General features: G+C 63.0%; 59 protein-coding genes (2 of these 59 running past the window's edge). 34 read left to right on the top strand and 25 right to left on the bottom strand.

Annotation, left to right across the window (positions count from 1 at the left end; genetic code table 11):
- The 4 genes in view from purQ to purC are tightly spaced (at most 60 nt apart) and all read right to left on the bottom strand, a layout consistent with a single transcriptional unit that may run on beyond the window.
- Positions 1-92: the 5' portion of a phosphoribosylformylglycinamidine synthase subunit PurQ gene (gene purQ, locus Q0L57_RS25335; RefSeq protein ID WP_296745805.1), read on the bottom strand. It extends 577 nt beyond the left edge of the window; 92 of the gene's 669 nt are visible here — the first part of the coding sequence; its start codon is at positions 90-92; its stop codon lies off the left edge, out of view.
- Positions 89-640 carry an RNA 2'-phosphotransferase gene (locus Q0L57_RS25330; protein ID WP_296745804.1) on the bottom strand — a complete coding sequence of 184 codons (552 nt, stop codon included), beginning with the start codon at positions 638-640 and terminating at the stop codon, positions 89-91. The genes purQ and Q0L57_RS25330 overlap by 4 nt, the downstream gene beginning before the upstream one ends.
- Before the next feature lie 43 nt (positions 641-683).
- Positions 684-923: a phosphoribosylformylglycinamidine synthase subunit PurS gene (gene purS / locus Q0L57_RS25325; protein WP_296745803.1), complete on the bottom strand. Its 240-nt coding sequence runs from the start codon at positions 921-923 to the stop codon at positions 684-686.
- A gap of 60 nt (positions 924-983) precedes the next feature.
- Positions 984-1,778 (bottom strand): phosphoribosylaminoimidazolesuccinocarboxamide synthase, encoded by a 795-nt coding sequence (gene purC / locus Q0L57_RS25320; protein ID WP_124997632.1) that lies wholly within the window; start codon positions 1,776-1,778, stop codon positions 984-986.
- Between the two features lie 285 nt (positions 1,779-2,063).
- Between purC and Q0L57_RS25315 the strand changes: the two genes are divergently transcribed.
- Entirely contained in the window at positions 2,064-2,384 is a 321-nt protein-coding gene (locus Q0L57_RS25315) for a DUF1476 domain-containing protein (protein WP_296745802.1), read from the top strand.
- Between the two features lie 156 nt (positions 2,385-2,540).
- A complete protein-coding gene (locus Q0L57_RS25310) occupies positions 2,541-3,314 on the top strand; it encodes an HpcH/HpaI aldolase/citrate lyase family protein (RefSeq protein ID WP_296745801.1) in 774 nt (257 codons plus the stop codon).
- Positions 3,315-3,321: 7 nt separating this feature from the next.
- Here Q0L57_RS25310 and Q0L57_RS25305 read toward each other — a convergent pair whose 3' ends face one another.
- Positions 3,322-3,879 carry an alpha/beta hydrolase gene (locus Q0L57_RS25305; protein WP_296745800.1) on the bottom strand — a complete coding sequence of 186 codons (558 nt, stop codon included), beginning with the start codon at positions 3,877-3,879 and terminating at the stop codon, positions 3,322-3,324.
- Positions 3,880-4,083: 204 nt separating this feature from the next.
- Between Q0L57_RS25305 and Q0L57_RS25300 the strand changes: the two genes are divergently transcribed.
- On the top strand, positions 4,084-4,896 hold the full coding sequence (locus tag Q0L57_RS25300; RefSeq protein ID WP_296745799.1) for a VOC family protein: 813 nt from the start codon (positions 4,084-4,086) through the stop codon (positions 4,894-4,896).
- 67 nt (positions 4,897-4,963) lie between these two features.
- Here the strand turns inward: Q0L57_RS25300 and purB are convergent, their stop codons facing one another.
- A complete protein-coding gene (gene purB / locus Q0L57_RS25295) occupies positions 4,964-6,271 on the bottom strand; it encodes an adenylosuccinate lyase (protein WP_296745798.1) in 1,308 nt (435 codons plus the stop codon).
- A gap of 212 nt (positions 6,272-6,483) precedes the next feature.
- On the opposite strand from purB, the gene Q0L57_RS25290 reads away from it, so the two are divergent.
- Complete coding sequence (locus Q0L57_RS25290; RefSeq protein WP_296745797.1) at positions 6,484-6,741, top strand: DUF2171 domain-containing protein; 258 nt, start codon at positions 6,484-6,486, stop codon at positions 6,739-6,741.
- Between the two features lie 8 nt (positions 6,742-6,749).
- On the opposite strand, the gene Q0L57_RS25285 is transcribed toward Q0L57_RS25290, so the two are convergent.
- Positions 6,750-7,766 carry a P1 family peptidase gene (locus Q0L57_RS25285; protein WP_296745796.1) on the bottom strand — a complete coding sequence of 339 codons (1,017 nt, stop codon included), beginning with the start codon at positions 7,764-7,766 and terminating at the stop codon, positions 6,750-6,752.
- The gene (locus tag Q0L57_RS25280; protein ID WP_296745795.1) at positions 7,766-8,830 is read right to left on the bottom strand and encodes a branched-chain amino acid ABC transporter substrate-binding protein; all 1,065 of its coding nucleotides are present in this window, start codon (positions 8,828-8,830) and stop codon (positions 7,766-7,768) included. Before Q0L57_RS25280 ends, Q0L57_RS25285 begins: the two co-directional genes overlap by 1 nt.
- 179 nt (positions 8,831-9,009) lie before the next feature.
- Here Q0L57_RS25280 and Q0L57_RS25275 point away from each other — a divergent pair, with 179 nt between their 5' ends.
- Genes Q0L57_RS25275 through Q0L57_RS25245 form a run of 7 tightly spaced genes read left to right on the top strand, consistent with a single transcriptional unit; the run spans position 9,010 to position 15,354 of the window.
- Positions 9,010-9,504 (top strand): flavin reductase, encoded by a 495-nt coding sequence (locus Q0L57_RS25275; protein WP_296745794.1) that lies wholly within the window; start codon positions 9,010-9,012, stop codon positions 9,502-9,504.
- A gap of 26 nt (positions 9,505-9,530) precedes the next feature.
- Complete coding sequence (locus Q0L57_RS25270; RefSeq protein WP_296745793.1) at positions 9,531-10,460, top strand: MoxR family ATPase; 930 nt, start codon at positions 9,531-9,533, stop codon at positions 10,458-10,460.
- 5 nt (positions 10,461-10,465) lie between these two features.
- Complete coding sequence (locus Q0L57_RS25265; RefSeq protein ID WP_296745792.1) at positions 10,466-11,713, top strand: VWA domain-containing protein; 1,248 nt, start codon at positions 10,466-10,468, stop codon at positions 11,711-11,713.
- A gap of 60 nt (positions 11,714-11,773) precedes the next feature.
- Positions 11,774-12,112, top strand: coding sequence for an XdhC family protein (locus tag Q0L57_RS25260; RefSeq protein WP_296745791.1), 339 nt, complete (start codon positions 11,774-11,776; stop codon positions 12,110-12,112).
- A 6-nt stretch (positions 12,113-12,118) separates the two neighbouring features.
- A complete protein-coding gene (locus tag Q0L57_RS25255; protein ID WP_296745790.1) occupies positions 12,119-12,823 on the top strand; it encodes an XdhC family protein in 705 nt (234 codons plus the stop codon).
- Positions 12,820-14,430 (top strand): molybdopterin-binding/glycosyltransferase family 2 protein, encoded by a 1,611-nt coding sequence (locus tag Q0L57_RS25250; RefSeq protein WP_296745789.1) that lies wholly within the window; start codon positions 12,820-12,822, stop codon positions 14,428-14,430. The genes Q0L57_RS25255 and Q0L57_RS25250 overlap by 4 nt, the downstream gene beginning before the upstream one ends.
- A gap of 33 nt (positions 14,431-14,463) precedes the next feature.
- Positions 14,464-15,354, top strand: a complete 891-nt coding sequence (locus tag Q0L57_RS25245) for an alpha/beta hydrolase (protein WP_296745816.1) — start codon at positions 14,464-14,466, stop codon at positions 15,352-15,354.
- Positions 15,355-15,379: 25 nt separating this feature from the next.
- Here Q0L57_RS25245 and Q0L57_RS25240 read toward each other — a convergent pair whose 3' ends face one another.
- Positions 15,380-16,429: a DUF1176 domain-containing protein gene (locus Q0L57_RS25240; RefSeq protein WP_296745788.1), complete on the bottom strand. Its 1,050-nt coding sequence runs from the start codon at positions 16,427-16,429 to the stop codon at positions 15,380-15,382.
- A 126-nt stretch (positions 16,430-16,555) separates the two neighbouring features.
- Here Q0L57_RS25240 and Q0L57_RS25235 point away from each other — a divergent pair, with 126 nt between their 5' ends.
- The gene (locus tag Q0L57_RS25235) at positions 16,556-17,062 is read left to right on the top strand and encodes a DUF1993 family protein (protein ID WP_296745787.1); all 507 of its coding nucleotides are present in this window, start codon (positions 16,556-16,558) and stop codon (positions 17,060-17,062) included.
- 59 nt (positions 17,063-17,121) lie between these two features.
- On the opposite strand, the gene Q0L57_RS25230 is transcribed toward Q0L57_RS25235, so the two are convergent.
- Both Q0L57_RS25230 and Q0L57_RS25225 read right to left on the bottom strand, forming a co-directional pair.
- Positions 17,122-17,286, bottom strand: a complete 165-nt coding sequence (locus Q0L57_RS25230; RefSeq protein ID WP_082954041.1) for a DUF1127 domain-containing protein — start codon at positions 17,284-17,286, stop codon at positions 17,122-17,124.
- A 30-nt stretch (positions 17,287-17,316) separates the two neighbouring features.
- Positions 17,317-17,589, bottom strand: coding sequence for a hypothetical protein (locus Q0L57_RS25225; RefSeq protein WP_296745786.1), 273 nt, complete (start codon positions 17,587-17,589; stop codon positions 17,317-17,319).
- A 25-nt stretch (positions 17,590-17,614) separates the two neighbouring features.
- Between Q0L57_RS25225 and Q0L57_RS25220 the strand changes: the two genes are divergently transcribed.
- From Q0L57_RS25220 to Q0L57_RS25210, 3 genes are all read left to right on the top strand, one after another.
- On the top strand, positions 17,615-18,145 hold the full coding sequence (locus Q0L57_RS25220; protein WP_296745785.1) for a hypothetical protein: 531 nt from the start codon (positions 17,615-17,617) through the stop codon (positions 18,143-18,145).
- Positions 18,146-18,260: 115 nt separating this feature from the next.
- Positions 18,261-19,325, top strand: coding sequence for an aldo/keto reductase (locus tag Q0L57_RS25215; protein WP_296745784.1), 1,065 nt, complete (start codon positions 18,261-18,263; stop codon positions 19,323-19,325).
- A gap of 45 nt (positions 19,326-19,370) precedes the next feature.
- Entirely contained in the window at positions 19,371-20,639 is a 1,269-nt protein-coding gene (locus Q0L57_RS25210; RefSeq protein WP_296745783.1) for a cysteine desulfurase-like protein, read from the top strand.
- A 4-nt stretch (positions 20,640-20,643) separates the two neighbouring features.
- On the opposite strand, the gene Q0L57_RS25205 is transcribed toward Q0L57_RS25210, so the two are convergent.
- From Q0L57_RS25205 to Q0L57_RS25165, 9 genes are all read right to left on the bottom strand, one after another.
- Entirely contained in the window at positions 20,644-21,672 is a 1,029-nt protein-coding gene (locus tag Q0L57_RS25205) for a histone deacetylase family protein (protein ID WP_296745782.1), read from the bottom strand.
- A gap of 2 nt (positions 21,673-21,674) precedes the next feature.
- Positions 21,675-22,172, bottom strand: a complete 498-nt coding sequence (locus Q0L57_RS25200) for a GNAT family N-acetyltransferase (RefSeq protein WP_296745781.1) — start codon at positions 22,170-22,172, stop codon at positions 21,675-21,677.
- Positions 22,172-23,101 (bottom strand): 3-keto-5-aminohexanoate cleavage protein, encoded by a 930-nt coding sequence (locus Q0L57_RS25195; protein WP_296745780.1) that lies wholly within the window; start codon positions 23,099-23,101, stop codon positions 22,172-22,174. The genes Q0L57_RS25200 and Q0L57_RS25195 overlap by 1 nt, the downstream gene beginning before the upstream one ends.
- A 10-nt stretch (positions 23,102-23,111) precedes the next feature.
- Positions 23,112-24,491 carry an aspartate aminotransferase family protein gene (locus Q0L57_RS25190; protein WP_296745779.1) on the bottom strand — a complete coding sequence of 460 codons (1,380 nt, stop codon included), beginning with the start codon at positions 24,489-24,491 and terminating at the stop codon, positions 23,112-23,114.
- A gap of 1 nt (position 24,492) precedes the next feature.
- Complete coding sequence (locus Q0L57_RS25185; RefSeq protein WP_296745778.1) at positions 24,493-26,133, bottom strand: N,N-dimethylformamidase beta subunit family domain-containing protein; 1,641 nt, start codon at positions 26,131-26,133, stop codon at positions 24,493-24,495.
- A gap of 8 nt (positions 26,134-26,141) precedes the next feature.
- On the bottom strand, positions 26,142-26,906 hold the full coding sequence (locus Q0L57_RS25180; RefSeq protein WP_296745777.1) for an amino acid ABC transporter ATP-binding protein: 765 nt from the start codon (positions 26,904-26,906) through the stop codon (positions 26,142-26,144).
- Complete coding sequence (locus Q0L57_RS25175) at positions 26,903-27,562, bottom strand: amino acid ABC transporter permease (RefSeq protein WP_296745776.1); 660 nt, start codon at positions 27,560-27,562, stop codon at positions 26,903-26,905. The genes Q0L57_RS25180 and Q0L57_RS25175 overlap by 4 nt, the downstream gene beginning before the upstream one ends.
- A gap of 12 nt (positions 27,563-27,574) precedes the next feature.
- Complete coding sequence (locus tag Q0L57_RS25170; protein WP_296745775.1) at positions 27,575-28,222, bottom strand: amino acid ABC transporter permease; 648 nt, start codon at positions 28,220-28,222, stop codon at positions 27,575-27,577.
- 64 nt (positions 28,223-28,286) lie between these two features.
- Entirely contained in the window at positions 28,287-29,069 is a 783-nt protein-coding gene (locus tag Q0L57_RS25165) for an ABC transporter substrate-binding protein (protein WP_296745774.1), read from the bottom strand.
- 131 nt (positions 29,070-29,200) lie between these two features.
- Between Q0L57_RS25165 and Q0L57_RS25160 the strand changes: the two genes are divergently transcribed.
- Positions 29,201-30,157, top strand: coding sequence for a LysR family transcriptional regulator (locus tag Q0L57_RS25160; protein ID WP_296745773.1), 957 nt, complete (start codon positions 29,201-29,203; stop codon positions 30,155-30,157).
- 24 nt (positions 30,158-30,181) lie between these two features.
- Here Q0L57_RS25160 and Q0L57_RS25155 read toward each other — a convergent pair whose 3' ends face one another.
- Complete coding sequence (locus Q0L57_RS25155) at positions 30,182-30,589, bottom strand: thioesterase family protein (RefSeq protein ID WP_296745772.1); 408 nt, start codon at positions 30,587-30,589, stop codon at positions 30,182-30,184.
- Positions 30,590-30,747: 158 nt separating this feature from the next.
- Here Q0L57_RS25155 and Q0L57_RS25150 point away from each other — a divergent pair, with 158 nt between their 5' ends.
- From Q0L57_RS25150 to Q0L57_RS25130, 5 genes are all read left to right on the top strand, one after another.
- Positions 30,748-30,996: a ParB N-terminal domain-containing protein gene (locus Q0L57_RS25150; protein WP_140542817.1), complete on the top strand. Its 249-nt coding sequence runs from the start codon at positions 30,748-30,750 to the stop codon at positions 30,994-30,996.
- A 119-nt stretch (positions 30,997-31,115) separates the two neighbouring features.
- Complete coding sequence (locus Q0L57_RS25145; protein ID WP_296745771.1) at positions 31,116-31,511, top strand: GFA family protein; 396 nt, start codon at positions 31,116-31,118, stop codon at positions 31,509-31,511.
- Positions 31,512-31,653: 142 nt separating this feature from the next.
- A complete protein-coding gene (locus Q0L57_RS25140; RefSeq protein ID WP_296745770.1) occupies positions 31,654-31,866 on the top strand; it encodes a hypothetical protein in 213 nt (70 codons plus the stop codon).
- Positions 31,867-32,207: 341 nt separating this feature from the next.
- Complete coding sequence (locus Q0L57_RS25135; protein WP_296745769.1) at positions 32,208-33,080, top strand: undecaprenyl-diphosphate phosphatase; 873 nt, start codon at positions 32,208-32,210, stop codon at positions 33,078-33,080.
- Between the two features lie 127 nt (positions 33,081-33,207).
- The gene (locus tag Q0L57_RS25130) at positions 33,208-33,999 is read left to right on the top strand and encodes a phosphodiester glycosidase family protein (RefSeq protein WP_296745768.1); all 792 of its coding nucleotides are present in this window, start codon (positions 33,208-33,210) and stop codon (positions 33,997-33,999) included.
- On the opposite strand, the gene Q0L57_RS25125 is transcribed toward Q0L57_RS25130, so the two are convergent.
- A complete protein-coding gene (locus Q0L57_RS25125; RefSeq protein WP_296745767.1) occupies positions 33,983-34,648 on the bottom strand; it encodes a DedA family protein in 666 nt (221 codons plus the stop codon). The two genes, Q0L57_RS25130 and Q0L57_RS25125, sit on opposite strands and share 17 nt — an antisense overlap.
- Before the next feature lie 7 nt (positions 34,649-34,655).
- Positions 34,656-35,603: a DUF1402 family protein gene (locus Q0L57_RS25120; protein ID WP_296745766.1), complete on the bottom strand. Its 948-nt coding sequence runs from the start codon at positions 35,601-35,603 to the stop codon at positions 34,656-34,658.
- 291 nt (positions 35,604-35,894) lie between these two features.
- On the opposite strand from Q0L57_RS25120, the gene Q0L57_RS25110 reads away from it, so the two are divergent.
- Entirely contained in the window at positions 35,895-37,025 is a 1,131-nt protein-coding gene (locus Q0L57_RS25110) for a GH25 family lysozyme (RefSeq protein ID WP_366940947.1), read from the top strand.
- A 343-nt stretch (positions 37,026-37,368) separates the two neighbouring features.
- The gene (locus tag Q0L57_RS25105; RefSeq protein WP_296745763.1) at positions 37,369-37,806 is read left to right on the top strand and encodes a lysozyme inhibitor LprI family protein; all 438 of its coding nucleotides are present in this window, start codon (positions 37,369-37,371) and stop codon (positions 37,804-37,806) included.
- Positions 37,807-37,822: 16 nt separating this feature from the next.
- Here the strand turns inward: Q0L57_RS25105 and Q0L57_RS25100 are convergent, their stop codons facing one another.
- Positions 37,823-38,194: a VOC family protein gene (locus Q0L57_RS25100; protein ID WP_296745762.1), complete on the bottom strand. Its 372-nt coding sequence runs from the start codon at positions 38,192-38,194 to the stop codon at positions 37,823-37,825.
- Between the two features lie 576 nt (positions 38,195-38,770).
- Here Q0L57_RS25100 and Q0L57_RS25095 point away from each other — a divergent pair.
- The 10 genes from Q0L57_RS25095 to Q0L57_RS25050 all read left to right on the top strand — a co-directional run bounded on the left by Q0L57_RS25095 (position 38,771) and on the right by Q0L57_RS25050 (position 48,818).
- A complete protein-coding gene (locus Q0L57_RS25095; protein WP_296745761.1) occupies positions 38,771-40,018 on the top strand; it encodes an ROK family transcriptional regulator in 1,248 nt (415 codons plus the stop codon).
- Positions 40,019-40,257: 239 nt separating this feature from the next.
- A complete protein-coding gene (locus Q0L57_RS25090) occupies positions 40,258-41,337 on the top strand; it encodes a Gfo/Idh/MocA family oxidoreductase (RefSeq protein WP_296745760.1) in 1,080 nt (359 codons plus the stop codon).
- Positions 41,337-42,164, top strand: a complete 828-nt coding sequence (locus Q0L57_RS25085) for a sugar phosphate isomerase/epimerase (RefSeq protein ID WP_296745759.1) — start codon at positions 41,337-41,339, stop codon at positions 42,162-42,164. The genes Q0L57_RS25090 and Q0L57_RS25085 overlap by 1 nt, the downstream gene beginning before the upstream one ends.
- On the top strand, positions 42,161-42,979 hold the full coding sequence (locus Q0L57_RS25080; RefSeq protein ID WP_296745758.1) for an alpha/beta fold hydrolase: 819 nt from the start codon (positions 42,161-42,163) through the stop codon (positions 42,977-42,979). Before Q0L57_RS25085 ends, Q0L57_RS25080 begins: the two co-directional genes overlap by 4 nt.
- Positions 42,976-43,950: an ROK family protein gene (locus tag Q0L57_RS25075; RefSeq protein ID WP_296745757.1), complete on the top strand. Its 975-nt coding sequence runs from the start codon at positions 42,976-42,978 to the stop codon at positions 43,948-43,950. Before Q0L57_RS25080 ends, Q0L57_RS25075 begins: the two co-directional genes overlap by 4 nt.
- A complete protein-coding gene (locus Q0L57_RS25070) occupies positions 43,947-44,687 on the top strand; it encodes an ATP-binding cassette domain-containing protein (protein WP_296745756.1) in 741 nt (246 codons plus the stop codon). The genes Q0L57_RS25075 and Q0L57_RS25070 overlap by 4 nt, the downstream gene beginning before the upstream one ends.
- 18 nt (positions 44,688-44,705) lie before the next feature.
- Positions 44,706-45,710 (top strand): ABC transporter permease, encoded by a 1,005-nt coding sequence (locus tag Q0L57_RS25065; RefSeq protein WP_296745755.1) that lies wholly within the window; start codon positions 44,706-44,708, stop codon positions 45,708-45,710.
- Between the two features lie 89 nt (positions 45,711-45,799).
- Entirely contained in the window at positions 45,800-46,804 is a 1,005-nt protein-coding gene (locus Q0L57_RS25060) for a sugar-binding protein (protein ID WP_296745754.1), read from the top strand.
- Between the two features lie 56 nt (positions 46,805-46,860).
- Positions 46,861-47,928, top strand: a complete 1,068-nt coding sequence (locus Q0L57_RS25055) for a Gfo/Idh/MocA family oxidoreductase (protein ID WP_296745753.1) — start codon at positions 46,861-46,863, stop codon at positions 47,926-47,928.
- 140 nt (positions 47,929-48,068) lie between these two features.
- The gene (locus Q0L57_RS25050; protein WP_296745752.1) at positions 48,069-48,818 is read left to right on the top strand and encodes an SDR family NAD(P)-dependent oxidoreductase; all 750 of its coding nucleotides are present in this window, start codon (positions 48,069-48,071) and stop codon (positions 48,816-48,818) included.
- Positions 48,819-49,171: 353 nt separating this feature from the next.
- Here Q0L57_RS25050 and Q0L57_RS25045 read toward each other — a convergent pair whose 3' ends face one another.
- Positions 49,172-52,570: a TM0106 family RecB-like putative nuclease gene (locus tag Q0L57_RS25045; protein WP_296745751.1), complete on the bottom strand. Its 3,399-nt coding sequence runs from the start codon at positions 52,568-52,570 to the stop codon at positions 49,172-49,174.
- A gap of 540 nt (positions 52,571-53,110) precedes the next feature.
- On the opposite strand from Q0L57_RS25045, the gene Q0L57_RS25040 reads away from it, so the two are divergent.
- Positions 53,111-54,630, top strand: the 5' portion of a protein-coding gene (locus Q0L57_RS25040; RefSeq protein ID WP_296745750.1) for a TerB N-terminal domain-containing protein. Its footprint extends 595 nt past the window's final position; 1,520 of the gene's 2,115 nt are visible here — the first part of the coding sequence; the start codon lies at positions 53,111-53,113; the stop codon falls past the right edge of the window.

Raw genomic sequence — 54,630 nt, 5'->3', positions numbered from 1 at the left:
GTCGCCGGCGCCTGACCGGAAATCTTGGTCAACGCCGCGATCATGTCGCGGTCGCGGTTGAGGCCAGGCAGGAGGACGACGGCTGATTTCATGGCAGTTCCCGTTCGCTGATTTCAAGCAGATACCGGGGTGGAACGTGGTCGGTCAACCACACGCCGTTGTCGGAGAGAAAGAATGTCGCTCCGTTCACAGCCATGGCCGCCGAGTCGACCCGCAGGATAACATCTTTTCCTTTGCGTCGCCGCGCTACGATGCGAGCCGTCTCGACATCCTTCGATAGATGCACATGCTGGCGCGACTGGCTGGTGAGGCCCTCACGCAGGATGGCTCGAAGAAACTCTTCCTTCGTGCCGTGATAAAGTACTGGTGGCGGCGTGGCTGGCGCCAGTCCGAGATCGACGTCGACGCTGTGGCCCTGCACGGCGCGGATGCGATCGCCTTCAATGGCAAATCGCTTCTTCGGGTTCTCGTCGACGACGCGTACGACGTCGGCGGACGATGCGCCGAACTTCCGCTCGATCGCTGTGCAGAGCGTGCTGAGATCGGCCCAACCATTCTCGTCGAGGGTAAGGCCTGCTTCTTCTGGCGCGTACCGCAGCACAAGGCTCATGAATTTCGAGATTTGAATGTCGTTCGGCATTGCGGTTTTCTGGGTATGAGCCGGACCGAAGCCGTGGAATGCGTTATCCGATCGAGACGCTGTAATTCTCAATCACCGTGTTGGCCAGAAGCTTGTCGCACATGGCCTTGAGGTCGGCCTCGGCCTTTGCCTTGTCGGCTCCCGTGAGCTCGATGTCGAAGACCTTGCCCTGGCGCACCTGGCCGACACCGTCAAAACCAAGCCCCGAGAGCGCATGCTCGATCGCTTTGCCTTGCGGGTCGAGAACGCCGTTCTTGAGGGTGACGGTGATGCGGGCTTTCATCGATACTCCTGAAAAGTCGTGAGCGGGAGCGCCCGCCGTTGCCGGCGGGCCGCTCAATCGTCAGTGCTTCATGCCCTTGGGCGGCTCGGAAGAGGCGACGAGGACCGGTCCGGTCGGGCGCGGCGGCTCGTTCTCATTCATGATGCCGAGGCGGCGGGCGACTTCCTGATAGGCCTCGACCAGGCCGCCCATGTCACGGCGGAAACGGTCCTTGTCGAGCTTGTCCTGGGTCGCGACGTCCCACAACCGGCAGGAGTCGGGCGAGATTTCGTCGGCGACGACGATGCGCATCATGTCGCCTTCGAACAGGCGGCCGCATTCGATCTTGAAGTCGACGAGTTGGATGCCGACACCGAGGAACAGGCCGGAGAGGAAGTCGTTGACGCGGATGGCCAGGGCCATGATGTCGTCGATTTCCTGCGGGCTTGCCCAGCCGAAGGCGGTGATGTGCTCTTCCGACACCATCGGGTCGTCGAGCGCGTCGGCCTTGTAATAGAATTCGATGATCGAGCGCGGCAGCACAGTGCCTTCCTCGATGCCGAGGCGCTTAGCCAGCGAGCCGGCGGCGACATTGCGCACCACGACTTCGAGCGGGATGATCTCGACTTCCTTGATCAGCTGCTCGCGCATGTTGAGCCGGCGGATGAAATGGGTGGGGATGCCCATGCGGTTCAGATGGTTGAAAATGTGCTCGGAAATGCGGTTGTTCAGCACACCCTTGCCATCGACCACTTCGTGCTTCTTCTTGTTGAAGGCGGTGGCGTCGTCCTTGAAGAACTGGATGAGCGTACCCGGCTCAGGCCCCTCATAGAGGATCTTGGCCTTGCCTTCATAAATGCGGCGGCGATTTTTCATCTGATTTTTCTCTGGATTTGCGGGCAGGCGGCAAGCGACCAGTTCCTGTCCGTCTGCCTAAATTAGTTGTGGCGACGGTGGCGTTCAATGCCGGTGTCTATAGCAATCGCAATGTTTGCTCAATCGCCAAATCCTGCCAATCAACCGGTTTCGGGACTGAAATGCCGCAGCGCAGCAAGCGACATAGCATGACTTAGCATATTGACCGGCTCGCGGCCTTTTGGTTTGTGCTTGGCAAGCACACATATGCAATGCCAAGCGAATCGAATTGACCGGAGGGACATCATGAACAGCATGAAAGACCGCGAAGAGGGCTTCGAGCGCAAATTCGCTTACGACGAGGAGCTCCGCTTCAAGGCCGAGGCGCGTCGCAACAAGGCACTTGGCCTGTGGGCCGCCGAAAAGCTTGGCAAATCTGGCGCCGACGCGGAGGCCTATGCCAAGGAGGTGGTGGTTTCCGACATCGAGGAAGCCGGCGATCACGACGTTTTCCGCAAGATTCGCAAGGATTTCGACGCCGCCGGCATCAGTCAGTCGGACCATCAGATCCGCCGCACCATGGACGAGTTGATGGCGCAGGCGATCGAGCACATGAAGAACACCTGACGCTGTGTGGGCATGATGTCTCCCGAAAACCGGTTCACACTTTTCGGCATCATCCTCTAGCTGGACCAATCGACCGCCCGGCCCACCCGGGCGGTTTTTCTTTGCCTCGCCGCCGTTTCCGGCCGAAACTGCGCATTGTTAACAAGGAAAGTTCCGATGTCGCTGAAGTCTCGCCTGGCTGCCGATGAAACGCTGTTTACCGCCTGGTCCGGAGTGCCGGATGCGCTGACGGTCGAGATCATCGCCAAGCAGGGTTTCGATGCGGTCACCCTCGACATGCAGCACGGCGGCCACCACGAGGACAGCGTGTTGCGCGGTATCGTGCCGGTGCTTGCCGCCAACAAGCCGGCGCTGGTGCGGATCCCCGTCGGCCGGTTCGATATGGCGAGCCGGGCGCTCGATTTCGGGGCCGAGGCGGTGATCGCGCCGATGGTGAATTCGGTGGCCGATGCCAGGCAGTTCGCCGCCGCGATGAAGTACCCGCCGCTGGGCGAGCGGTCATGGGGGCCGACCTATGCCTTTCCGCGCCACGGCAAGGGCGACCATGCCGAGTGGCTGCGCGACAGCAACCAGCGCACCTTGGCCTTTGCGATGGTCGAGACGCGGGCGGCGTTCGATGCGCTGGACGGTATCCTCGACACGCCCGGCATCGACGGCATCTTCGTCGGCCCATCTGATTTCTCGATCGCCTGGTCGAACGGCACCACCGTCAATTCGACGCTGGAAAGCATGATGGAGACGGTGGCCTCGATCGCCGAGCGGACGCGCAAGGCCGGCAAGCATGCGGCGATCTACGTCATCGAGCCGTCGGTCGCCGGACGCGTCGTGTCGATGGGCTACCGATTGCTCGCCATGGGCTCGGACCACGCGCTGATCTCGCTCGGCGCCAAGACCCTTTTGAAGAGCATGCGGGATTCTATCGGCTCTTGAGGCAGCCTTAGGGCTGCTTCAACTCCGTCAAGAACTTGGCGAACGTCATCGAGCCTTCCGGCCAGGGGCCGAAGCCGGCATCCTGGTTGAGATGGCCGGCCTCGCCTGCGTCGATGAACAACGATCCCCAGGCGGCGGCAATATCCTCGGCGACCTCGAAGGCGCAGAAAGGATCGTTGCGGCTGGCGATCACGATCGACGGAAACGGCAGGGGATCGCGCGAATAAGGCCCGAAGGTCATCAGGTGCCTCGGCCTGATCTCGGGGTTGGCGACGTCCGGCGGCGCCACGAAAAATGCGCCGGCGACCGGCTTCTTGAACTGCGGGATCGCCTGCACCGCCGCCGCGACGCCGAGCGAGTGGGCAACGATCACGACCGGGCGTTCGGCCTCGTTGACCGCGTTCGCGACGCTCGCCGTCCAGTCGTCGCGCACAGGCTTCGTCCACTCGGACTGCTCGACACGACGCGCCGTCGATAGTTTCGACTGCCAACGGGTCTGCCAGTGCTCTGGACCGGAATTCGTGTAACCCGGCACGATCAATATGTCTGCGTCTTTGACTTTCATGATGCCGATGTAGCGAGCGGCTTTGCCGTGCGCAACCATGCCAGACAGGCGAATGGTATCGCAATTGTGAACAACTTGTTCGATTCTTTCCGTCTTGTGTGAACGATCACAATCGACGATCTGATCAGAGACAAAGAAAATAAGCGACGCCGGGGATTCCACGTGATTGGAGTTTCGCCGGAGACCGTTCGAACGGAGAATGTGATGAGTGAATTGCCTTTTGCCGCGACCACGCCGGTTAGCGTGTCCCGCGTTGGATTGAAGGCGCGCGACGCGGAGAAGCTTGCCGCCTATTACCGCGCCGTTGTCGGCCTGCAGGAACTGAGCCGCGCCGACGGCGCGATCACGCTTGGCGCCGCCAATCGTCCGCTTCTGGTGCTGGAGCAGGATGCTTCGGCCAAGCCCGACGATCCGCGCAGCGCCGGCCTGTTCCATACCGCGTTCCTGCTGCCGTCACGCGCCGATCTCGGCCGCTGGATCAGCAATGCCGCAGTCAACAGGATCGGCATCGACGGCGCATCCGACCATCTGGTCAGCGAAGCGCTTTATCTGACCGACCCCGAAGGCAACGGGATCGAGATTTATGCCGACCGCCGCCCGCAGGATTGGACATGGAACGGCGACAAGATCGCCATGGCGACCGAGCGGCTGAATCTGCCCGGAGTTGTCGCCAGCGTGCCGGCGGGCGATGCCGGCTGGCAGGGCGCGCCGGAAAACACCATCGTCGGCCATGTGCATCTGCGCGTCGGCCGTCCGGAGGACGCCGAGGCCTGGTGGCACGACGAGTTCGGCTTCGACACCGTCGCCAAGTATGGCGGCCAGGCGGTGTTCCTGTCTTCTGGCCATTATCACCACCATATCGGCGCCAATGCCTGGCAAAGCGCCGGCGCCGGTCGTCGTGACCCGGGCCGCTCGGGCCTCGCCTGGGTCGAGATGCGCTCGGACAATGTAAAGGCAGAGACGACCCGCGAGGATCCGTGGGGCACGGTCATTCGCACTGTACCTGGCAAGGCCTGATTGGCTGCCTGCCGGCCCGCATGACATAGGCTCGCCGTTTGGCGGGCCTTTTCATGTGGAATGTGCCTTAGCTCTCCCCGAAGACCCGCTCGAAGATCGTATCGACATGCTTGGTGTGATAACCGAGGTCGAATTTCTCCCGGATTTCGGCCTCGGGGAGCGCGGCGGTCACTTCCTTGTCCGCCAGGAGTTCCTGAAGGAAATCGGCGCCGTGTTCCCACACCTTCATGGCATTGCGCTGCACCAGCCGGTAGGCATCCTCGCGTGACACGCCTGCTTGGGTCAGCGCCAGAAGCACGCGCTGCGAATGCACCAGGCCTTGGAACTTGTTGAGGTTCTTCAGCATGTTCTCGGGATAGACCAGCAGCTTGTCGACGACGCCAGTGAGGCGGGCCAACGCGAAGTCGAGGGTCACCGTCGCATCCGGTCCGATCATGCGCTCGACCGAGGAATGCGAGATGTCACGCTCGTGCCAGAGCGCCACGTCCTCCATGGCCGGCATCGCGTAGGAGCGCACCATGCGGGCAAGGCCGGTGAGGTTTTCGGTCAGAACCGGGTTGCGCTTGTGCGGCATCGCCGACGAGCCCTTTTGTCCCGGCGAGAAATACTCTTCCGCCTCCAGCACTTCGGTGCGCTGCAGGTGACGGATTTCGATGGCAAGGCGCTCCACCGACGAGGCGATGACACCGAGCGTGGCGAAGAACATGGCGTGGCGGTCGCGCGGGATGACCTGCGTCGACACCGGCTCGGGCTTCAGCCCCAGCATTTTGGCCACATGTTCTTCGACATAGGGCTCGATGTTGGCGAAGGTGCCGACCGCGCCCGAAATTGCGCAGGTCGCAATATCCTCCCGCGCGTGCACCAGCCGCTCGCGGCAGCGGGAGAATTCGGCATAGGCCTGCGCCAGCTTGACGCCGAAGGTCGTCGGCTCGGCATGGATGCCATGGCTGCGGCCAATGGTGATGGTGTCCTTGTGCTCGAAAGCGCGGCGCTTGAGCGCTGCGAGCAGCGCGTCGATGTCGGCCAGCAGGATATCGCTGGCGCGCGCCAGCTGAACGGCAAGGCAGGTGTCGAGCACGTCGGACGACGTCATGCCCTGATGGATGAAGCGCGCATCCGGCCCGACGAACTCGGCGAGATGGGTCAGGAAGGCGATGACGTCGTGCTTGGTGACGCGCTCGATCTCGTCGATCTTCTCGACATCGAATTTGGCAGCGCCGCCCTTTTCCCAGATAGTCTTGGCGGCTTCCTTGGGAATGACGCCGAGCTCCGCCAGCGCGTCGCAGGCATACGCCTCGATCTCGAACCAGATGCGGAAGCGGGTTTCGGGAGACCAGATTGCGACCATTTCCGGCCGTGAATAGCGAGGGATCATTCTTCAGTCCTGCCTGGGAAGCGTTGGCCGCGTCCTAACAGAGGCCGGCCCAATGCTCAACGCCGCTGGTGTGCAAACCGCGTCGGTTGCGATGTGGCCTATCACGCCATGGTGAACGAGACGCGGCGGGCGATGCATCCAATCCGGCATTCGTTTGTTATTGTGGGCCGCCCCACGTCCCCACGGGCGCGGCCATCCAGCGGAGGACCAGCATGACCACCGATCCCAGCAAGATACGTGAGCATATGGAAGTTATCGGCGCCGATGGCATCCATGTCGGCACAGTGGACAAGGTCGTGGGAGACCGGATCAAGCTCACCAAGGCCGATAGCGGCATGGGCAAGCACAAGGGGCATCACCATTACGTTCCATTGGCCCTCTTTGCCGAGGTCGAGGAGGGCAAGGTCTGGCTGTCGGCCAATTCCGATGTGGCGGTCACCTTCGAGGAAGAGAAGTCCGATCCGACCTGATTGGCGACCTAGCGCGACGACCATACAGGAAACAAATCGCGGTCTGCGGGCGTCGCCGCGTATACGCCCCGGCTGATGGCGCGCGCCATCGTTGCGCCGGCGGCAGCGTAAAGATCGATGGCCGCGTCAAAGCTGAGCTCGATGCCGCTCCTGCCGGTCGCCAGGGCGAAGACCAGGTCGCCGTCGGCTGGTGTGTGCGTCGGCCAGATGGCACGCGCGAAACCGTCATGCGCCGAAATCGCCAACCGCTTGGCCGCGGCCTTGGTCAATACAGCGTCCGTGGCGATGACCGCGATGGTGGTGCTGGCGCCTTCGGGATGTGAGGCGGTGCGCCTGTCACGGTATTTCAGCAGTATTTTTCGCGCGTCCTCAGGCATTGGGTCGGGATAGCCCAGACCGCCGAACTCGTCGCCGATCTCGAAAGGGGCCGCCCAGAAATGCCGGCTGCGCCCGATCGTCACCGAGCCGGTCGGGTTGACGGCGGCGAGCGCGCCGATGGTGACGCCGCTGTCAAGCACGGTCGAGGCGGAGCCGAGCCCGCCTTTCAATCCCGACGTCAGCGCGCCGGTGCCCGCACCGACGGTGCCGATTGGAAAGTCGCCGCTTGCCGTCTGCACCGCCTCGAAGCCGAACTCGCGGTAGGGTGGATAGCGGTCCCATCCCTTGTCGCCGCCATTGGGCAGATCGAACAGGATCGCCGCCGGCACGATCGGCACGCGGAAGCCGCCCACTTCGAGGCCGATGTTTTTCTCCCGCAGCGCCGCCTGTACGCCGGAGGCGGCATCGAGGCCGAAGGCCGAACCGCCGGACAGGACGACGGCATGGACGGCTGCGACCGAGTTTTGCGGCTCGAGCAGGTCGGTCTCGCGCGTGCCGGGCGCGCCGCCCAGCACCTGGACGCCCGCCACCGCCGGCTCATCGCAGAGCACGACCGTGACGCCGGATTTCAGCTTGGCGTCTGCGGCATTGCCGACACTCAAGCCGGCGACATCCGTGATCAGATTGCGCGGTCCCGTGCGAAACATCACTTCACCTCCAGCGGCACGAATCTAGTGCCGTCGAAGCGGAAGACCCGAAATGGATTCTGGCTGAGGTCGCCCTTGGCGTCGAAGCGGATGGTGCCGATAGCGGTGGCGAAGTCGTGCCCGGTCAATGCCTCGGCGAGCGGTTTGCCTGAGCTTGCCGCGTCCGCCACTGCCGCCTTGGCGACCTCGACCGCGGCATAGGCCGGCAGGGTGTAGCCATCCGGCACGATGGTCTTGGCGCCAAAGGCCTGCACGACCTTTGGGTCGGCGGCCTCCGCCCATTCCGGCAGCGCAGTCATCAGCGTGCCGACCGCGTAGGGCACGGCGTCCGGCGGCGTGCGCAGGTTTTCCCCGCCGGCGAAGGTCATGCCGGCGTTCAATTGGGCGGCGTCGCGCCCCATGATGGCGATGTCGTCGCCGTCGCCGCCGGCAAACACCTTGGTGGCACCGGCCTTTTTCAGCCGCCCGACCAGGCCGATCTGGTTGTCGAGCTGCGGCCGGAAAGTGTCTACGAAGACCGGCTTGAGCGCTGCCTGTTCGGCCGCCGCGCGGAAGGTTTCGGCGAGCTCGCGGCCGTAGATCGTGCCGTCGTCGACGATGGCGAAGAGGTCGTTGCGCCACAGTTGGGTGAGCCTGCTTGCGATTGCGTTGCGCTCGTCGTCGCCGCGGGGTCCGAGCCGGTAGACCGGCCAGCCGGTCTTGGCACGCCGGTCGGTCAGGCTCTCGGTGCGCACGCCGACGGTGATGACGGGAATGCCGGCGTCCTTAAGGATCGGGAGCGCCGCCTCGATAGCATCGGTGCAGAGGAAGCCCACCACGACATTGACCTTGTCGGCCGCGAATTCTCTTGCCGCCGCGGCCCCGCCATCGGCGGTGCAGGCATCGTCAACGGCTTTGATCGTGAGGTTGTTCATCTGCGCCGCTAGGCTGGCGCCGGCCTCGATCTGCTTGCCAAGGATAGCAGATGGACCGGAAAGCGGCGCGGCGACGCCAACCAGCGTCTCTGCGTCGGCACCCGCAGCCAGCGAAAGCAGCACGGCCAAAGTCGTCGTGAGAAGGCGCATTCGAGCGAAGAGGTCCTCCGTGCCGGGAGTATAGTTCCAGCACTATCCCCGCAAAGACCTAAAGGGTGGCTAAGGTCTGTGCAACACGCGAATTTCAGGATTGCGGTCAAGCACTTCGCTTGTGGCATGCAATATGCCGCCATATATAACGGACTGGTTTTTTCACAGGTGGATCATCGGTGCTGAAGGTCAATGACATCGGGCCGCAGGCCTATCGCGATGCTATGGCGCATTTCGCTGGCCATGTGCATGTGGTGACGACCGACGGTCCCGCAGGCAAGCGGGGCGCGACCGTGATCGCCGCTTGTTCGGTCTCGGACACGCCGCCGACGGTCCTGGTGTGCCTCAACCGCGAAAATCCAAAGAACGAAGCCTTCGTCAGGAACGGCAAATTCGCGCTGAACACTCTCGCCTCGGACCAGGAGGCGATCTCCGTGGGGTTCTCGGGCATCACCGGCCTGCCGTCCGAGGAACGCTTTGCGTTGGGCGAATGGGACGTGATCTCGACCGGCGCGCCGACGCTGAAAGGTGCGCTCGCTGTATTCGACTGCGAGATCATCGATACCAAGGATCTCGCCACGCACCGTGTGCTTTTTGGCAAGGTGACAGGTCTGCGTATCGGCGATAATTTGCGGCCGCTGATCTACCACAACCGCGGCTACCACGTTCTTTGAACAGGCGCGGGATCCACGGAGACAAGATGACCGCGCTTGCGCCGCGCCTCGCGCCGAAGTCGATCGACGAGACGCTCGATCTGCTGACCGGCGCGGATTACGTCGCGGACCGTTCGCTGGCGACGGTGCTGTTCCTCTCGCTGCGCATGAAGCGGCCGCTGTTCCTTGAAGGAGAGGCGGGCGTCGGCAAGACCGAGATCGCCAAGGTGCTGGCCTCAGCTCTTGGCCGCCGGCTGATCCGCCTCCAGTGCTATGAAGGGCTCGACGTCTCGTCCGCCGTCTACGAGTGGAACTATGCCGCCCAGATGATCGAGATCCGCATGGAGGAGGCGGCCGGCAAGGTCGTGCGCTCCGACATGGAGCGCAACGTCTTCTCCGAAAAATACCTGATCCGACGCCCCGTGCTCGATGCCCTGACAGGCAAGGCGGGCGCGGCCCCGGTCTTCCTCATCGACGAACTCGACCGCACGGACGAAGCCTTCGAGGCATTCCTGCTCGAGATCCTGTCGGACTTCCAGGTCACGGTTCCGGAGCTTGGAACGATCAAGGCCGAAGAGCCGCCGATCGTCATCATCACCACCAACCGCACGCGTGAAATTCACGATGCGCTGAAGCGACGCTGCCTCTACCACTGGGTCGACTATCCGAACGCCGAGCGCGAGCTGGAGATCGTGCGTCGCAAGGTGCCGCAGGCGAACAGCCGGCTCTCGGCCGAGATCGTTTCCTTCATCCAGAAGCTGCGCCAGGTCGACCTGTTCAAGGCGCCGGGCGTCGCGGAAACCATTGATTGGGCCGGCGCGCTGACTGAGCTCGACAAGGTAGCGCTCGATCCGGAAACCGTCTCCGACACGATCGGCGTGTTGCTGAAATACCAGGACGATATTGCCCGTATCGAACAGGGCGAAGGCCGGCGCATCCTCAACGAGGTCAAGGCCGAGCTCTCGGCCGCGGAGTAGCAGGCATGCCACCGCGGCACCCGGAACCCAAAGAGGCAACCGAAGGGCACATCGCCGACAACATCGTCTATTTCGCGCGCGCCCTTCGCAAGGCGGGCATGCGCGTCGGCCCGGCTTCGGTCAAGGACGCCATCGAGGCAGTGCTCGCCGCCGGCATCGGCTCACGCGACGATTTCTACTGGACGCTGCACGCCGTGCTGGTCTCGCGGCACGAAGACCATCCCGTGTTCGACGAGGCGTTCCGTCTATTCTGGAAGTCGCATGAACTGATTGAGAAGATGCTGGCGATGTTCTCGCCCGTCGCGCCGGACAATGCCGAGAAGCGGAAGCCACGCGCGGCCGAGAGCAGGGTGAGCCAGGCGATGTTCGAAGGCCATCAGAAGAACCAGCCGGTGCGAGAAGTGCCGGAGATCGAGGTCGACGCGCGTTTCACCTTTTCCGGCAACGAAATCCTGCGCGGCAAGGACTTTGCCCAGATGGACGCCGCCGAGCTGGCGCAGGCCCGCAAGGCGATCGCCACGCTGCGCATGCCATTCGACATGGTAACCACCCGCCGCTTCAAGCCGGACGCGCAGGGGCGCCGAATCGATCCACGCGCCATGATGCGTGGGGCCGCGCGCACCGGCGGGGCGCTGATCCTGCCGAAATTCCGCTCGCGGCGCGAAGTGCATCCGCCGCTGGTGGTGCTTGCCGATATTTCGGGCTCGATGAGCCAGTATACGCGCATCTTCCTGCATTTCCTGCATGCGCTGACAGAGAAGCGGCGGCGCGTCCACGCCTTCGTCTTCGGCACAAGGCTGACGAACCTGACCCGCCAGATGCGCCATCGCGACCCTGACGAGGCGCTGGCCGAGTGCTCGGCCGCGGTGAAGGACTGGTCGGGCGGCACGCGCATCGGCGACGCGCTCGCCGAATTCAACCGGCTTTGGTCGCGGCGCGTGCTGGGGCAGGGAGCGGTGGTGCTGCTGATCACCGACGGGTTGGAGCGCGATGATGCTAGCGGGCTCTCGGAGGAAATGGAGCGGCTGCGCAAATCCTGCCGGCGGTTGATCTGGCTCAATCCGCTTTTGCGCTTCGACGGTTTCGAGGCCCGCGCCCGCGGCGTGAAGGCGATATTGCCGCATGTCGACGAATTCCGCGCGGTGCATAATCTCGATGCGCTGGCCGATCTTTGCGCGTCGCTCGACCGGCGTCCGGCGGCTTCGACGGATCCGCGCCGCTGGCTGAAGGCTGGCGAGAGGCGAGCAGCGTAGCCATATCCTGGTAGGGGAACTCGCGTTTTGACCGAAAAGCAGACTTTGCGAGAAGCGACGATGGATGACAGCATTTATCTCGACGAGGCCCGCGATCCTCTAATAATCGCGGAAGGGTGGATGAAGGGCGGCAAGGATGTCGCCATCGCGACCGTGGTCGAGACCTGGGGCTCGGCGCCGCGCCCGGTCGGCAGCCATCTGGTCATCGACGCCGAAGGGAATTTCCATGGCTCGGTGTCCGGCGGCTGCGTAGAGGGCGCGGTCGTGACCGAGGCGATCGACGTCATCGGATCGGGCAAGGCGAAGATGCTGGAGTTCGGCGTTGCCGACGAGACGGCGTGGCAGGTCGGCCTGTCCTGCGGCGGCCGCATCAAGGTCTATGTCGAGCGGTTGGGCTGACCTTCGATGGACCCTTATGTACTGAAAACTCTCAATGCCGAACGTCGCGCCCGGCGCGCGGCTGTCATGGTCACCGACCTCGGCGATGGGCGCGATCGCATCGTGCGCGAGGGCGACCATGTTGCGGGCGATCTTGGCGGGGCAATCGCCCGGGCGTTCCGCACCGGCAATTCCGGCTCGGTGGAGGCGGAAGGGCGTATTTTTTTCCTCAACGCCCATCTGCCGCGCCCGCGACTGATCCTGATCGGCGCGGTGCATATCAGCCAGGCGCTGGCGCCGATGGCGAAGATCGCCGGCTATCCTGTCGAGATCATCGATCCGCGCACTGCATTCGCCACGTCTGATCGCTTCCCGGATGTTGCGTTGCATGCCGAATGGCCGGAGGATGTGCTGCAGCGCGAACCGCTGGACAGCTATACAGCGCTCGCCGCCGTTACCCATGACCCAAAGATAGACGATTTCGCGCTGAAGGCTGCGCTCGACGCCAGGTGTTTCTATATCGGCGCGCTCGGCAGCCGGAAGACGCATGCCAAGCGGATCGAGCGCCTGCTTGCGCTTGGCGCTAGCGCTGAACAAATCGCCCGCATCCATGCGCCGATTGGCCTCGATATCGGCGCAGCCAGCCCCGCCGAGATCGCCGTCGCCATCCTCGCCCAGACGATCCATGCGTTCCGCTCGCGCGGCCTTGAAGCCAAGGGCGCGGTAGCGTGAGGTTCGGTCCGATTCCGATCGATCAGGCCGAGGGCGCGGTATTGGCGCATTCGACCACGGCAGGGGAGAGGCGGTTCCGCAAGGCGCAGCGCCTGAGCGCCGAGGATGTCGCGGTGCTGAAAGCGGGCGGTGTCGAGGAAATTGTAGCGGCCGTGCTGGCCCCGGACGATCTCGGTGAGGACGCCGCGGCCGAGACAATCGCCGCCGGCATGAGCCCTCGCAACATCGATGCAAGGCAGGCCGCGACCGGGCGGGTCAACCTCCATTCGGAAACGGCAGGCGTCTTCACCGTCGACGCCTCCATGATCGATGCCATCAATGCCATCGACCCGGCCATTACCATCGCTACGCTGGCGCAGCATGCGCCGGTCGAGAAGGGGCAGATGGTAGCAACGGTGAAGATTATTCCCTTTGCCGTCGCGGCCGGTCTGGTGGACGCGGTCGTCAAGATTTGCGCCGGCGGCGAGATATTTGCCGTCAACGCTTACCGGCCGGTCAGTGTCGGCGTGATCCAGACTGTGCTTCCCGGCGTCAAGCCGAGTGTTCTCGACAAGACGCTGCGCGTTACTGAGGCGCGGCTGGCCCGGTCCGGCGGCCGGCTGACCGCGGAGCGGCGCACGCCGCATGAAATCGCGCCTGTCGCGGAGGCCGCCGCCGCATTGGCGCGCGACAACGACATGGTGGTGATCTTCGGCGCCTCGGCGATGAGCGATTTCGCCGATATCGTGCCGGCGGCGATCGAAAAGGCAGGTGGGACCGTCATCCGCGCCGGCATGCCGGTCGATCCCGGTAACCTGCTGGTGCTCGGGACGCTCGACGGTAAGCGCATCATCGGCGCGCCGGGCTGCGCGCGCAGCCCCAAGGAAAATGGCTTCGACTGGGTGCTGGACCGTCTGATCGCCGGGCTTGACGTGACGGCGCGCGACATTGCCGGGATGGGTGTCGGTGGGCTCTTGATGGAAATCCCGACCAGGCCGCAGCCGCGCGAGCCGATGCCGGCGCGGGCCGAGCCGAGGGTCGACATCGTGCTTCTGGCCGCCGGCCGCTCAAGCCGCATGGGCGGGCCGAACAAGCTTTTGGCCCTTTTCGACGGCCAGCCGCTGGTGCGCCGCACGGCAGAACGCGCATTGGGCTCGAAGGCCGCCAATACTGTCGTCGTCACCGGGCATCAGCGCGAACGGGTGCGCTCCGCGCTATCCGGTCTCGATGTAAGGCTCGCCGATAATCCTGATTTCGCCGATGGCTTGGCGTCTTCGTTGAAGGCGGGCATTGCAGGGGTCTCGCCCGACGCGGCCGGCGCCATGATTGTGCTCGGCGACATGCCGGGCGTCTCCTCGAAAGATCTCGACAGCCTGATCGATGCCTTTCGCAAGTCCGGAGGCCGCGCGGTGGTGCGCGCCTCCCATCTCGGCAAGCGCGGCAATCCGGTGCTGCTGCCGCGCTCGCTGTTTGCGGCGATCGCGCATCTGGAAGGCGACACCGGCGCGCGCCATCTTGTCGAGTCCGAGGGACTGGACGTGATCGATGTCGAGATCGGGCAGGGCGCCTCGATCGATGTCGATACCCGAGAAGCTCTGGAAGACGCCGGCGGCATCCTGCAGGATTGACAAACCGGAGCCGAATTTCGCATGGCTCTGGCCATGTCTTTCCGTTTCCGCTTCTTCGTTGCCCTGCTCACCGCGACAGCTGTTTTCGCTACGGCCGCCGAGGCGCAAACACCATCGCTAAAACCGTTCAAGGACGACCTGTTCGCCTACCCGCTGGCGCTTTCGACCGGCGACAACGGCGCCTATACGGTGCTCGACTATCACGAGATGCGCGACATCAACCAGCGCGACGAGGTGCCGGAAAAGCGCGTTCGCGCGCAGTACACCGACCCCGGTGTGCGCAGGGTTCAGCAGGACCTGATGCTGAAGACGGATGCCGGCGACATCAGGCATGTCGCGGTCGGCAAGACGGAAGGGGCTTCCATCATCGTGCTCTACCTGCACGGGCAGGGCGGCAGCCGCAAGCAGGGCGTCGACGACTTCACGTTCGGCGGCAATTTCAACCGCATCAAGAACCTGATGGCCGACAATGGCGGCCTCTACATCACGCCGGATTTTCCCGATTTCGGCGACAAGGGCGCCGCGCAGGTGGCGGCGCTGATCGATCACTACGCCGAGAAATCGCCGAGCGCCAAAATCTTCGTCGCCTGCGGTTCTATGGGCGGCATGCTGTGCTGGAAGCTTGCCGCAAGCAAGGACACCGGCAATCGCATCAACGGCCTCTTGCTGCTCGGCTCGCTCTGGGACGAAAGTTTTCTGACCAGCCCCGCCTTCAAACGTCGCGTGCCGGTGTTCTTCGGCCAGGGCAGCCATGACGTGGTGTTTGCCGTCGCGAAGCAGGAAGCGTTCTTCCGATCGATCCTCGCCAAGTCGAAGACTTATCCTACCCGGTTCGTGCGCTTCGAGACCGGCACGCATGGCACGCCGATCCGCATGGTCGACTGGCGCGGGACGCTGAACTGGATGCTGACGAAGGCGCCTTAGTGTCTGTTGACCCTAATCAGGTTGTTCAAGGCGCCGTGTTGTAGTCCAGGATGGTTTGCGGGTTGACCTCGCCGTCATAGGAGGCGTCGACGTCGTACTGCACCAGCGAGAAATTGCCGTTGCGGAACAGATAGGTGCCGCTTGAAGAAGCGTCGCCGACGCCTCGCCATTTGTTCATGGACGTGATCGTCAGGGTCTTGTCGTCATAGTTTGAGTTGACGAGTTGGTCGTCGGTCTGGAAGCCGACGATGTGGATCGACTCGACCTTTCCCTCAGTGTTGTTGTTCTCGTAGCGAATATCGAGCTCCGGCGTGGCGAACTGCAATTGCCTGACGCCGGCGACATCGTCGGAGATGTAGTAGACCGCGCTTTCGTTGTAGGCTCCCATCGAGCAGAAGAAACGGAAGAGCCGCGTCTCTTTCTCCGGCTGGTCGGCCGCGGCGTCCTTGTCCTTGTAGTGGATGGAGTAGGCGTCCGGCTCGCTGGTCGGTTTGCCGTCCGGCGTCTGCTTTTCGCATTGATCGCCATAAGCGGCGGCAAAGGCCCTTTTGGCCTGCTCCAGCGCTTCATCCTTCTTCGGCGGCGGTGGGCCGTCGCCGCAGCTTGCCGGCACGGCATCGGCGAGGTCGGATGTCGAGGGCTTCAGCGCGCCCTTGTCGATGAAGATCGGCTGGAACGGTGGTTCCTGGACCTGCGCATTGACTTGCCGGACCGTGTAGCAGCCGGCGAAGACCTTGGATTCGCCTTTCTTGTCGGTCGCCTGGATGGCGACGGGCACGCTGTAATAGATGCTGCCTGCGGCTCCCTCGTTCGAAACCGCCCCTGTTTTGACTTCGACTGCATCGGTGCCGTCATAGCCTTTGACAAATGCGTCAAAGTCCTTTGCCGGCTTTGTATCTCCGAAGTAACCCCAGGCGCGGGCGAATTCATGCCGGTTGATGGCGTTGTAGAGGGAACGGATCACAGCCGCTGCGTCCGACCGGTCGTCGACATAGGGCGCTTCGGCGGCAAGGGCCGACTGTGCGATGCCGGCAAGCGATAAAAGGGCAGTCGCTGCGAAAATGACGCTTCTCATCAGGTCCTCCGCTCGATGGTCCGATCCTACCATGCCGATTGCGGCGAGGCGGTGACGCTTGAAGAATCGTGACCGGAGGCGCTAGCTGGGCGTCCGCGGCGCATCGGCCGCTTTGGGAGATTGCTCGTGACGATATCCATGTACGACATATCAGTGGCCGTGTTCTCGACCCGGCTGAAGGCACTGGGCAGCGTGCTCACCGCGGCCGAGGAGAATGCAACCGAACGAAAAATCGATCCGCAGGTGCTCCTAGCGGCACGACTCGCGCCCGACATGTTCGCGCTGACCCGGCAGGTGCAGATCGCCACCGACCATGCCAAGGGCGCGCCCTCGCGGCTCGCCGGACGCGAGGTGCCGAAATACGAGGACAATGAAGCGAGTTTTGCGGAACTGCAGGCGCGAATCGGCAAGACGCTTGATCATCTGGCGACGTTTTCGGCGTCTGATCTCGATGGGTCGGAAGACAAGGTCGTGGAGGTCAGGCTCGGTGGACGCGAAGTCACTCTGCCCGGCCTGCAGTACCTCTTGCACTTGGCCATGCCGAACTTCTACTTCCACGTTACAACCGCCTACGACATCCTGCGTCATAATGGCGTGCCGCTCGGCAAGCAGACATTTTTGGGAAGTCGCTGACGCGGCTCGCGTTTCGAGGCTTCCCGGCAACGCCGGGAAACCTCTTTAAGCCCAAGACTTTAGCGTATCGACATTTCGCGGGCGATACGCGGAAAATCCGCCGGCTTGATGCCGATATCGGCGCGATCGGCGTTGCTCATCGCGTTCAGAAGCGCAAGCGCCGAGCGGTAACGCTGCTGTTCCTGCGGGCGTGGCCGCGCGAACATTTCAGTGAAGAATCCCATAACCCGGTTGCCCCTGTTGATCCTCCACGCTCAAGCATATAGGTGATTTGTTAAAATTGTGCAGTGCAGCATTTGCATGGCTGCCATGCCCTCGCGAATTTTTTTCGCCACAATCGATTTTTGATGAAACTTTTCGGCCGGCCGGTCCGTAGGCACCGGTGCTGGCTCATGGCTGGCTTTTCCTCGCCACTCCTGGCGAACTTGCCGGACTGTATGAAAATGCAGTCCGGCTTTTTGTTTCTGGCCGTGCCGGGCACTTTTTCCACTCAAAACGTTGAAATTGTTAATGGCGCCGGCATTCATTTTTAACGAGACCGCCCTAAGGTTGATGGCTGTAGTGCATGCGGTCGCGACAGGGGAGGCTGAGATCGGAACCGGGACCAAGCTCGATTTCGCTTCGTTGCTCGACGATCTGATCGTCGCCTCCGAGAAGGGTGAGCAAGAGGGCGCCCGGCCGACTATTCCGTTCGATTATCTTTCGGTGGCAGACGAGCTTCATTCCGGCCGCATCAAGGTTGCCGGCGAGAGCGTTGCCGCCGAATACCGGGAGGCAGGCGCCGACCTTGCCGCGGAATTCGTTGCGTTGCTCGACCAGGCAAAGCTGGCGCTCGCCACTGAAGGGCACAAGCCGGAGGAAGCACTGCCGCCGATCGATCCAGACTCGATTGCCGGCGAGCTTGGCCTCGAGAGTTCGGGGAAGAATGCCGATTTCGGCCGCATCAGGCGCAACTTCGCGTTCGCCAATCACCCCGATCGCGTCGCGCCACACCTGCGCCAGCGCGCCATGATCCGCATGCAGGTGGCCAACATGCTGATCGACGAGGCCAAGCGTCGCGCGCTGGCCGGTGTGCGCCGCTAGCTCTCTCTGGTTCGCTCAGAAGCAAAGGCTGCAGGGCTTGGAGAACCTCCAGCCTTTGCCTTATGCTGGAATTCCTCCTCGCGCACACGCGCAAGACCTCCCGATGGAGACATTAATGCACAAACGCCGCCTCGGTCGGACCGATCTCCTTGTCTCGCAAATCTGCCTGGGGTCGATGACGTGGGGCCAGCAGAACACCGAGGCCGAAGGCCATGCGCAGATGGATCTGGCCTTTTCGCGCGGTGTCAATTTCATCGACACCGCCGAGCTTTATCCCATCCCGCCCAAGGCCGAGACGCAAGGATGGACCGAGAAGATCATCGGCAACTGGATGAAGGCGAAAGGCAACCGCGACAAGGTAATCGTCGCCTCGAAAGTGGTCGGCCGCACCGCCAACAGCTGGTTCCGAGGCGATCGTCCCTCGAAGCTGGTCCGCGCCGACATTTTCGACGCGGTCGAGAAGTCGCTGGCGAAACTCGGCACCGACTACATCGACCTCTACCAGATCCATTGGCCCGATCGGGATATTCCATGGGGCTCGAACCCGACCCGCGTCGGCGCGGCGCGGCGGGCCGACGCGGCCGAGGCGCCGGCAGGCGAAACGCCGATCGCCGAGACGCTTGGCGTCTTTGACGAACTTGTGAAGGCCGGCAAGATTCGGCATCTCGGCCTGTCGAACGAAAGCTCCTGGGGCGTCATGCGTTTCCTTGCCGAGTCGGACAAGGGGGCCGGACCACGCGCGGCCTCGCTCCAGAACGCCTACAATCTGGTCAACCGCACCTTCGAGGTGAACCTGGCCGAGGTGTGCGAGCGCGAGGAGATCGCGTTTCTTCCTTATTCGCCTCTGGCGCAGGGCTACCTGACTGGAAAATACAACCATGGCGCACGGCCACAGGGCTCGCGTTCGCAGCTGTTCAATCGCGGCCAGCGCTACGAGACGCCGAATGCGGCCGAGGCGCAGCTCGAATACAGCGAACTGGCGCGCTCGTTCGGCATGGAGCCGGCACTGTTCGCCAACGCCTATGTGTCGAGCCGGCCGTTCGTGACCTCAAACATCGTCGGCGCGACTAGCGTCGCGCAGTTGGACATCGCCCTGTCATCGGCCGACGTCACGTGGACGGAGGAGATGCAAAAGGCCGTCGACGCGATCCACCAGCGTGTCGGCAATCCGTGCCCCTGACGGCAATGCGAAATATTATCGACAAATAACAAGGGGATAGAGACTGTGGCGAGCTTTCCGATCGAGGCCGTGCGCGCAAGATTTCCGGCGCTTTCGCTGAGCGACCAGGGCCGACGCCGCATCTATCTCGATAATCCCGCCGGCACGCAGGTGCCCCAGACGGTGGCCGATGCCGTGTCGCGCTGTCTGCTCACCTCCAATGCCAATCTCGGCGGCTACTTCGGAACGACCGTCGCGGCGCAGGAAGTGGTCGACGAAGCACATAAAGCGATGGCCGATTTCCTCGGCGCCGCAAGCGCCGAGGAAATCATCATCGGCGCCAATATGACGACGCTGACTTATCACATGTCGCGCACGCTTGGCCGCACGATGAAGCCGGGCGACGAGATCATCGTCACGCGCATGGACCACGAAGGGAATGTCTCACCTTGGCTGCAGCTTGCCGAAGACCTTGGGCTTGTCGTGCGCTTCCTGCCGTTCGATGAGCAAAGCTGGCAGGTCGAGGAAGCGACGCTGAAGGCGTTGCTTTCGCAGAACACTCGGCTCGTTGCATTGAACTATGCCTCGAACCTCACCGGCTCGATCAACCGTGTGAAGGCGCTGACCGCGATCGCCAAAGAGGCCGGCGCGCTGGTCTATGTCGATGCCGTCCAATTTGCCCCGCATGGACTGGTCGATGTGCGGGAACTCGGCTGCGATTTCCTTGTCTGCTCGGCATACAAGTTCTTCGGGCCGCATATGGGCATATTGTGGGGCCGGCGCGAGGTCATCGATGCGCTCAAGCCCTATAAGTGCCGCTGCTCGTCAAACGGTCTGCCGGAACGGTTCGAACTGGGCACGCCACAGATCGAGCTGATGGCCGGTTTGACCGCTGCCATCGACTACTTCGCCGATCTCGGCGCGGCGGCAGGCGAGGGCGGCTCGCGCCGAGAGCGGATCGCGAAGGCTTTCGAGGTGTCGATCGCCTATGAAAACGCGCTCGCGCGGCAGTTGATCGAAGGGCTCTCGGACATCGAAGGCCTGACCATCCGCGGCATCACAGACCTTGGCCGCCTCGGGGAACGTGTGCCGACGGTTTCTTTCACCGTCGAGGGCATCGCGCCCGAGACGATCGTGCGGCAGATGAATGCCGAGAACATCTTCCTGTGGTCCGGCCATAATTATGCATGGGAAATCGTCCACCAGCTCGGCATTCAGCCGGAGCTGGGCGTCGTGCGCATCGGGATCGCCCACTACAACACGGCGGGCGAAATCGACGAAACGCTGGAAAGCGTGCACCGCGTGATCGCGATGCTGAGGCAGCAGCGCGCCTGATGATCTAGCTTTTCCTGGCGCCGAAGCCGGTCAGGAAAGCGGTGAGATTGTCACCCAGCGCGTCGCAGAGATAGCCGCCTTCCTGAACGATCACCGTCGGCAGGCCGAGCCCGGCGATCGCCTCGCCGATGCGTGAGAAGCCGGGCGTCGTCACCGAAAGACCACCGAACGGATCGCCCTCGAAGGCGTCGAGGCCGAGCGCCACGACCAGGGCTTCAGGCGCGAAAGCGCGGATGCGCTGGAAGGCGTTGGCCAGCGCTTCGAGGAACGCAGCGTCGCCGGATTTGCGCGGCAGCGGCAGGTTGAAATTGTAGCCGAGGCCGGCGCCTTCGCCGCGCTCGTCGGCATGGCCCCAGAAGAAGGGGTAGAAGCGCACGGGATCGGCGTGCAGCGAGACCGTGAGCACATCGGGTCTTGCGTAGAAGATGCCTTGGGTGCCGTTGCCGTGATGCAGGTCGACGTCGAGTATCGCGACACGTGCTGCACTCTTGCGCAGAACCTGCGCCGCCACAGCCGAATTGTTGATGAAGCAGAAGCCGCCGGCGACATCGGCGAAGGCATGGTGACCCGGCGGGCGACACAGCGCATAGGCCGAAGCCGCGCCCGCCATCACCGAGTCGGCCGCTTCCACCGCGCTCCAGGCGCTCCAGAGCGCGCTTTCCCAGGTCTCCGCCGAGATCGGGCAAGCGGTATCGGCCATGTGGTAGCCGGCCTGGCCGACGGCCGATGCCGGATAGGAGCCGTTGCGCGCGATCGGGTGGATATTCGGGATGACCTCCGCCGACGCGCCTTCGATGCGCTGCCAGCGCAGGAAGATGTGCTCGAGGAAGTCGAGATATTCGGGCGTATGCACGGCGGATATCGGGCCGAGGCCATGATTGCCTGGACGTTCAACCGTCAATCCTGCCGATATTGCGCCGGCTAATAATCTTTCGACGCGCTCCGGCTTTTCCGGATTGGGCTGCGGCGCGCCGCTGGAGAGGAAGGCCTTCGGATCGTGGCGTTTCTGTTCCTCGGCATAGAAGGCTTTCATCATCATCTCTCCGGTGCGTCGGCAAAGGCAAAGAAGGCATCGCCGACGATCTTTTGCGTCTGCTCGTAGCTCGACCAGCCGATGCCAAGCTTTTCGTAGAAGGTCTTGGCGGTCTCGTTGTCGGTGTCGACCGAAAGCCGCAGATAGACGCCGCCGGCGGCGCGGCACTCTTTTGCCACCCGCCGCAGCAGTTTCTCGCCGATCCTGCGGCCGCGAAAGCGATCCTCGACATAGAGGTCCTGCACATAGACGCCAGGACGTCCCATCCAGGTCGAGAAGATCGGGAAGTGCAGGCAAAGCCCGGCGAATTCGCCTTCAACCTCGGCGATCAGAGTCGAGAAGGCGGGTTTGTCGCCGAAGCCATAGCGGCGGAGGTCGTCCGGCGTCGAGCTGATTTCCTGGTGCGCGCCGATATGGCTGCCGAGCCTGAGGAGCGCAGCGTGTATCGTGTCGGCGTCCTCGATGCGGGCCGGTCGGAGTGTAACAGCTTCCAATGGCATCAAAACGCCACCCGGTCACCGCCCTTCAGCGCCAGCATTTCGCGCGCTTCGGCGGGCGTGGCGACGTCCAGCGACAGGCCCTCGAGGATACCGCGGATGCGGCGCACCTGGTCGGCATTGGATTTCGCCAGTTGCCGCCCGTCGTAAAGACTGTCCTCCAGGCCGACGCGGACATTGCCGCCCATAGCGGCAGCGATCGAGATCAGCGGCATCTGGTTGCGGCCGGCGGCGAGCACCGAGAACTGGTAGCTGTCGCCGAACAGCTTGTCGGCGATGCGTTTCATATGGACGAGGTTGTCGGGATCGGCGCCGATGCCTCCCAGGATGCCGAGCACGAACTGGATGAACAGCGGTCCCGACACGAGCCCCCGGTCTCTGAAATGTGCCAGCGAGTAGAGATGGCCGACATCGTAGCATTCGAATTCGAAACGCGTGCCACAGCCCTTGCCCAGCCTCTCCAGCACGCCTTCCATGTCGGCGAACGTGTTCTTGAAGATTGTGTCGCGTGTCGCTTCGAGCAGTTTCGGCTCCCATTCGTGCTGCCACTCCCTCGGCTTGTCGAGCATTGGGAACAGCGCGAAATTCATTGAGCCCATGTTGAGCGAGCACATTTCCGGTTGCGCCCGCAAAGGCGCAGCCAGCCGTTGGTCGAGCGTCATCAGGGACGAGCCGCCCGTAGTGATGTTCACCACCGCGTCGGTCGCCTGCTTGATACGGGGCAGGAACTGCATGAACACGTCCGGGTCAGCGGTCGGCCTGCCATCCCTGGGGTCGCGGGCGTGAAGATGCAGGATCGAAGCGCCGGCTTCGGCCGCGGCGATGGCGTCCGTGGCGATCTGGTCCGGCGTGACCGGCAGGTGTGGGGACATCGACGGCGTATGCACCGAGCCGGTGACGGCGCAGGTGATGATGACTTTCCTCGGCGCCATTTTCTTGCCCTCAGCCTTCCACCGGCAGGTCGAGCTCGGCGGCGAGCGCTTCCAGCGAGTCGCCGATGATGGCGACCATCTCGCCGATCTGCTCACGCGTGATGATCATCGGCGGCGCCACCATGAAGTTGTCGCCGTCGACTCCGCCCTTGACCTTGCGGCCATAGATGATCAGACCGCGCGCATAAGCAAGATCCAGCAGGCGTTGCGTGGCCTTGCGGGCCGGGTCGATAGGCTTCAGCGTCTCCGGGTTGGCGACCATTTCGGCGCCGAGCAGCAGCCCCTTGCCGCGTACATCGGCGATGAAGGGGAAACGTCTCTGCAACGCCTTCAACTCGCCGATCAGCACGTCGCCCATGGCGGCGGAGTTGGCGATCAGATCGAGCCGGTCCATTTCGCCGAGCACCGCAAGCCCGGCGGCGCAGGCAAGCGGATTGCCGGCATAGGTGTGGCCATGCTGGAAGCCGCCCGAGGCCAGCAGCGGCTGCACCAGGCGCATCGGAGCGGCCAGCGCGCCGAGCGGCGCGTAGCCGGAACCCAGCCCCTTGGACAGCGCGACGATGTCAGGCTTGCAGTTCCAGTGGTCGCCGCTGAGGAACTTGCCGGTGCGCCCGGCGCCGCTCATCACTTCGTCGTGGATGAGCAGGATGCCGTAGCGATCGCAGATCTCGCGAATGCGCGCATAATAGCTGTCTGGCGCCACAAGGGCTGCGGTGGCCGCGCCCCCGATCGGCTCCATGATGAAGGCGACCACGCTATCCGGACCTTCGGCCAGGATCTTCTCCTCCAGCATGTCGGCGTAGCGGACGCCGCGCTGCTCCATCGAGAGATTGTCACGGTCGCGCCATGCCGTCGGCGCCGGCACGGTCGGCATTGGCCGCATCATCGGCGTGAAGGTTTCGGCCAGCGCGTCGTCGCCGGTGATCGAAAGCGAACCCAGCGTGCCGCCATGATAGGAGGGGAAGCGCGTGATCACCTTCCAGCGGCTCGGCTGGCCCGTGGCGACTGCCCATTGGCGTGCCAGCTTGATGCAGGATTCGGTCGCTTCCGAACCGCCGGATACGAAGAAGATGCGGTCCACGCCTTCGGGCAGTTTCCGCGCCAGTTCCCGAGCCAGCTCCTCAGCGGGCTCGTTTTCGAAATGCAGCCGATAGGCGAAGGTGGCGCGGTCCATCTGCCGCTTCATGGCATCCAGCACATTGCGGTTGGAGTGGCCGATATTGGCCACCATCGGGCCGCTCGAGCCATCGATGAAGCGGCGGCCATCCTGCGTCCACATATAGATGCCTTCGGCACGGTCGATCAGCGGCCGGCGCAGGCTGGACAGGTAGAACAGATGCGATTCTCGCCGGGCTTCGGTCTCTTGAGCGGCGGTCTGGGTCTTCGACATGTCAGGACTTTCCAAGGTAGCGATCGAGGACATTCTGGGTGACGCGTTCGACCATCGGGTCTTGTCTCAGCAGGCCGGCCACCCATTCGCAGCTTCCGGCGTGAAACACCTCGCCCTTGCCGCGCGGGAAGTTGACGATCATGCCGTTGCTGCGTTTGACTTTTTCGAGGCTGGCGTCGCTCCTGTCGCCGAAGAGCGTTTCGGCGCTGAAGCGGCCGTCCTCGTCGGTGAGGAACTGATCCTCGATCGGGATGTCGGCGCTCTCCTCGACCTGGCTGGCCATACCGACGGCGAGGACCTGCAGGCCGTCAGGCGCGCCGCTGGTCGCGGTCGGGTAGGGCAGGCCGTTGCGAAGCTCGAAGTCGAGGCCGTCGACCTCATAGCCATAGACATGGCTGTCGGCGCCCAGCAGGTCGCCATAATAGATGCCGGTGCCGGCGAAGGCCCAATGCCCGGGACGGTAGACCGGGAAACCCCGCACGCCTCGCGGCGCGCAGCCGCCCCAGCCCGCGTAAAGGCCGCGTGTCGCATTGAGCCCGAAGGTCGCCGAGCCGGGCCGGCCGATTTCAGGGGCCTCCCAGGAATTGGTGGCGCGGGTCACGTCGCCGCCGCGATAGGCGGGATCCTCGGCGCGGGCGCGGTATTTGTAGCAGACCTGCCGGCGCCCCTCGTCCTCAAGACGCGTCTGCCACATGAAATTGCCGGCAAAGCGCGCCGCATGGCCGCCGCGCTCGACATACTCGTCGACGGCGTCGCGCATCTCCCAGGTCCAGTATTCGTCATGGCCGACGAAGACGGCGCAATCGTAACCGTCAAGAATCTCCGGCGAGAAATGCAGATCGTGCTGGCTGGCGAGATCGACGCCGTAGCCGGCACGCTCGGCGAAGCGGAAGAAGTGGCTGTCATAGCTGGCCCAGCCCGACGAGGCGTATTTCTTCGAATGGCCGGTGGCCAAAGCCCATTCCATATGCGGATAGCGCGGCACCGTCTTCGGCGGCACGGCGACCTCCAGTGGCACGCGCGGCGCATCCCTCGGCAACACGACGAAGCCACGGCACCAGGGTCGCTGCGTCGACACGAGTGGCGAATACTGGTTGCGATCCGGCCCGGTAATGCCCTGATAGTGGTTGGAGCCGCCCCAGGTATTGTAGGCGAGCCAGGTGCCCGTCGCGGCCACCTGCAGCACACGGCCGGGTTTCTTGCCGGGTTGGGGCGAGACGATGAACAGGTGATGGCTTTGGATCGGCTTGCCGTCGCGGCCGTCGGCGGTCAGCGTTATCCGATAGGCGCCGGACGGCCAGTCGCCGTCGACGCGGAATTCAAACGACGCTTCCCAGCCGCAGCCTTCGGCCGAGCACTGGTCAGGGCTCTCCTGCCAGCGAGCTGCAATGTCCGATTTATCGAACACTTTGGTCTCACCGCCGCCGTCGCGGATGACCGCCATGCTAAAGGTCGGCGCCGTTGAACTGACGTGCAACGTGACTGTCTCGCCGGAGCGGTAGGAGAAGCGGTCGCTGTAGCACCAGATCTCGCCGCGCTCGCCGTCCATGCCCGGCCACTCATAGTAATGGCCGCGCACCGCGTGCCGGCGTTGGTCGGGCGTCAGTCCGAAATCGGGGAATTCGGTGGTCGGTCTGGTCATGCTCGAACTCAGGCGGAGAGGTATTTCTTCAGGAACGTACGGGTGCGTTCCATTTTCGGTGCGCGGAATATCTCGGACGGCGGGCCTTCTTCCACGACGGCGCCTCCGTCCATGAACAGCACGCGATCCGCCACTTCACCGGCAAAGCGCATCTCGTGCGTGACGATGAGCATCGTCATATGTTCGGCGGCAAGCTGCTTCATGACGGCGTTGACCTCGTCGACGAGCTCTGGGTCGAGCGCCGATGTCGCCTCGTCGAACAGCATCACCTTGGGCTGCATGGCCAATGCGCGCGCGATGGCCACGCGCTGCTTCTGGCCGCCGGAGAGCCGCGACGGATAGGCATCGATCTTGTCGGCTAGCCCGACCTTGGACAGGAGGCCGTGCGCCAGCGCATGCGCCTCGCTCTTGCTGATGCCCTTGAGGATGGTGGGTCCCATGGCGATGTTCTCAAGTACGGTCAGATGCGGGAAAAGGTTGAAGTGCTGAAAAACCATGCCCATCTGCTGGCGCACGCTATTGATATGACGTTCAAAAGCCTGGCCGCGCAAGGGCTGGTTGACCTGCACGCCGTCGAGCCAGACTTCGCCACCATTCAAGGTCTCCAGGTGGTTGATCGAGCGCAGCAGCGTGCTCTTGCCCGAGCCGCTCGGCCCGATGATCGCCACGATCTGCCCACGGTCCACCGACAGGTCGATGCCTTTGAGGACTTCCATCGGGCCAAAGGATTTGCGCGCGCCGCGAACCTCGACCATTGGCTTCTGGGTGCTCATCGGGAAACCTCCACGCGCCGCTCGAACCGGCGCAAACCCGCTTCGAGCGCGAGATTGAGAATGTAATAGAGCGCCGCCGCGGTGATGTAGAACTCGAACGGCCGGAACGTTTCGCTGATCGCCAGCTGGGCCGAATGGACCAGTTCGGCAATGCCGATCACCGACACGATCGAGGATTCTTTCAGGAGCGCGATCATGTTGCCTCCGATCGGCGGGGCGGTGTTGCGGACAGCTTGTGGCACGACGACGTAGCGCAATGTCTGCCACTTGCCGAAGCCGATGCTGCGCGCGCCTTCCGTCTGGCCGGCATCGACGGCGACGATGCCGGCGCGGATGACGTCGGCATTGTAGACAGCGAAGTGCAGGCCAAGCCCGATGATGCCGGCGGCAAGGGCGGGAATGTCGATGCCGACCTGCACCAGGCCGAAATAGATCAGGAACAACTGCAACAGCAGCGGCGTGCCCATGAACACCCACATGAAGGCGCGCACGGGATAAGCGATGATCGCCGGTGCGTAGAGGACAATGACCGCGAACAGGATGCCGAAGACGAAGCTGAGCGCTCCCGCCGAGACCGTCAGCACGGCTGTCCACCAGGCGCCTGTCAGTAGAAGGTCCCAGTAGGGCAATACGACAGTGAAATCCAAACCTTCCATCGCGCTCTCCGGTCAGACGATGGCAAAGCGTTTGTCGAGCAGGTCGACGGCTCGGGCCACGGCGTAGACCATGACCATGTAGAGGAGCGCCGCGACGCCGAAGATCTCGAATGGCTTGTAGGTGGAGCCGATGAAGCGCTGGGCCGTATAGGTCAGCTCCACGACCGAGATCGTCGACACAAGGGCAGATCCTTTCAGGAGCGCGACGGTGTTGACGCCGAGCGGGCGGATCATCAGCCGGGCGGCCTGCGGCAGCACGACCTTGCGCAAAGTCTGGAAACGGCTGAACCCGATGGTGCGCGCGGCCTCGGTCTGGCCCCGGTCAACTGCAATCAGCGCGCCACGGATCGATTCGGTCATATAGGCGCCGATGTTGAGGCCGAGGCCGATGACTCCCGCTGCGAACGGCTCCAGGTTGATGCCGATCTGCGGACCGCCAAAGTAGAGCACGAAGAGCTGGATCAAGCAGGGCGTGCCGCGAAACAGGCTGACATAGAGCGTGCCGATGGCCCTCAGGATCGCAGACCTTGACATCTTCGCGGTCGCGGCCAGCGCCGCTACCACGAGACCCAGGATTAGGGCCAATGCCGTGATCTCGATCGTTACCAGGGCGGCTTCCGCGAAAAACGGGAAGACGCGCCGCATCAGGGAGAAATCCATGGGATGGTCCGGCGGGGGTGGCAGGTGGCTTCAGGCGGGTTTGGCCGCCTGAAGCCTGTTGGAATTAGCGGATGTCGCTGCCGATCCACTGCTTGGAGATCTTCTCGTAGCTTCCGTCGGCCAGCATGTCGTCCAGCGCCTTCTGCATTGCGGCCTTCAGTTCCGGATTGTTCTTGCGGATGGCGATGCCGATGCCGACGCTGCCGCCGTCGATGTTGGGCGTATCGAGCCTGCGCACCTTCTCGCCGGTTTCCTTGACGGCGACCATGACAGGAATGTTGTCGACGACGATGGCATCGACGCGGCCGGCCTTAAGCTCCAGCAAGAGTTCCGGTAGGCCCTTGTAGGTGCGGACTTCCCAGCCGCCCTGTTCGCGCGCCCATTTCTCATGCGTTTCGCCCAGCGTCACGCCGAGGGTCTTGCCCTTGAGTTCGTCCAGGCTCTGCACCTTGGAAGCCTCGCTGACGAAAACCGCGCGGCCGGCGTGATAGTAGGGACCGACGAAATCGACCACCTTTTCACGCTCTGGCGTGATGGTCATGGAGCCGACGACGGTATCGTACTTCTTGGCCAGCAGGCCGGCGATGATGCCGTCCCAGGCCGTGGTGATGATGGCTCCCTTGACGCCGATGCGCTCGGCGATGGCCTTGCCGATATCGGCGTCGAAGCCGACGACCTCGTTCTGGTCGTTGACGAAGTTGAAGGGTGGATACTGGCCGCTCATCGAAATCTTCAGCTCGCCCCCCGCCTTGATCTTTTCGAGATCGTCGGCGTTCGCCGAAACGGCCGTGAAGGTCGAGGCGAGCAGCAGCGCGGCGACGGCGATGCGGGAAAATACTCTGTTCATCTGATGGTCCTCTGGATGGAGCGCGATGGCTTGTTCTTGGGAGGCGTTGGGACGCTCTCCTGATTTCATGATTGCCTTTGCGCATGCATTGCGCAAATAGATAATGGGAATAGGGAGCATAGATATCAGGAATGATTGCGCGGCCCGAACGCCTGGTCTGGGATCTCGACTGGAACCTCCTGCGCACGTTCGTCGTCATCGCGGAGGTGAAGAGCATCACGCGCGCCGCCGAGCGGCTCAACCTCAAGCAGCCGAGCGTCAGCAACGCCCTGAGGCGCCTGGAGGATCGCGTTGGCCGACGATTGGTCGAGCGCGATGCGACGCGTTTCGAGCTCACCGAGGTCGGCAAGCTGCTTTACGAGCAGAGCGTCGAGGTGTTCGGGACGATATCGCAACTGCCGCTGCTGATGCGAGGCATCAGCGACGACGTCACTGGCCATGTCACCATTGCCGTGGCCAGCCATGTCGTCTCGCCGCTGTTCGATCAGGCACTGTCGGAGTTTCATCGCAATTATCCGCGCGCCAGCATCACCATCTCGGTCGCGGCAAGCACCGAAGTCGCCAAGCAGGTGAAGGAGCGCCGCGCCTCCTTCGGCATCTGCCTGGTAAGCCAGCGCGACCCGGCGCTTGAATATGCCATGGTCTACCGCGAGTTCTTCGGCTTCTTCTGCGGTCCGCAGCACAGGCTGTACGGGCGGGAAGGGCTGACGCTGGCCGATCTGCGCGGCGAGCCTTCCGTGTCTTTCCAGACCGATCACATCTCGGATGCCTTGCGACCGGTGGCGCTGCTGCGCAGCGAGGCCCGGCTCAATGCCGACGTGGTGGGCGTTTCATCGAGCCTCGAGGAAGTGCGGCGCATGATCGTCGCCGGACTGGGAATCGGCCCGCTGCCGTTGCATGTGGCGCGGCGCGATGTCGCCGACGGCATCCTGTGGCGCCTGCCACCCTATGACACGCCGCCGGCCATCGACATCTTCCTGCTGGTGAACCCCGACAAGACGATGAACCGCGCCGAGAAGGCACTGCTGTCCGGATTGCAGGCGATCATCGCGGAAATGCCGCTCCACGAGCGCACCTACGATGCTTGAAGGCCAGTCGGCCGGCAACGTGGGCTATTCGGCCAGCAATGCCTGCGCACGCTGCCGCATGGCATCGTCCAGGGGAGTGGCGGCGCGCGCCTCGAGGTCGAAACGAACGCTTGTCGTACGGCTCACCGCACGCACGATCCCATCGCTCGATCCCGACATGACCTGCTCGAAAGTGACGGAGGTGCGGCCGACTTTCACGACATGCGAATGGATGGTGACGAGCGCGCCGGCCCTGGTTTCATGCCGGTACTCGGTTTCGGTACGTACATCCGCCCATCCAGCTTCCGATGCGTCCTGCCCGGCGATGTGGCCGAGGATCTGGAAGCTGGCGTCGTCGAACATCGCCGCGTAATGTCGCACATTCACATGGCCCATCCTGTCGCACATCCATGGATGCGTTACGCCGACATAGGTGACGAGAGATTCGCTCACGGGCAGTGTCCCTTGGGTTATCGCGCAAAACGCAGATATCGAAATGCCCCGCCGCAGGCAAACTTTGCGAAGCGCGCATTCATCGCCCGTGCTCTTGGCCCCTATGAATAAACGAACTATCTCAAAGGCAGGGCGGCGTTTCCGCCACGGGAGCCGATATGCTGCGGGTGCAAAAGGTCAAGGTCGACGACATCTACGTGCCCACGGCGCGTCGCAAGACGCTGCATCCCGAAACAGTCCGCCATCTCGCCGAGGACATCCTCGAAAACGGCATGAAGACACCGATCCAGGTCCGCCACGACGGCAAGCGCCATGTCCTGGTCGAAGGGCTGCACAGGCTGGAAGCCGCCAAGTGGCTGGGCGAGACCATGATCGATGCCTATCTCGTCCAGGCAAAGCGGCATTGATCGATTGCCGCGAACCCGCCCGCATCATCGCAAGCGATCACATCCCATCAACGCTTTTTGATTGACCTCGATATGCCGGCCGCTACCGTGCCGATGTCTTCACGAAACGGGTACGGGCGATGTCGAGATATTCAGGTGGATGCCTGTGCGGGGCGGTGCGTTATCGGGCCGAGGCGGAACCGGTCAACGAGCGCGTGTGCCATTGCCGGCTTTGCCAGAAGGCGATCGGCGCGGCCTTCAATGCACGGCTTTTGTTTCGCATCGATGACGTGACGATCGAAGGACCTGTGGCTGCGGTCCATTCCTCGCCGGATCTCAAACGCGGCTTTTGCCCGGCTTGCGGCACGACGCTTTTTTCGCGCCGCGATGCCAGGGGCATTATTGGCATCACCTCGGGCTCGCTCGACGACCCCTCGGTGTTCAAGCCCGACATGCATTTCTGGACTGCCTCCAGGCAGCCTTGGGTGCGGCTGGACGACGGCCTGCCGCAATATGAGGGCGCACCGCCTGCCTAACGCATTCGGCCTGACTCATTTTGGCCGCATGACTGCACGAAAATTTCATCTCCGATTCACGAGATAGCCGGCAAAGCGTCATTGGCGGGCCATTATCGGCTGCCTATCTAACGCCTGCGGGTCGGTATCGAGGAGGCGACGGATGAGCGAGAGCATCAACACCTTGGACGAGCTTTTGAACGACCCGATGGTCCAGCTGGTGATGGCGAGGGACCGGGTGCGCCCGGCTGAGCTTCGCATGCTGCTGGAAAGAGCCCGCGACAGGGCGTCGGACGATTCCCGTGCCGATCGGCCGCTCATGCCGCCGGCTCATGTGGTGGCGAGAAGCTGCATAAAGCAGTGGCTGCATCGCTAGTATTTTGTTTCCTCAATTTACGGACGAAGAACCTTTGTTCGCCGTGACGCCCGACACAGATGGATCGGTGCCGCTGCCAGACGGTATCGGCTGTGCCGGCATGATCCCGCCGCGGAGCTGAGCCTCCGAAGCCGGGCGATCAACACTCGTCGCACGGCGCTTTCCCGAAATATCTTTTTGCATAAGACCGGGGTGTGCTTCCGCGTGTCGTAAAGCAAGATTAGCGTAGCTTACAAATCCGTGAGTTGGATTCCCGACGAGGCGCGGCTATGCCTCTGCCGGGGACCGGCGAGGGCGGCGCTTCTCATGATGGGCTCATTTTACTCCGGAAAAGGACTGGTATGGCTGACGTCTGCACGCAGGGACTGGACACGGGCTTTGTCGGCCTTGGTTACGCCAAAGTAGCATTTCTTGGAGTGGTGCAAGGCATCACGGAACTGCTGCCGATCTCGTCGACGGCGCATATGCGCATCGTGCCTGCCGTTCTCGGGTGGCAGGATCCCGGCTCAGCCTTCTCGGCGGCAATGCAGCTCGCCGCGCTTGCCGCGGTGGTCAGCTATTTCTGGAGCGACGTCAGGGATGTAACCGTGGGATCGCTGTCGGCACTCAGCCGTCGCGACTTCGGCGACCGTTATTTCCGCCTCGCGATGAGTATCGTTCTCGCGACCATTCCGATCATCATCGCGGGGCTGGCGCTGTCGGGCGTCCTCAACGCCTGCAATTCGCCACTGCGCAGCCTTGCCGTCATCGGCTGGGCCTGTATCGTGATGGCGATCCTGCTGGCGCTGGCCGAGATGTACGCCAAGCACAGGCTCACGCTCAACCAGGCGTCGATCCTGGACGCGCTGCTCGTCGGTATCGCGCAGGTCGGCGCGCTCATTCCCGGCGTTTCGCGCTCCGGATCGACCCTGACGGCCGCCCTGGGGCTCGGTTTCACGCGGCCTGAGGCAGCGCGCTTTTCCTTCCTGCTCGGCCTGCCCGCCATCGCGCTCGCCGGTCTTAAGGAACTTTGGGAGCTGCACAAGGTGCATCTAGACGCGCATGGGTGGTCGGTTCTGGCCGTCGGGCTTGTCGTTGCCTCGATCTCCGCCTTCTTCGCCATATGGGGCCTGATGCGCGTGCTCGAGCGTTTTTCGGCCTGGCCTTTCGTCATCTACCGAGGCGTGCTCGGCGTCGTGTTGTTGCTCGGCCTTGCGCTAGGATGGCTGTCCTAGGCAGGCGAACGCCTTCTTAGGACCCAAGCATTTCGGCCCTCGCGATTAATCCCACGCGGGACAAAAAACGCCTGAAAGGAAGCCTTGGCGGTTCGTCTCGTCGCCGGCTTCCCGTATTGATAGGCGCATGGATCTTACGACGCTTCTACAATCGGTGCCGCTGCTGGTGACGCTGGTGAAGTCGGCCCTGCCTGCCGTGGTCGGCATGGGCATGGGCGCCGGCCAATGGCTGGCGGCACTGCCGCCGTGCCGCAACTTCAGCTTCGAGACCGCCACCTATCTGGTTTGCGAGGCCGACCCGAAGCACTATGCCATCGAGCTCTTCTGGAAGGATCCGACCGGCAACCCGTATCGCTCGCTGCACAATCTGCGCAGCGCCCAGCATGCCGCCGGGCGCACCATGCTCTTCGGCCTGAATGCCGGCATGTACCAACCCGACCTCGCGCCGGTCGGCCTCTATGTCGAGCAGGGCCGGCAGATAGCGCCGGCGAAGACGGGATCGGGCACCGGCAATTTCTCGATGCAGCCCAACGGCGTCTTCTACCTCAGCGGCAACAGGGCAGGCGTGCGCGCGACCAAGGACTATCTGAGGCAAGGCTCGCGCGTCGACTATGCCACCCAGTCCGGGCCGATGCTGGTCATCGACGGCAAGCTGCATCCGAAATTCCAGCCCGACAGCGCCTCGCGGAAAATCCGCGACGGCGTCGGCGTGCGCCAAGACGGCGTCGCCGTCTTCGCGATCTCTAACGATGTCGTGACCTTCCACGAATTCGCGCGCCTGTTCCGCGACGCGCTCGGTTGCCCGAACGCGCTCTTCCTCGATGGATCGATCTCCAGCCTCTATGCGCCGGCGATAGGCCGCAACGACGATTTCTGGAATCTCGGGCCGATGATCGGGGTGTTCAGGAAAGGCGGGTAGCGCGGCTCTGCCTGCGTTCGCGCCGGCGCTCTCTGTCGCGGGCGAGGAGCTTGAGGCCGACCAAGGCCGCGATGATCGCCAAGACGATGACCGCCGCCACGAGAGCCAGAATATTCGTGGTGCTGAACTGAACGAGTTCTCCCGCGCCCTTGGCGACCAGCCAACCCGGCGTGAGAATAGCAGGCGCCCAGACCATCGCCGACAAGATGTTTGCAAGCTGGAAGCGATACCGGTTCATCTCCGTCATACCGGCGACGAGCGGCACAGTGGCGCGCAGCGGGCCGAAGAAGCGGCCGAGGAAAATCGCCGCGAAGCCGTAGCGGCGGAAGAACAGCCGCGCGCGGGCGATCTCGTGCCGGTGGCGGTTGAGTGGCCATTTGTGGACGACGCCACGCCCGAGCCAGACGCCGAGATAATAGGAGACGACATCGCCTAGCGCCGCGCCGATGATAGCCGCGATGATGACCGGCAGCGGATGGATGAGGCCGGCGCCGACGAGGCCGCCGACGATCACCAGAACCGTGGTGCCGGGAAGCAGGATGCCGATCAGGATCAACGATTCGCCGAATGCCAGAAGCCCGACCACCAAGCCGGCCCATGCCTGGTGCGTCTCGATGAGGCGCACGCAATGGTCGACGAAGCTCTCCACTCCGACCTCAGGAGCCGTTGTCGAGCAGGCTTCTCAGCTCATCAAGCTTGCTGTTGACGAGCCAGCCGTAATAATTCTCCACCGGATACCTGCGGCCTGAGCTGCGCAATTCGGCGGCGCGTTGACGGGGCTGGCCGACATTGTAGAGCGTGGCCGTGATGCCGGGGTTGCCGGAGATGTCGAAGCCCTGTTCCTTGTAGGCCTCGATGGAGTCGTGAACGATCGCGGCGATGTAGACGATGCTGCGGTCGGGATCCATCACATCGCGGTAGATGGCTTGCGGATTGTCCGGCGTCAGCTTGTCGTAGCCGCTCACCCTGTTGACCAGGTCGGTGACTTCGAGCGCCGTGAGCGGGCTTATCTGGCCGAGCCCGAATGTCTGGCCGGCAAAGAAGGGCTGGAAGAAGGCCTGCTGGAAGGTCATGGGCTCGTAGGCGACGCCGTCGACGGTCTTGCCCTTGAAATGCTGCGACCAGACCGCGTCGCGGCAGCTCCACAGCGCGGCGCTGCCTTTCGCCTGCTCGCAGGCCGCGAACTCGGGACGCTTGACGAAATCCTGCACCCGCACGTTCTTGTAGCGGAAGGCGAAATCGAGGCCGGAGTAGGAAAGCGCCTTGATGTAATAGGTCTGCACCGAGCCGACCGCGGTGACATTGTAGGTGTGCTCGCCGACCAGCGAGCCAATGATGTGGATCGGGTCGATGTCATAGGCCGAGGCGACCTGCTTGATATGCGCGATCAGCTTCTTCTCGTGCTTCAGCAGCGCGATGATCTTTTCGTATTTTTCCTCGTAGGTCGTCTTGAAGGCGCGCGTGCGGTTCGCCGAGGCGCTCGGAATTGTCGGCTGCGTGTCGAAACGGTTGCCGGGAGGCACGACGATAAGGTTATCGGCATGCGCGGCCGGGGCCGGCAACAACCAGATCAGGCAGGCAAGGAGCAAAAAGAAACGAGACACGGCGGCCGCCCTTTTGGTCGCGGAGTTTCAGACGCGAGCGAATGGGAATTCATTTTGTCTCAACCGGCTCAGGGACTGCCTGTCAAGCCTCAGGCGGGACGATCCGAGCCCGCCATGCGCCGAATTCATGCCGGCGAGGCGGCGCGGACACACCGAATCGCGTGGCTTGGCGCCGGTCTAAAAGTAAATTTTGATTCAAACTTTGTTGGTAATTTCTCATTAGGAAAGAGCTGATTGTCCGGCGGCGTCGTTCCTGCCTTCGGTCTGTTTTGTTTTGCGTACAGGTCAAAGATGCGGATTCCCAGCGTCGTCAGTTTCGTGCTCGCATCGCTTTGCCTCGCGGGCTGCTCGTCCACGTCGAGCGTCGATGCCTTGCAAATGCCGTCCAACGAGACGACGAGCTCCGTCGTGCGGCCGAGCGCGTCAGTCGCAAAGGCCGGGCGGGTCGTGAGGACGACCGACACGGAAGCCACCGTCGAGACCGCATCGATGTCCGGCGCCACGCGCTTCAAGCCGCCGGCGCCGCTGCTCGACGAAGGGAACGCGGGTCCTGGCGACGAAAGTCCGCGCCCGTTCGGCCTTGCGGAGGAGGAGACGGCGGCGTTCCCGGCGCCCAACCTGCCGGACAGCGTCGAGCCGCCGGTCCAGGCCGCCGCGCTCGTCTCGCCGCCGAAGCGGTTGTCGCGCCCGGCACCCGCCATGCTGGCCGGCCCAGTCACGCGTAATGCCTTCCGCGATGCAAAGCCGATCAATTTCGGCCGTTCCTCGCCTCGGCATCTTGCCGTGCACGGCGTTGACGTCTCGCGCTGGCAGGGCGACATCAACTGGGACAAGCTGCGCGCCCAAGGAGCCAACTTCGCCTACATCAAGGCGACGGATGGCGGCGACCATCTCGACCCGATGTTCAAGAAGAACTGGCGCGGCGCCGACGCCGCCGGGCTGAAGCGCGGCGCCTATCACTTCTTCTACTGGTGCCGCGTCGCGAGCGAGCAGGCCGACTGGTTCATCCGCAACGTGCCGAAGGTCGACGGCGCATTGCCGCCGGTCATCGACGTCGAGTGGAACGGCGATTCCTCCTGCCAGCGGCGGCCGTCGCGCGAAACTGTGCTGGAGAAGATGCAGGTGTTCATGGACAAGCTGGAGCGCCATTACGGCCAGCGGCCCATCATCTACACCTCGCCGGACTTCTATCGCGACAATCTTCGCGGCGCATTCCCGGATTATCCGTTCTGGCTGCGCGCCGTGGCAGCGCATCCGTCCAAGGTCTATCCGGGCCGCAAGTGGATGTTCTGGCAGTATTCGGGCTCCGGCCTATCGCATGGCGTGACGGGGCGCATCGACCTCAACGTGTTCCATGGCGACGAGCGGCAATGGCGCACCTGGCTCGGCGGTGGCGGGCAGATGATGGCCGACGCGAATTGATCCGCTTTTCTTGGCCTGCCGGAGCGGTCGAGGGCGCGATTCCGCAAAAGTCGCGTAGGCCAGCACGGCCATGAAAATCGCGAAATAGGTCGACACGACGGCGATAACGATCAGGGTGTCGGTGGGCACATCCAGTCTCCTTCGAAAGATGGCCGAGGAGACACCGGGACGGCCGATGGCATTTTGATCTGGATCAAGCGATTTTGCGTTTCGGTGGGCTGAGACCAAACGCGCTTTCTCGTCGCGCCGAGCCGTCCGCGCGGATCATTTTCGTTTGTTGCCGGTGCGGGAATGTGAACATGTTTCCGGGCGCGGGTTTCACCCAGTGTCCAGGGAGGCGAGAATGCGGAGGCTTTGGCTCATCAGGATTGCAATGGTTTTCCTGTTGGGGCCGGCACTGCCGGCGGTCCTGTCCGCCTCGGATCTGAAAGATTCCACGGCTGAGACGCTCGACAGCTGCCTCAATGATGCGGCCAACGCTTCGACCGCCGGCCAGACGGGATGCGAGGCAACGGCATCGAGCGATTACGACCGACGCATGAACGCCGCCTATGCGACGCTCATGGGCAAATTGCCGAGCAAGGCTGCAGAACAGCTTCGCCTGTCACAGCGTGCCTGGCTGGCGTTTCGCGACAGCGAGGCGAAAGCCAGGGATGCGCTCTACGGAACGCGGCAAGGCACGATGTATGTGCCCATGGAGGCTTCCGACGCGACCGATATCATCAGGGACCGGGCGCTTCAGCTGGAGGGCTATGTGCGGGTGATGGCGATCGACGAGTGAGGACGGCGGCCGTCGCTTACGCCTCGTTCATCATCGCCTCGATGTTGTAACCATCGGGGTCGAGCACGAAGCAGGCGTAGTAGTTCTCGGTGTAATCCGGACGCGGACCGGGCGGACCGTTGTCGGTGGCGCCCGCCTCGAGCGCCGCCTGATAGAACGCACCAACCTCGGCGCGGCTGCCCACCCGGAAGGCGACATGCAGATGGGTGAGCGGCGGCTTCTCGCCCGTGCTCTGGATCTCGAACAGGCAGCCATTGCCGACATCGAAGGCCCAGAAGATGCCTTCCTTGCCGAAGGAGAGGCTGTAGCCCAGCGGGGCGAAAGCCTTTTCGTAGAAGAGCTTGCTCTTTTCGAGGTCGCCGACTTCGATGGTGATGTGGTCGATCATTCCACGGACTTGTTGCCTGTCTGAACAAATCGGCCCGATCTTGCGATCGGGCCGATGATGTCACGTCTTAGCTGCTTGATGCCACACTCAAAGTTGTGACTCTGCCCCTCTGGAAGCCATTGAAATCATTGGATGATTTTTTAGGAAGATATTCCACACCCAAAGTTGTGACTCTGCCAGACGCAAAGTTGTAACCTTGAGCGTTTGTAGAAGGTTTCCGTCGTCGGCTTTCGGCTCGGAGAAGTGTTTCTCTGACTGCAGAAGCTCCTTGCCGGAGGGACAGTGCTAACAATGGCTGGCTCTCAATTAGCCTTCCTGTCTGCTATCGTTGCCCGGCGTCTGATTGTTCCCTCGGCGGTGGTCTTCACCCTAAGGCGCATATGTTTCGCCCAGGGCGCGAATGGCAGGTTCGCGCCGCATGTCAGCCGTAGAGACAACCACCGTCTTGAACTGAAAGCAGACATTTCTCCGGACCCGCAAACGACACTAGGGTCGCGACAGCGCTTCTTGCCTGCTCCGGGGGAGCAACCCGGCCACTCCTCGGCCGGACATCGTTTGCCGGTCAGGGTGGTGGCCATGTCGGCCTTTCAAGGCCATCATGCGGGAAACCACTTTGGAACAACCGCAACCGATGGTATCTCCGCGAGGCCAACCGAAGATGCCGCCTTGAATACAACGAGCCTATTGCGCCACATCAACGCCAGGCGTTGCCTGAGACTGCTGCAAAACGGCCGGCAGCTCTCGCGCGCCGACATGGCTCGTCAACTGGGTTTGACGAGGGCCACGATCGGCAACGCTATGCGGGTTTTGCTTGAAGCTGGCCTGGTCGTGGAGAGCGCCGAGATGTCTCCCGGATCACGGAAGGGTCGTCCGGGCGTGGGGGTAACCCTAAATCCGTCGGGTGCGTATTTTGTTGGTGCCGATGTTGGCACCCGCTTGTTGACCGGGGTCCTCTTGGACCTGCAGATGAACGTCGTCTGCCGGATCGTCGAGCCGACTGGTCCAAGCTACAGGGATGCCGAACATATTTCAGCGCGACTGATCTCCCTCATCGAGAGGATTCTGAAGGAAAACCCAGCCTTGCAGGACAAGGTCGAGGGCATTGGCATTTCGGTGCCAGGCCTGGTTGGCCGTGACGGTAGCGTCATTAACGCGCCGTTCCTGGAGTGGCGCAACTACCCTCTGCAGACCGAGCTGATTGACAAGTCACCGGCCGATTGGTCGGTCCTTGTTTGTAACGATGCCTTTGCCTTCGCCAGTGCCGAGCTGGCGGCGTCCGCAACGGCAAAGGCGGGCAGTATGCTGGTCGTCCTTCTCGCGGAGGGCATCGGCGGAGCTATCGTCGATGACGGCCGCGTCGCGACCGGCGCGCATGGCTACTCGGGTGAAATCGGACACACGATCGTCTCCGCTGGTGGCCGGGTCGATACGTTCGAGATGCTGGCCGGCGCGAAGCACTTCTCACGGCTGTTCGAGGAGGGGCAGCCGGTGGCCGATGGCGTCCAGATGCTCCTCGCCAGTGCTGGCCGCAAGGAGGTGGATGCTGCTCTGGACGCTTGGGTGAGCGGACTTGCCGCCGGCCTTGTCAATGCCATCCATCTGCTCGATCCGGGGCGGATCGTGTTAGGCGGGCCGCTGGCGGGTCTTTTTCCCAAACTAGGTCGACGCATCCAGGCCGACATCAAGCGGCGGCTTCTGGCAGGCTTTGCAATGCCCGAGATCAGGGTGGCGCAGTTCGGCGCCGACGGTGCGGCGATCGGCGCGGCGGCCACTATTCGTGACACGCTTTTTGCCCTCCCGGACCTCGAATCCAACACTCTCTAGCGAAATCCGCTGCGGCCTTACGATGGCGATGTGCTGACATCAAAGTCGGAAGAGCGCATTGCCCTGGCGGTCTTAGATAAATCAGATCAGATAGTTAGGCGGCCGACGGACGAACGGGCCGGGCCATTGTCGTGCTTCCAAGACAGTTCAGGCGAAAATTTCGAGCCCACGGCTTGACGAACCGCGATTTGTGGTATTTGTTTTTGTATAAGACAAAAACAAATACAGGGAGAGCCCACTTGCCGCTTCAGAAAGATGCCCGCTGTCTGCGCGTCGGGATTCTCGGTTGCGGGCCTATCTCGCAATTCGCCCACTTGGAATCGGTGCAGAAGGGCAGGAATGTCGTCTTGCAGGCGGTCTGCGATGCCGACACAGAACTCGCGCGTCGGTTCGGTGAATTCTACGACGCTGCCCGCATCTACAACGACTACGACCAGATGCTCGCCGATCCGGAAATCGAGGCGGTCATCATAGGCATCTCGGATGCCTTCCACGTGCCGGCGGCGATCAAGGCCCTCTCGGCTGGCAAGCATGTGCTTTGCGAAAAGCCGATCGCCATGTCGGTCGAGGAAGTCGAAGAACTGAAGCGGCACGTCGACCGCAGCGGGCTGGCCCTCCAGATCGGCCATATGCTCCGTTTCGACCCCGGCATCCAGGCGGCGCATGAATTCGCCACGAAGGAGATGGGCGCGCTGCTTGCCCTGAAGGCCTGGTACTGCGATTCTACCCATCGCTACACCGTGACGGATGCTATCCAGCCGCTGGCCAGGACCGGATCCAGGGCGATCAAGCCTGCCGGCGACCAGAAGGCCAATCGGCAGCGCTATTTCATGCTGGCGCACGGCAGCCATCTCGTCGATCTCGCTCGCTATCTCGCCGGCCCCATCAAGGCTGTCCAGGCGCGTCTGCTCGAGCGCTTCGGCGCCCACTGCTGGTTCGTCGACACCGAATTCGAAGACGGTGCGCTCGGCCATCTCGACCTGACACTGCCGATCCGAATGGACTGGCACGAGGGTTTCCAGCTCTACGGTGAGAATGGCAGCGCCGTCGGCAAGATCTTCAATCCCTGGTTCTATAAGTCCAGCGAAGTCGACATCTTCCGCGAGAAGAGCGCGTCCTCCGAACGCGTGCTTGGCGCCGACGGGCACTTCTATCGCCGCCAGATCGAGGGGTTCGCTGACGTCGTCCTGAACGGCATGCCGATGAACGGCGCCTCGATCGAGGATGGCGTTGCCTCCGTCCGCGCCATGGTGGCGATCGGCCAGTCGGTCCGCACCGGCAAGCCAGTCAACCTGGCTGACGTCTCGGGGCCAGTCTGATGTATCCTGCGGTCTTTGCCCGAACCTATCCGCTCGGCACCGCCGCCGAGTTGATCTCGGCGATCAGGCAAGACGGCTACGAAGGCATGCAGTTCAACCTGTCATGCCTCGGACTGGCCAGTCTGCCGGACACCGTTCCCGCTGGCGAGTTGACGGCCTTTGCCGAAGCCGCCCTCCAGCAGGGCCTGGTGATCGCTGGGCTCTCCGGCACCTACAACATGGCTCACCCCGACGCGACTGCCCGCCGGGCTGCGCGCGCCCGCTTTGCCAATGTGGTCGCCGCCGCACCGCTGCTCGGCGCGCCGATCGTGACGCTGTGCACCGGCTCGCGCAACGCCGACGACATGTGGACGGCGCATCCCGACAACATGTCGTCGAGCGCCTGGGCGGACCTACGCGCAGAACTCGACGCGGCGCTCGATCTTGCCGAGAAGCACGATGTACAACTCGGTATTGAGCCTGAGCCCGGCAACATCGTCGCCGATGCTGACCTGGCGCGGCGGATCATCGATGAGATCGCGAATCCGCGCCTCGGCATAATCCTCGACGCCGCCAATTTGGTCGGCACCAGGCTCGCCGATCAGGCTCGTGTCATGGAAGAGGCGGTGGATCTGCTCGGCGAGCACATCATTCTCGCGCATGCCAAGGACATCGACCGTGCTGGCAAGGTAGTCGCTACAGGCGCCGGCGACGTCGACCTTCATCGGTTTCTGCGGCTGCTGCGTTCCTGCGGCTACGACCAGGCGGTCGTTGCACATGGTTTCGAGTACAAGGATGCGGCCAGCTCAGGCGCGGCTTTGCGGACACTTCTGCGGGACGTGTCATGACCACCGGGACCTTCACCACCGCCGATGGCTGCGCGCTGACCTTCGATGTCGCGGGGACTGGGCAGCCGGCGCTGTGGCAGCACGGGCTCGGCGCGCCCCTCGATCAGCCCGTCGAAGTCTTTCCCGAAGGCGTCGGACTGCAGCGCATTACGTTGATGTGCCGGGGCCATGGCGCGTCCGCGCTTGGCGATCCGTCGCTCCTGTCGATCGCGCAATTCGCCGACGATACCTTGGCCCTGCTTGACCACTTGGGAATCGAGCAGGCAGCAGTTGGCGGCATCTCGCTCGGGGCCGCGATTTCGCTGAGGCTGGCAAGCCTGCATGCGCCGCGCGTTGCAAAACTGGTGCTGGCGCGGCCGGCATGGGTGGACGGACCTTCGATCGAACGCCAGCATGGCTATCATGCCGCGTCGCAGTACCTCGACAAGTATGGTGCGAAAGAAGGCGCGGAACGCTTCCGCAACTCCCCTGAGTTCCAGCGCGTCATTGCGGAGTCACCGGATAATGCCGCTTCGCTGATCAGTTTCTTCGCGCGCCAACGGCCAGACACCACGATCGCGCTTCTTAACCGCATTCCGCTTGGCTGGCCGGGTGTTGACCGTCAGCAGATCGCAACCGTCCGCCAGCCGACGCTGGTCATCGGCAATGATCAAGACTACGTCCACCCGCTTGCCTATGCCCGCGAACTGGCAGGACTCATCCCCGGCGCGCGCTTAGTCGAGATCACGTCAAAGACGGTGGACCGCGCAGCATATGTCAGCGAGTTCCGGAGCGCGCTTGCGCGCTTCCTCCCGGGGCAGGGAGGTGGTCAGTGACGCAAGCCTCAATTCGGTCGATCCTGGTCGTCGACGTTGGGGGCACTTCGGTAAAGTGCGGCATTGTCGTCGACCGCGTGCCGCGACCTGGCGAGCGTCTCTTTCCTTCCTCCCTGCTTCGCAATTCCGACCCCGTCGGCAGCTTCGCGAGGCTTGTCAGGGAGTTTTGCGGCGAGGCCGGCGTCTGGCCCGACCTGATGGTCTCGACGGTTCCCGGCTTCATCGACACCGACGGTGACCGGGTGCTGTTCGCGGGCAATGTGCCTGAGCTCAACGGGCACATGCTGGCGAGCGAGTTACGTGAAGCGTTGGGTCTTCCCGTCATCATCGAAAGGGACTCGGTGTTGGTGCTGGCGGGCGAGGTGATTGCCGGTGCCGCTAGGGGCTCGGACAGCGTGCTCGGCCTGTTTTTCGGAACGGGAGTCGGCGGGGCGTTCCTGCAGGGCGGCCAACCCTTCCGCGGCAGCGGCTGGGCATTGGAAATCGGCCATATGCCTTTTGGTGACGAGGGCCGAGCACTTGAAGGACTGCGCACGGACTGCCTGGAGACATACGTTTCCGGCCGCGCGCTTGAAGTGATTGCCGCCCGGCACGGTGTACCCGTCACTCAGGTTTTTGTGCAGTCCCAGCGAATTCCAGGACTCGGCGCGGACGTCGACCGCTTCATCCGTGACCAGGCACTCGCGATCGGCACGGCAGTGGCGCTGTTTTCTCCCGCGACCATCGTCCTAGGAGGAGGTGTCTGCTCAATAGAATCGTTCCCGCGTCGGCGGCTGGAGGAACTGGTGGCGCTGCGCGCGCCCTTCGCCGAAACGGGTCGCACCATGGACTTGCGCTGGGCCGAACTCGGCTGGCGCGCGGTCCTCAATGGCGGCCTTAAGGCAGCCGACGATTATGCAGCGACAGCCGGCCAGAGCTCCGGTGCGGTTCTCGCTCCAACCACGAAGTCAAGACGGGAGGCACTGCCATGAGCTTGCTGGAATTGCAGAACATCTCGCGTCAGTTCGGCGCCATCCACGCTGTGGAGAATGTGTCGTTCAACATAGAACCGGGCGAGATCGTTGGCCTGATGGGTGACAACGGCGCCGGCAAGTCGACGCTGGTGAAGATGATCGCCGGCAATTTTCCGATGTCGTCGGGCAAGATGGTGTTCGACGGCAAGGAGGTTCTGTTCAACCAACCCTCGGATGCCCGCCGTGCCGGCATCGAGATCGTCTACCAGGATCTGGCGCTTTGCGACAATCTTAGCGCCTCGGCGAACGTCTTCCTCGGGCGCGAGATCATGCGAACCGTGGGGCCATTCAAGTTCCTCGATCACAGGAAGATGCGCGAGCGCGCCGCCGAGCTCTTCCGCGAGCTTCAGTCAGAAACCCGGCCGCGTGATGTCGTCAAGCGCATGTCTGGCGGTCAGCGTCAGGCCGTCGCCATCGCCAGGACGCGTCTCGCGGACGCCAAGCTTGTCTTGATGGACGAGCCGACGGCAGCGATCTCTGTGCGCCAGGTCGCAGAGGTTCTGGCGCTCATCCGACGGCTTAAGGAGCGCGGCGTGGCCGTCATTCTGATCTCGCACCGCATGCCCGACGTGTTCGGCGTCTGCGAGCGCATCATCGTCCTGCGGCGCGGTCACCTCGTCGCCAACAAACTCGCCGCGACAAGTTCGCCCGAAGAAATCACAGCCTTGATTGTCGGCGCCAAGGCCGCCGCTTGAGGCAAAAGGGAGGAGCAAATGACCAAGTCTCCGGACGCCAGTAATCTGGATTCAGTCTTCAGCCTATCGGAGCGGAGCAAGCTCGGCGAAGTGCTGCGCAGCCAGGAATTCTGGATCGTTGTCGCTGTGCTTATCATTGGTGCCGTCGTCGGGGTGATAGCGCCGCGCTTCCTCACCGCCGCCAACATGGCCAACATCCTGCAGAACTTCTGCTTCACGGCACTGATGGCGATCGGCATGACGCCAGTGATCATGACCGGCGGCATCGATATTTCAGTCGGCTCGACGCTTGGCCTAACCGGCGTTCTGCTAGGCCTGTTCTGCGCGAGTGGCTATCCTTTCCCGGTCGTCGCCGTGTTGGTACTGCTCGTTGGCGCGTTCGTCGGCTTGGTCAATGGCTCGCTGGTCTCATACCTGAAGCTGCCCCCCTTCATCGTCACGCTCGGCATGATGAGCCTGGTGCGCTCGCAGACGTTGGTCGTCACAAACAACCAGGTAGTCTACGATTTCGGCAGGGCAGGCGACACATTGCTGGCGCTTGGCAGCGGATCGTTCCTTGGCGTGCCGAACGTGCTTTGGGCTGTGATCGTCTCGGCCGTCGTCATGCAGTGGCTGCTGTCGATGACCAAGTGGGGCCGCTATGTCCGCGCGATCGGTGGCAACGAGAGTGCCGCACGCGTCTCCGGCATTCCGGTCGACCGCATCAAGGTTTCGACCTATGCCCTGCTCGGCGCCATGACCGGCATGACGGCGATCTTCCTCGTCGGCTGGATGGGTGCCGCCACCAACGCGCTCGGCCAGGGCCAAGAACTGCAGGTCATTGCCGCGACCGTTATCGGCGGCGCGAACCTGCTCGGTGGCTTCGGTACTTCCTTTGGCGCCGTTATTGGATCGGTGCTCATCGAGGTGATCCGCAACGCCCTACTGCTCGCCGGCGTGAACCCGTTCTGGCAGGGCACCTTCGTCGGCCTCTTCATCCTGTTCGCGGTACTGCTTGAACGGTTCCGCTCCAGCCGCGCCTAGAGCCCAGTCCGGGCAGGTCCGGCCGAAGACCGCCTGTCCGGAAGGTTCGCGCACCTTCGTGCACATAACACACCAGAGAGGAGATAATCATGAGCATCAACAGACTGACTGCCCGAATGGGCGCCACCATGGTCGCCGCAGCTTTCGCAGCAGGAATGGGGGCAATGCCGGCGTCGGCGGAAACGTATGCGGTTATCGTTAAGACGGTCAACGACGTGTTCAGCGCCCCAGTCAAGGAGGGCTGCGAGAAAGCTGCCAAGGACCTGGGGGTCGAGTGCTACTACATCGGCCCCTCGGAGGTTAACGAAGCCCAGCAATTGCAAGTCATCAACGACGTGCTGACCAAGGGCGTCGACGGCATCGCCGTTTCCTCCGTCAATCCGAAATCGGTGACGCGACTGCTGCAAAAGGCCAAGGCGGCCGGAATTCCGATTGTGACATTCGACGGCGACCTGCTGAAGGAAGACGCTGGCCTGCGTTCGACCTTCATCGGAACGGACAACTACAATTTCGGCGTCGAGCTGGCGAAGAAGGTTGTCGAGTACAAGCCGAAGGGCGGTACGGTCTGCATCCAGACTGGCACGGCTGGCTCGCTCAATCTCGATACACGCGTCCAAGGCATCCGTGACACGCTGGCCAACGTCTCCAAAGACAAGCCGGTGAAGCGCCTCGCAGGCGAGAATGGTTGGACCGAGGTCGACGGTTGCCCGATCTACAACAATGACAATATCAGCCTCGCGGCCCAGCAGATGAATGACGTGCTGGTGGCCAATCCCAAGCTCGACGCTTTCGTCGCCGTCGGCGGCTGGGCGCAATACGCGCCGTCGGCCTATAGGCAGGCAGTGGGTCGCGTTAAGGAACGCGTCGACTCCAAGGACCTGGTGATCTCCTTCGGCGACGCGTTCGCTCCGCAACTGCCGCTGCTCAAGGATGGTCTCGCCCACTATCTGGTTGGCCAGAGCCCGTACAACATGGGCTACAAGTCGATCGAAGCGCTGCACGACCTGAAGCAGGGAAAGACCGTGCCGCCTTATATCGACACCGGCTTCGTCAAGTGCACGCCCGACATGGCCGACACCTGCGGCAAGAACTGATAGAGCTTGGCTGGCGAGAGCGCGCGCGCTCTCGCCATGCCTCCTAGGCTGTGGCAATGACCAGACTCAGATTTGCAGTTCTTGGGACCGGGGCCATCGTCCGCAAAGCGCATCTCCCGGCGCTTCGCGCGGATTCGCGAGTGGATGTGGCCGTGTTGATGGGGCGGGATATCGACCGGACCAATGCACTTGCCCGTGAATTTGCGATACCGACGGTCGCTCAGTCGCTGGACGAGGTCTTTTCAGATGGAAGGATCGACGCTGTAGTTGTAGCGCTTCCGAATTTTCTCCACCGACAGGCCGCCGATGCGGCAATTCAGGCTGGTGTTCACATTCTGATGGAAAAACCGCTGGCGGCCTCGATCTTCGACGCGCGCGCCATGGTGGCATCCGCCAGAGAGGCTGGTATCAGCTTTGCCGTCAATCTACCGCAACGCTTCCGTCCATCTATGATCCAGATGAAGGAGGCGATCGCGAACCGGGCGATCGGTTCGATCGAATCCATCGAGATCAGACTGGTGCGGCGGTCCGGAATCCCAGGATACGGTACGTGGTTTACCAGGCGAGCGCTGTCGGGCGGCGGTGTCCTAGCCGACCTTGGCCCCCATGTCATTGACCTGGCGCTGTGGCTGGCAGGGGATCCTTCCGCCGAGGTGGAAACGTCGCACATCTGGGGTAGCCACGGCTCTAGAGGCAAAGGGCTGGGTGACTGGACCGCAAGTCAGGTCGTTTCCGAGCCTGCCCTACAGTTTGACGTCGAGGATCGTGCTCGCTTCAGTCTCACAGCGGCATCCGGCGCCTTGATCAATGGGGAGGTCGCTTGGGCCTACGCCGGCGCCGATGAGAACCGGGTAAGCGTTGTGGGCAGTCATGGTGGATTTGACTACTTTCCCGAAGCCCAGGACGCGGAATGGCCGCTGGTGTTCGTCGACTCGTCGCTCCATGCAACCCGGCTGCCAGTCAAGGCTGACCACGCTGATCTCACGCCAGCCTGGATGCGATGCACAGCGGACTTTGTCGACGGGATCGTGACCAACAGACCCGCAGACGGACAAGCCGCGCTGTCGGTAGAGGAGCTGATTCGGCAATTGTACGCTCAGCATCCGGCTTTCGCTGACCGATAGGTCCCATTGGTACACCTCCACCCTGGAGGTGCCTGCCACGCGCGAGCGCGCCAAGCCCAGGCGACGTACCGGCGGCCGCGTCAACTCTTCGCTTTTGGATTTCAATAGCTTGCTCACTAACGCTTGACGAGGAAACAAACATGCAAAAGCCTCTGGTTGGTCGGGTTGCGTTGGTCACAGGCGCATCTTCCGGAATTGGCGCGGCCTGCGCCGAAGCGCTCGCAGCTTCGGGCGCGATTGTCATCTTGGCGGCCAGGCGATTGGATCGCCTGGAGGCATTGGCTCACGAGATCAGGCGGGCGGGCGGCGAGGCAAGCTGCCTGGCTGTTGACGTAGCCGATCCCGCACAACAGGGAATGATGTTTGGCCAGGTCGGCCAGATACACGGGAAGCTCGACATTCTGGTGAACAACGCGGGCATTCTCACTTTGTCACTCGTTGCCGATGCCGACACCGCGCAGTGGCGACGCATGATTGAGGTGAATCTTCTGGCGCTGATGGAAGCCAGCCACCTCGCGCTCCCCTTGCTACGAGCAAGTAAGGCCGGCCACATCGTAAACATCGCCTCGGACGCGGGGCGCTCGGCAAACGTCCCAGCCGCAGGTTACGCCGCGTCGAAATTCGGAGTTGTCGGATTTTCCCAAGCGCTCCGCAGGGAAGTCCACAGATATGGCATCCGTGTAACGGTCGTCGAGCCGGGCATGGTCGCGACTGAACTGCCCAACCATGTGACCGATCAAACTCTGCGGGCCGCTCTTCTGGGACGACTTTCGGAAGTTGAACCGATGCAGCCGGAGGATATCGCTGCGGCCGTACACTATGCAGTCACTCAGCCCGTGCGCGTTAACGTCGAGGAGATTCTGATACGGCCGCTCAGGCAGGAGAGCTGAGGCTCGCCGATTATTGTAGAAAGATCGTCTCTCGTCCAAAAAGTGTGAGCCATTGCAACACAGACGCCGTCTGGGCCCACATCGGAGGTCCTGATTGGTGCGAATGGTCAGCATTGCGTTTACACAAGGTCCGCCTTTCAGCCCGATCACTCTGAAAGCGGACCTACTGCTTTCGGCCCCCTTATTGCCATTCGCCCAGGCGGAACCCAGGTTCGGGAAATGTTTTCCCGCCCTCCGAGGGCCGCTGCGGGAGCGGTCGGGAAGCGCGGCTTACCAGGCAGAGGGTCCGGCTCTCGAATGCCTGCTGTTTGCAGTCGCGCGAACGAACCCCTTCGCGCTCGACTGTGATCTGCCTACAGGGTTGTCGCGAGCTCGAGATATCGGCACAGGGCATTCGCCAGCTGCATCTGGCGTGGTGTTCGACACTCAGCTTGGAAAAGCATCGGAGACGACACCAGGACGCATACGCATTTCGCTCGGGAGGTCGCCACGTTCAAGCGGTTCAGGCTGTACAAGAACTCCATGCCGCGCGGGGCGTCGGCCGGGCTTGAGGTCGCGGTGGAATAGATCGCGATCGGCGCTTCCTGCCCCTGGAATTTGTCGACGGTCCCGACCCTCGCGCCGGGCAGGCGCTTCTGGATTTCGAAAACCTGCGCGTTGAACGGCGCAATGATGAGAATGTCGTCCAGCGTCAAAGGGCGGAGATTTCCCTCACGATCGGTCCAACTAACGCCCGCCGCGATGACTTCGTTGACCAGGTTCGCGATGGCCTCGGCTTCTTCAGGCGAATTGCTCTGGTTGCCGTGGTGCTCGACGGGCTGCCACCGGAGGCCGGCGCCTGACACGCGCGTGTCGCCGCCGATGAACTGGCGCTCCAGCCCCTGGCGAGGATGGAGTTCCTCCGCGTAGAAGAGCTGGGACGTGAACCTGCAGATGTCGGGGTGCAGCCGCCACGTTTCGTCAAGGAACAGGCCGCGATCCGCCGGAATGGTTTGGGCGCCGTCGAGGATGTGGTCGAGGGCTGATACGTCACAGCCGTCAGGGTGGCTGCCCTGAATCGGCTGGTCGAGCTGTTGCGGGTCACCCACGAGGACAAGCGTCTTCGCAGCCTGCGAGACGGCGAGCACGTTCGGGAGGGCCATCTGGGCCGCCTCGTCTACGAAAAGCACGTCTACCGCCTCAAAGGCGTCGGGGTGCGACCAGAGCCAAGCTGTTCCTCCTCCGACGTGTACGCCATGGCCGATCGCCGCGATGAGGTCTTCGCTGCGGCGGGCGATGGTCAGGCGATGGTGTTCTTCTTCTTCCTCGTCGGCCTTGTGACAGCACTGGAGATCGACGCCGAGCCCATCCGCTTCCTCGATGACCTTGTCGATGAGGTTCCGGATGACCTTGTGGCTGTTTGCGGTGATCCCGACCGTCTTGCCTTGCCGCACGAGAGCGCAGATCATCCGCGCCGCCGTGAAGGTTTTTCCGGCGCCCGGCGGTCCCTGGACGGGCAAGACGCCTTCCCCGAGATGCCCCGCCAGCCGCAACGCGGCATCCAGCGTGCTCTCGCCTGCCTCTCTGATGGAATGGCCGCCGACGGGAGGCGGCCGCCTCAACAGAAGATCCCGGGCGGCCTGGTACGGGCCGGGGCCTTCGATCCCGTTCGCGACAACGTGCTCGCCAATGCGGAGGAGCGCTTTCGCAATGACCTCGGCGCCGACGACCTTGTGGGCGAAAACGGCTTCAGGGTGGAGGGTCGCGCTGTCCTGCCGCTTCTTGATGTCGACCGTCCGCTCCTCAAGCGAAATCGCTGCGACCGATCCGAGCTTCTCGCCGCCGCAATTGCGAAGGTCTTCGCCACCGCGCAGGGAAGTCTCCTGCTTCGGGTAACTGTAGCGATGGATAGGCGCCCGAGCCGTTCCGCCGGCTTCCCCGACGAACACAAGTCCCGACAGTCCCGCCCGTTCGTCGAGCAGCTCTTCGGCAGATACGGCCGCAAGGCGAAAGAGCTCCCACCAGGTCGCCTTGACTTCCCGCCGATGCCAATCGAGCAGGTTGGCAAGCAGCCAGCGGGCCTGCTGCTCTTCCGAGCGTTCGGCAGGATCGTCAGGGATGCCTTGCAGAAGCTGCTCGATGACGGGAGCGATGCGCGCAAGCCAGGCGGCGACGTTCTCGTTCGGCGCGCCGTCATCGCCGGCCGCGGGTCGCGGTACGTCCACTCCAGCGGCGATGGCTTCGGCCCGCCGATCCTCTAACCATGCACGGAGGACGGCCGTCGATAGGCAGTCATCCTCGTTGTAGCCGCGCACGGTCGCTCGGGTTTCCTCGCTGATGGACCCGACGTCGCCGAGTTCGAGATTGGCCTGAAAGCTGGAGAGCGCGCTGTTTGCGTCGGTGAGAGGCACCCGCCTTACGAAGCCGTAAAATGGCTCGAGGCGCTTGATGGAGTAGCTCTCCACGCTAGCGCGCACGCCGTGGCGGACAACCGAATAGAGGTCGACGAAGAGCTTTGCCCGCAGCATGCGGTCAATCTCGTCTTCGCGCGTGCCATACCTCCCCATAAGCCGCTTGAGCGCCGCCGGCTCATAGGGAGCGTAGTGGTAGATGTGCAGCTCCGGATACGCCTGCCAGCGCGCCATGACGAAATCGACGAACCGCTCGAAAGCCTGCCGTTCCTCGGTCCTGCTTAATGCCCAGTCGCCGATGTAGACGCTTTGGCCGTGACCGTCGTTGCACAGATAGCCGAAGAGGTACTCCAGGCCGTGCTCTCCCACGAAAGGATCGCCTTCGAGGTCCAGGAAGATGTCGCCGGCGGATGGCTCGGGGAGGCGTGCCAACCCGCACCCCGGCTCGATCTCAAGCATCTCGATCCGTCGCGCTCCGGTTTCCCGGGCCTCGACCTGCACGCGCGCCTGCTCCCGCACTCGATCGTAAGAGCCGACCGATCCGCGCTCGGGTCGCCAAGGAAGAGGAAGGGCGACAGCCGCGATGCCGGCCATCGTCGATGCGCCGCGCTGCGCGAACTCGTTGATCTGGACCTTCGTCGCGCCGGCGATCAGGGAAGGGTGGTCGTCCTCGCGCCTCTTGCGATCGCAGGCGTCATGCCAGCGGCAGACGTCGCAGTGCTCGGTCGGGTCGGGGTATGTTGCAGGAGCGTTCTCCTGCTCCAGCGACTGCTCGAAGCGCCGCTTAACCTGGCGATAGTAGGCAGCGTAGTCGGCGAAGCGGAAAGTCTGCGGAATGAAGTCGGACCAGGGGGCAACCACGTGCATCTGATCCGGCGCGAGGCCCTGTGCGCGTTCCAGCAGGTCCGAGTAGAGGCAGAGCTGGAGCACCGTCCCGGCCTTCGTTTCCCTCGCCAGCTTGGTGTCGAGCACCTCGTACGACCAGGAGCCAAGGTTGCTTGGCTTCTCGATGCGCCGCAGGATATCGGCGCGCCCGCCCCAGCGGCCATTACGCAACGCTGCCTGCACGATGACCTCGGCGCCGGCCGCCATCGATTGGACGGTCGCTGCAACGGCTGCGTCAGAGATGTCTACCCCGTCGATCCGGGTTATCGTCAGTCCGCTGTCGGCCAAATGCTGCACGAAGTTCCGCTCGTGCACGGCTCCGCGCTCACGTAGAACCTCCAGTTGAGGATCCCAATAGGCGGGCTTTGCGAGCTGTCCCTGCGCAACAGCACGGTCAAGTACGCTCAAGTGACGGCAACTTAGATGCCCCACCAAGTCGCTCGCGCTAAGGCGCAGTTCGCCCGCAACTAGCTGCATGCCGGTGTCCCCCCAAATTTCTGACGCGGAGCCTATTTCCATTCGCTGTAGTTAATAATCCCTAGCGAGAGAAACTTTCTCCGTTTAAGGGCGCCTAAAAGCGGGAATACAACACGCTCGGCAGGAACTTCTGGGGCCGCCAGCTGGGCCTATTGCCTGGCTCATTTTAAGTGGCGACAACCAATCGCGAGCTGCCCAGTGATCGAAGTTGTTTGCAGTCAGCAATAACCTTGGCCGGAAGATTGTCCAATGCCCGCGAGCCATGCCATGATGTCAACGGAATATCCTGAGGGTCGGGGGGCGATCATGGAATGGTTCCTGATCGGCGCGGCGTTGGTCGCGTGGCTGATCTATCGGGGACGTAAGCAAAGGCTTGCAGGAGCGGCCCCGCAGCGCTCACAGCGAGTCGCTCGGCTCGCGTCAAAGAGCGATCCGACTACAGCGGCGCAGCAGCCTTGGGTGGACCCTCGATCTCGCCCTGATCGACGCTTTTCTGAAGGCAGCAACCAATGGGAAAGGCATCCGGTCCAGGAGTATCGGATGGCAACCGACAATGGTCGCGGCAAAGGGCCTTTGGCAATATGGGTGTCCGCCGGAGAAAGCGTTCGGGTGGCGGGAGTTACGATCCAGTCGGGCATGTTCTATCTCGGAGGGTACTTCCTTGGGAATGCCGGAGTCGAGAACTGCCTTGTTGATCCAACATGCCAGGTGGGCTCCGTACGGGGTGACCCTGAAGGCAAGACGTTGCCTTACTGGCCATCCTATCGGTCGATCTCCCCCGGCACGCGCCGAACCTACCTCGAATGGCTCGCAGGAGGCAGGAACGATCCGTCGATCGGCATAGGCTACGTGTTCATATTCTTCTACGGACTCGAACGCCGCCTCTTTGTCGACGAGGCGAGGAACGAGGCCCCGGCGATGGCCGCGGAGGTTCGGCGCCTTCTCACGGTCTACGGTCAGAACCACTCCTTCAACGGCTACGCATTAAGGTTCCTCGGCGTGGCGGATTTGATGGCGAATCCGGACACTTCACGCCCGACGCTCTCGCCTGACCTTAGGAACGGGTACGAGATGCCGCTGTCGGTAAGGGTTCATCTCGGGCGAAAGCTCGGCTCCAAGCTTCCTTTCGACAGCACCGACGCGCTTCTGTGGACACTTTCCCTTCCGGACACGCAGCTCCGCACGGCCGCAACGAGATGCTTTGAGGAACTTACCGAACTCTGGCACCTGCGGTTCGCGTCGCGCTATCCGGACGGGCTCAAGGTCAACCCGCCGAAAACGAAGCTCAAAGTCGAGTACCGGGCGGCGAGCGGCTTCGGGGGAAGGGTAGACCTGTCCGACAGCGAGTTCGGAGCTCTTCCCGACATCGCAGCAGTTTCCGCGCCGATCGAAGGCCTGAGAGGCCTTCTCAACGCCTGCACTGACGAACTTGCCTCCTACAGCCGCCTTCTCGGGAAGAAACCGGAGGCCAAGGACACCGTCGAGGCGGCCTTCCTGTTGCCAAAGGAAATCTTGACGTCCGGCTCGGCGACCGGGACGGCGGCGCTGAAACGCGTGGACGATCTTTTCGGCGACCACAAGATTGCCGGGGTCAAGGTGACGCGGCTGGCGCAGGCCCTGGGAATGGAGATCCCCTCCAAGGGAAAACTGAGCGCTGGCCTTGGCAACCAGATCGGTGCCTTGATGGACAAGCTGGACGTCGGCTTCGAGCCGGACCGCCGATATGGTTCGCGAGGGCTGGAAGCTGACGGCTATGTCCTGCTGTTCAAGGCTAGGGATGGCGCTCCCGTGGACGGCGAGTCCTCTGCCTACGGTGCCGCCAGGGCAATGGTGGAGGTGGCGGCACTGGCGGCCCTTTCCGACGGAAAGGTCGAGCCCACCGAATTCGAGTCGATAAAGGCGGACATCCGTTCGTTCCCAGGCGTGGGCGGCGTCGAGCACGGAAGGCTGATGGCATACGCCAGCACGCTTCTCAGGGACCCGGCGGCGCAGCAATCGGCCATAAAGAGATTGGGCAGCATCGGAGCGGACGCGCGCGCCAGCGCCGTTCGGGCGGCCAC

The organism is Mesorhizobium sp. (assembly GCF_024509055.1).
Taxonomy (GTDB): domain Bacteria; phylum Pseudomonadota; class Alphaproteobacteria; order Rhizobiales; family Rhizobiaceae; genus Mesorhizobium.
This window is presented reverse-complemented; position numbering and strand designations above follow the sequence as displayed.

What these genes read in the sequence shown, in the direction of transcription:
- Q0L57_RS25220 (WP_296745785.1), top strand. Translation starts at nt 17,615, where the DNA reads ATGGCTGTAGTGCATGCGGTCGCGACAGGGGAGGCTGAGATCGGAACC.
- Q0L57_RS25135 (WP_296745769.1), top strand. Translation starts at nt 32,208, where the DNA reads ATGGCTGACGTCTGCACGCAGGGACTGGACACGGGCTTTGTCGGCCTT.
- Q0L57_RS25070 (WP_296745756.1), top strand. Translation starts at nt 43,947, where the DNA reads ATGAGCTTGCTGGAATTGCAGAACATCTCGCGTCAGTTCGGCGCCATC.
- Q0L57_RS25145 (WP_296745771.1), top strand. Translation starts at nt 31,116, where the DNA reads ATGTCGAGATATTCAGGTGGATGCCTGTGCGGGGCGGTGCGTTATCGG.
- Q0L57_RS25330 (WP_296745804.1), bottom strand. Translation starts at nt 640, where the DNA reads ATGCCGAACGACATTCAAATCTCGAAATTCATGAGCCTTGTGCTGCGG.
- Q0L57_RS25310 (WP_296745801.1), top strand. Translation starts at nt 2,541, where the DNA reads ATGTCGCTGAAGTCTCGCCTGGCTGCCGATGAAACGCTGTTTACCGCC.
- purS (WP_296745803.1), bottom strand. Translation starts at nt 923, where the DNA reads ATGAAAGCCCGCATCACCGTCACCCTCAAGAACGGCGTTCTCGACCCG.
- Q0L57_RS25100 (WP_296745762.1), bottom strand. Translation starts at nt 38,194, where the DNA reads ATGATCGACCACATCACCATCGAAGTCGGCGACCTCGAAAAGAGCAAG.
- Q0L57_RS25260 (WP_296745791.1), top strand. Translation starts at nt 11,774, where the DNA reads ATGGATGACAGCATTTATCTCGACGAGGCCCGCGATCCTCTAATAATC.
- Q0L57_RS25300 (WP_296745799.1), top strand. Translation starts at nt 4,084, where the DNA reads ATGAGTGAATTGCCTTTTGCCGCGACCACGCCGGTTAGCGTGTCCCGC.
- Q0L57_RS25315 (WP_296745802.1), top strand. Translation starts at nt 2,064, where the DNA reads ATGAACAGCATGAAAGACCGCGAAGAGGGCTTCGAGCGCAAATTCGCT.
- Q0L57_RS25280 (WP_296745795.1), bottom strand. Translation starts at nt 8,830, where the DNA reads ATGCGCCTTCTCACGACGACTTTGGCCGTGCTGCTTTCGCTGGCTGCG.
- Q0L57_RS25225 (WP_296745786.1), bottom strand. Translation starts at nt 17,589, where the DNA reads ATGAATGCCGGCGCCATTAACAATTTCAACGTTTTGAGTGGAAAAAGT.
- Q0L57_RS25170 (WP_296745775.1), bottom strand. Translation starts at nt 28,222, where the DNA reads ATGGATTTCTCCCTGATGCGGCGCGTCTTCCCGTTTTTCGCGGAAGCC.
- Q0L57_RS25200 (WP_296745781.1), bottom strand. Translation starts at nt 22,172, where the DNA reads ATGCCATTGGAAGCTGTTACACTCCGACCGGCCCGCATCGAGGACGCC.
- Q0L57_RS25215 (WP_296745784.1), top strand. Translation starts at nt 18,261, where the DNA reads ATGCACAAACGCCGCCTCGGTCGGACCGATCTCCTTGTCTCGCAAATC.
- Q0L57_RS25165 (WP_296745774.1), bottom strand. Translation starts at nt 29,069, where the DNA reads ATGAACAGAGTATTTTCCCGCATCGCCGTCGCCGCGCTGCTGCTCGCC.
- Q0L57_RS25130 (WP_296745768.1), top strand. Translation starts at nt 33,208, where the DNA reads ATGGATCTTACGACGCTTCTACAATCGGTGCCGCTGCTGGTGACGCTG.
- Q0L57_RS25045 (WP_296745751.1), bottom strand. Translation starts at nt 52,570, where the DNA reads ATGCAGCTAGTTGCGGGCGAACTGCGCCTTAGCGCGAGCGACTTGGTG.
- Q0L57_RS25105 (WP_296745763.1), top strand. Translation starts at nt 37,369, where the DNA reads ATGCGGAGGCTTTGGCTCATCAGGATTGCAATGGTTTTCCTGTTGGGG.
- Q0L57_RS25055 (WP_296745753.1), top strand. Translation starts at nt 46,861, where the DNA reads ATGACCAGACTCAGATTTGCAGTTCTTGGGACCGGGGCCATCGTCCGC.
- Q0L57_RS25150 (WP_140542817.1), top strand. Translation starts at nt 30,748, where the DNA reads ATGCTGCGGGTGCAAAAGGTCAAGGTCGACGACATCTACGTGCCCACG.
- purB (WP_296745798.1), bottom strand. Translation starts at nt 6,271, where the DNA reads ATGATCCCTCGCTATTCACGGCCGGAAATGGTCGCAATCTGGTCTCCC.
- Q0L57_RS25060 (WP_296745754.1), top strand. Translation starts at nt 45,800, where the DNA reads ATGAGCATCAACAGACTGACTGCCCGAATGGGCGCCACCATGGTCGCC.
- Q0L57_RS25245 (WP_296745816.1), top strand. Translation starts at nt 14,464, where the DNA reads ATGTCTTTCCGTTTCCGCTTCTTCGTTGCCCTGCTCACCGCGACAGCT.
- Q0L57_RS25230 (WP_082954041.1), bottom strand. Translation starts at nt 17,286, where the DNA reads ATGGGATTCTTCACTGAAATGTTCGCGCGGCCACGCCCGCAGGAACAG.
- Q0L57_RS25095 (WP_296745761.1), top strand. Translation starts at nt 38,771, where the DNA reads ATGTCGGCCTTTCAAGGCCATCATGCGGGAAACCACTTTGGAACAACC.
- Q0L57_RS25085 (WP_296745759.1), top strand. Translation starts at nt 41,337, where the DNA reads ATGTATCCTGCGGTCTTTGCCCGAACCTATCCGCTCGGCACCGCCGCC.
- Q0L57_RS25205 (WP_296745782.1), bottom strand. Translation starts at nt 21,672, where the DNA reads ATGAAAGCCTTCTATGCCGAGGAACAGAAACGCCACGATCCGAAGGCC.
- Q0L57_RS25160 (WP_296745773.1), top strand. Translation starts at nt 29,201, where the DNA reads ATGATTGCGCGGCCCGAACGCCTGGTCTGGGATCTCGACTGGAACCTC.
- purC (WP_124997632.1), bottom strand. Translation starts at nt 1,778, where the DNA reads ATGAAAAATCGCCGCCGCATTTATGAAGGCAAGGCCAAGATCCTCTAT.
- Q0L57_RS25080 (WP_296745758.1), top strand. Translation starts at nt 42,161, where the DNA reads ATGACCACCGGGACCTTCACCACCGCCGATGGCTGCGCGCTGACCTTC.
- Q0L57_RS25140 (WP_296745770.1), top strand. Translation starts at nt 31,654, where the DNA reads ATGAGCGAGAGCATCAACACCTTGGACGAGCTTTTGAACGACCCGATG.
- Q0L57_RS25110 (WP_366940947.1), top strand. Translation starts at nt 35,895, where the DNA reads ATGCGGATTCCCAGCGTCGTCAGTTTCGTGCTCGCATCGCTTTGCCTC.
- Q0L57_RS25190 (WP_296745779.1), bottom strand. Translation starts at nt 24,491, where the DNA reads ATGTCGAAGACCCAGACCGCCGCTCAAGAGACCGAAGCCCGGCGAGAA.
- Q0L57_RS25065 (WP_296745755.1), top strand. Translation starts at nt 44,706, where the DNA reads ATGACCAAGTCTCCGGACGCCAGTAATCTGGATTCAGTCTTCAGCCTA.
- Q0L57_RS25255 (WP_296745790.1), top strand. Translation starts at nt 12,119, where the DNA reads ATGGACCCTTATGTACTGAAAACTCTCAATGCCGAACGTCGCGCCCGG.
- Q0L57_RS25185 (WP_296745778.1), bottom strand. Translation starts at nt 26,133, where the DNA reads ATGACCAGACCGACCACCGAATTCCCCGATTTCGGACTGACGCCCGAC.
- Q0L57_RS25290 (WP_296745797.1), top strand. Translation starts at nt 6,484, where the DNA reads ATGACCACCGATCCCAGCAAGATACGTGAGCATATGGAAGTTATCGGC.
- Q0L57_RS25180 (WP_296745777.1), bottom strand. Translation starts at nt 26,906, where the DNA reads ATGAGCACCCAGAAGCCAATGGTCGAGGTTCGCGGCGCGCGCAAATCC.
- Q0L57_RS25285 (WP_296745796.1), bottom strand. Translation starts at nt 7,766, where the DNA reads ATGTTTCGCACGGGACCGCGCAATCTGATCACGGATGTCGCCGGCTTG.
- Q0L57_RS25175 (WP_296745776.1), bottom strand. Translation starts at nt 27,562, where the DNA reads ATGGAAGGTTTGGATTTCACTGTCGTATTGCCCTACTGGGACCTTCTA.
- Q0L57_RS25240 (WP_296745788.1), bottom strand. Translation starts at nt 16,429, where the DNA reads ATGAGAAGCGTCATTTTCGCAGCGACTGCCCTTTTATCGCTTGCCGGC.
- Q0L57_RS25270 (WP_296745793.1), top strand. Translation starts at nt 9,531, where the DNA reads ATGACCGCGCTTGCGCCGCGCCTCGCGCCGAAGTCGATCGACGAGACG.
- Q0L57_RS25050 (WP_296745752.1), top strand. Translation starts at nt 48,069, where the DNA reads ATGCAAAAGCCTCTGGTTGGTCGGGTTGCGTTGGTCACAGGCGCATCT.
- Q0L57_RS25265 (WP_296745792.1), top strand. Translation starts at nt 10,466, where the DNA reads ATGCCACCGCGGCACCCGGAACCCAAAGAGGCAACCGAAGGGCACATC.
- Q0L57_RS25305 (WP_296745800.1), bottom strand. Translation starts at nt 3,879, where the DNA reads ATGAAAGTCAAAGACGCAGACATATTGATCGTGCCGGGTTACACGAAT.
- Q0L57_RS25195 (WP_296745780.1), bottom strand. Translation starts at nt 23,101, where the DNA reads ATGGCGCCGAGGAAAGTCATCATCACCTGCGCCGTCACCGGCTCGGTG.